The sequence below is a fragment of the Aeromonas sp. 600724 genome (assembly GCF_049175135.1).
In the GTDB taxonomy this organism is placed as follows: Bacteria; Pseudomonadota; Gammaproteobacteria; order Enterobacterales; family Aeromonadaceae; genus Aeromonas; species Aeromonas veronii_A.
Genome location: NZ_JAAKUM010000012.1, coordinates 56,400 through 114,070 on the forward strand (window position 1 = coordinate 56,400; position 57,671 = coordinate 114,070).

The 57,671-nt window shown below is 59.7% G+C and carries 45 protein-coding genes (2 of these 45 cut by a window edge); 16 read left to right on the forward strand and 29 right to left on the reverse strand.

Annotated elements, in window-relative coordinates; genetic code table 11:
- Positions 1-230 carry the final stretch of a 2-amino-4-hydroxy-6-hydroxymethyldihydropteridine diphosphokinase gene (folK, locus tag G5168_RS12525; protein WP_107684303.1) on the forward strand. 280 nt of this gene lie to the left of the window's left edge, so only the last 230 of its 510 coding nucleotides appear in the window; its start codon lies off the left edge, out of view; the stop codon is at positions 228-230.
- 126 nt (positions 231-356) lie between these two features.
- Positions 357-845, forward strand: coding sequence for a YbaK/EbsC family protein (locus G5168_RS12530; RefSeq protein WP_005336108.1), 489 nt, complete (start codon positions 357-359; stop codon positions 843-845).
- Here G5168_RS12530 and mdtD read toward each other — a convergent pair.
- Together mdtD and G5168_RS12540 are read right to left on the reverse strand one after the other, a co-directional pair.
- Positions 817-2,220, reverse strand: a complete 1,404-nt coding sequence (gene mdtD, locus G5168_RS12535) for a multidrug transporter subunit MdtD (RefSeq protein ID WP_421252294.1) — start codon at positions 2,218-2,220, stop codon at positions 817-819. The genes G5168_RS12530 and mdtD overlap by 29 nt on opposite strands.
- Positions 2,221-2,231: 11 nt before the next feature.
- Positions 2,232-2,840, reverse strand: coding sequence for a TetR/AcrR family transcriptional regulator (locus G5168_RS12540; protein WP_005336110.1), 609 nt, complete (start codon positions 2,838-2,840; stop codon positions 2,232-2,234).
- 90 nt (positions 2,841-2,930) lie between these two features.
- Here G5168_RS12540 and G5168_RS12545 point away from each other — a divergent pair, with 90 nt between their 5' ends.
- Positions 2,931-4,031: an efflux RND transporter periplasmic adaptor subunit gene (locus G5168_RS12545; protein ID WP_421249809.1), complete on the forward strand. Its 1,101-nt coding sequence runs from the start codon at positions 2,931-2,933 to the stop codon at positions 4,029-4,031.
- The gene (locus G5168_RS12550) at positions 4,028-7,135 is read left to right on the forward strand and encodes an efflux RND transporter permease subunit (protein WP_421252295.1); all 3,108 of its coding nucleotides are present in this window, start codon (positions 4,028-4,030) and stop codon (positions 7,133-7,135) included. Before G5168_RS12545 ends, G5168_RS12550 begins: the two co-directional genes overlap by 4 nt.
- On the opposite strand, the gene G5168_RS12555 is transcribed toward G5168_RS12550, so the two are convergent.
- The 3 genes from G5168_RS12555 to G5168_RS12565 form a co-directional block, all read right to left on the reverse strand.
- On the reverse strand, positions 7,120-8,247 hold the full coding sequence (locus G5168_RS12555; protein ID WP_421206692.1) for a CobW family GTP-binding protein: 1,128 nt from the start codon (positions 8,245-8,247) through the stop codon (positions 7,120-7,122). The two genes, G5168_RS12550 and G5168_RS12555, sit on opposite strands and share 16 nt — an antisense overlap.
- 9 nt (positions 8,248-8,256) lie before the next feature.
- On the reverse strand, positions 8,257-9,651 hold the full coding sequence (locus G5168_RS12560) for a D-arabinono-1,4-lactone oxidase (protein ID WP_421252296.1): 1,395 nt from the start codon (positions 9,649-9,651) through the stop codon (positions 8,257-8,259).
- Between the two features lie 162 nt (positions 9,652-9,813).
- Positions 9,814-11,400 carry an EAL domain-containing protein gene (locus tag G5168_RS12565; RefSeq protein ID WP_005355079.1) on the reverse strand — a complete coding sequence of 529 codons (1,587 nt, stop codon included), beginning with the start codon at positions 11,398-11,400 and terminating at the stop codon, positions 9,814-9,816.
- Between the two features lie 577 nt (positions 11,401-11,977).
- Here G5168_RS12565 and G5168_RS12570 point away from each other — a divergent pair.
- Positions 11,978-14,395, forward strand: coding sequence for a GH92 family glycosyl hydrolase (locus G5168_RS12570; RefSeq protein WP_216954456.1), 2,418 nt, complete (start codon positions 11,978-11,980; stop codon positions 14,393-14,395).
- 107 nt (positions 14,396-14,502) lie between these two features.
- Here G5168_RS12570 and acnB read toward each other — a convergent pair whose 3' ends face one another.
- Positions 14,503-17,100 carry a bifunctional aconitate hydratase 2/2-methylisocitrate dehydratase gene (gene acnB, locus G5168_RS12575; protein ID WP_005355080.1) on the reverse strand — a complete coding sequence of 866 codons (2,598 nt, stop codon included), beginning with the start codon at positions 17,098-17,100 and terminating at the stop codon, positions 14,503-14,505.
- Positions 17,101-17,329: 229 nt separating this feature from the next.
- Positions 17,330-19,585, reverse strand: a complete 2,256-nt coding sequence (locus G5168_RS12580; protein WP_227342969.1) for a patatin-like phospholipase family protein — start codon at positions 19,583-19,585, stop codon at positions 17,330-17,332.
- A 234-nt stretch (positions 19,586-19,819) separates the two neighbouring features.
- Between G5168_RS12580 and G5168_RS12585 the strand changes: the two genes are divergently transcribed.
- Positions 19,820-21,730 (forward strand): methyl-accepting chemotaxis protein, encoded by a 1,911-nt coding sequence (locus tag G5168_RS12585; RefSeq protein WP_227341831.1) that lies wholly within the window; start codon positions 19,820-19,822, stop codon positions 21,728-21,730.
- Between the two features lie 143 nt (positions 21,731-21,873).
- The gene (locus tag G5168_RS12590; RefSeq protein ID WP_216952195.1) at positions 21,874-22,056 is read left to right on the forward strand and encodes a hypothetical protein; all 183 of its coding nucleotides are present in this window, start codon (positions 21,874-21,876) and stop codon (positions 22,054-22,056) included.
- 69 nt (positions 22,057-22,125) lie between these two features.
- Here the strand turns inward: G5168_RS12590 and lpdA are convergent, their stop codons facing one another.
- From lpdA to ampD, 5 genes are all read right to left on the reverse strand, one after another.
- Positions 22,126-23,553 (reverse strand): dihydrolipoyl dehydrogenase, encoded by a 1,428-nt coding sequence (lpdA, locus tag G5168_RS12595; RefSeq protein WP_005341659.1) that lies wholly within the window; start codon positions 23,551-23,553, stop codon positions 22,126-22,128.
- Between the two features lie 148 nt (positions 23,554-23,701).
- Positions 23,702-25,591, reverse strand: coding sequence for a pyruvate dehydrogenase complex dihydrolipoyllysine-residue acetyltransferase (gene aceF, locus G5168_RS12600; protein ID WP_216952196.1), 1,890 nt, complete (start codon positions 25,589-25,591; stop codon positions 23,702-23,704).
- A 119-nt stretch (positions 25,592-25,710) separates the two neighbouring features.
- Positions 25,711-28,371: a pyruvate dehydrogenase (acetyl-transferring), homodimeric type gene (gene aceE / locus G5168_RS12605; protein WP_227341830.1), complete on the reverse strand. Its 2,661-nt coding sequence runs from the start codon at positions 28,369-28,371 to the stop codon at positions 25,711-25,713.
- Positions 28,372-28,450: 79 nt separating this feature from the next.
- Positions 28,451-29,215: a pyruvate dehydrogenase complex transcriptional repressor PdhR gene (gene pdhR / locus G5168_RS12610; protein ID WP_005336127.1), complete on the reverse strand. Its 765-nt coding sequence runs from the start codon at positions 29,213-29,215 to the stop codon at positions 28,451-28,453.
- A gap of 278 nt (positions 29,216-29,493) precedes the next feature.
- Complete coding sequence (gene ampD / locus G5168_RS12615) at positions 29,494-30,069, reverse strand: 1,6-anhydro-N-acetylmuramyl-L-alanine amidase AmpD (RefSeq protein ID WP_421231503.1); 576 nt, start codon at positions 30,067-30,069, stop codon at positions 29,494-29,496.
- A gap of 130 nt (positions 30,070-30,199) precedes the next feature.
- Between ampD and G5168_RS12620 the strand changes: the two genes are divergently transcribed.
- The 9 genes from G5168_RS12620 (at position 30,200) to yacG (ending at position 37,904) form a co-directional block, all read left to right on the forward strand.
- Positions 30,200-30,670: a retropepsin-like aspartic protease family protein gene (locus G5168_RS12620; RefSeq protein ID WP_005336129.1), complete on the forward strand. Its 471-nt coding sequence runs from the start codon at positions 30,200-30,202 to the stop codon at positions 30,668-30,670.
- 3 nt (positions 30,671-30,673) lie between these two features.
- Positions 30,674-31,549 carry a carboxylating nicotinate-nucleotide diphosphorylase gene (nadC, locus tag G5168_RS12625; protein WP_421252297.1) on the forward strand — a complete coding sequence of 292 codons (876 nt, stop codon included), beginning with the start codon at positions 30,674-30,676 and terminating at the stop codon, positions 31,547-31,549.
- Between the two features lie 314 nt (positions 31,550-31,863).
- The gene (locus G5168_RS12630; RefSeq protein WP_421252298.1) at positions 31,864-32,301 is read left to right on the forward strand and encodes a pilin; all 438 of its coding nucleotides are present in this window, start codon (positions 31,864-31,866) and stop codon (positions 32,299-32,301) included.
- Positions 32,301-34,007, forward strand: a complete 1,707-nt coding sequence (tapB, locus tag G5168_RS12635; RefSeq protein ID WP_416034850.1) for a PilB family type IVa pilus assembly ATPase TapB — start codon at positions 32,301-32,303, stop codon at positions 34,005-34,007. Before G5168_RS12630 ends, tapB begins: the two co-directional genes overlap by 1 nt.
- A gap of 129 nt (positions 34,008-34,136) precedes the next feature.
- Complete coding sequence (locus tag G5168_RS12640) at positions 34,137-35,378, forward strand: type II secretion system F family protein (protein WP_227341827.1); 1,242 nt, start codon at positions 34,137-34,139, stop codon at positions 35,376-35,378.
- Positions 35,379-35,438: 60 nt separating this feature from the next.
- Positions 35,439-36,311 carry a prepilin peptidase gene (locus G5168_RS12645; RefSeq protein ID WP_421252299.1) on the forward strand — a complete coding sequence of 291 codons (873 nt, stop codon included), beginning with the start codon at positions 35,439-35,441 and terminating at the stop codon, positions 36,309-36,311.
- A 14-nt stretch (positions 36,312-36,325) separates the two neighbouring features.
- The gene (coaE, locus tag G5168_RS12650; protein ID WP_227341825.1) at positions 36,326-36,940 is read left to right on the forward strand and encodes a dephospho-CoA kinase; all 615 of its coding nucleotides are present in this window, start codon (positions 36,326-36,328) and stop codon (positions 36,938-36,940) included.
- Positions 36,941-36,977: 37 nt separating this feature from the next.
- Positions 36,978-37,700, forward strand: a complete 723-nt coding sequence (gene zapD / locus G5168_RS12655; protein WP_227341824.1) for a cell division protein ZapD — start codon at positions 36,978-36,980, stop codon at positions 37,698-37,700.
- Positions 37,701-37,709: 9 nt separating this feature from the next.
- The gene (gene yacG, locus G5168_RS12660) at positions 37,710-37,904 is read left to right on the forward strand and encodes a DNA gyrase inhibitor YacG (RefSeq protein ID WP_216952204.1); all 195 of its coding nucleotides are present in this window, start codon (positions 37,710-37,712) and stop codon (positions 37,902-37,904) included.
- 75 nt (positions 37,905-37,979) lie between these two features.
- Here yacG and mutT read toward each other — a convergent pair whose 3' ends face one another.
- The 17 genes from mutT to rsmH all read right to left on the reverse strand — a co-directional run.
- The gene (gene mutT / locus G5168_RS12665) at positions 37,980-38,384 is read right to left on the reverse strand and encodes an 8-oxo-dGTP diphosphatase MutT (protein WP_227341823.1); all 405 of its coding nucleotides are present in this window, start codon (positions 38,382-38,384) and stop codon (positions 37,980-37,982) included.
- Between the two features lie 74 nt (positions 38,385-38,458).
- The gene (gene secA, locus G5168_RS12670; RefSeq protein WP_204482309.1) at positions 38,459-41,179 is read right to left on the reverse strand and encodes a preprotein translocase subunit SecA; all 2,721 of its coding nucleotides are present in this window, start codon (positions 41,177-41,179) and stop codon (positions 38,459-38,461) included.
- Between the two features lie 59 nt (positions 41,180-41,238).
- Positions 41,239-42,144, reverse strand: a complete 906-nt coding sequence (locus G5168_RS12675; protein ID WP_005355107.1) for a M23 family metallopeptidase — start codon at positions 42,142-42,144, stop codon at positions 41,239-41,241.
- Between the two features lie 140 nt (positions 42,145-42,284).
- On the reverse strand, positions 42,285-43,208 hold the full coding sequence (gene lpxC, locus G5168_RS12680) for a UDP-3-O-acyl-N-acetylglucosamine deacetylase (RefSeq protein ID WP_005336146.1): 924 nt from the start codon (positions 43,206-43,208) through the stop codon (positions 42,285-42,287).
- 99 nt (positions 43,209-43,307) lie between these two features.
- Positions 43,308-44,459, reverse strand: coding sequence for a cell division protein FtsZ (gene ftsZ / locus G5168_RS12685; RefSeq protein WP_005336147.1), 1,152 nt, complete (start codon positions 44,457-44,459; stop codon positions 43,308-43,310).
- Between the two features lie 39 nt (positions 44,460-44,498).
- Positions 44,499-45,758, reverse strand: a complete 1,260-nt coding sequence (gene ftsA, locus G5168_RS12690) for a cell division protein FtsA (RefSeq protein WP_005336148.1) — start codon at positions 45,756-45,758, stop codon at positions 44,499-44,501.
- Positions 45,739-46,491, reverse strand: coding sequence for a cell division protein FtsQ/DivIB (locus tag G5168_RS12695; RefSeq protein ID WP_421172507.1), 753 nt, complete (start codon positions 46,489-46,491; stop codon positions 45,739-45,741). The genes ftsA and G5168_RS12695 overlap by 20 nt, the downstream gene beginning before the upstream one ends.
- Before the next feature lie 97 nt (positions 46,492-46,588).
- Entirely contained in the window at positions 46,589-48,043 is a 1,455-nt protein-coding gene (murC, locus tag G5168_RS12700; RefSeq protein WP_005336150.1) for a UDP-N-acetylmuramate--L-alanine ligase, read from the reverse strand.
- Between the two features lie 111 nt (positions 48,044-48,154).
- Positions 48,155-49,237, reverse strand: coding sequence for an undecaprenyldiphospho-muramoylpentapeptide beta-N-acetylglucosaminyltransferase (murG, locus tag G5168_RS12705; protein WP_421172508.1), 1,083 nt, complete (start codon positions 49,235-49,237; stop codon positions 48,155-48,157).
- The gene (gene ftsW / locus G5168_RS12710) at positions 49,237-50,418 is read right to left on the reverse strand and encodes a cell division protein FtsW (RefSeq protein ID WP_421172509.1); all 1,182 of its coding nucleotides are present in this window, start codon (positions 50,416-50,418) and stop codon (positions 49,237-49,239) included. The genes murG and ftsW overlap by 1 nt, the downstream gene beginning before the upstream one ends.
- Positions 50,415-51,698 (reverse strand): UDP-N-acetylmuramoyl-L-alanine--D-glutamate ligase, encoded by a 1,284-nt coding sequence (gene murD, locus G5168_RS12715; protein ID WP_421172510.1) that lies wholly within the window; start codon positions 51,696-51,698, stop codon positions 50,415-50,417. The genes ftsW and murD overlap by 4 nt, the downstream gene beginning before the upstream one ends.
- Positions 51,699-51,702: 4 nt before the next feature.
- Complete coding sequence (gene mraY / locus G5168_RS12720) at positions 51,703-52,785, reverse strand: phospho-N-acetylmuramoyl-pentapeptide-transferase (RefSeq protein ID WP_005341701.1); 1,083 nt, start codon at positions 52,783-52,785, stop codon at positions 51,703-51,705.
- Positions 52,779-54,134 carry a UDP-N-acetylmuramoyl-tripeptide--D-alanyl-D-alanine ligase gene (locus G5168_RS12725; RefSeq protein WP_421252300.1) on the reverse strand — a complete coding sequence of 452 codons (1,356 nt, stop codon included), beginning with the start codon at positions 54,132-54,134 and terminating at the stop codon, positions 52,779-52,781. Before G5168_RS12725 ends, mraY begins: the two co-directional genes overlap by 7 nt.
- A complete protein-coding gene (gene murE / locus G5168_RS12730; protein WP_421231507.1) occupies positions 54,131-55,663 on the reverse strand; it encodes a UDP-N-acetylmuramoyl-L-alanyl-D-glutamate--2,6-diaminopimelate ligase in 1,533 nt (510 codons plus the stop codon). Before murE ends, G5168_RS12725 begins: the two co-directional genes overlap by 4 nt.
- On the reverse strand, positions 55,596-57,350 hold the full coding sequence (locus G5168_RS12735; protein WP_216952212.1) for a penicillin-binding transpeptidase domain-containing protein: 1,755 nt from the start codon (positions 57,348-57,350) through the stop codon (positions 55,596-55,598). Before G5168_RS12735 ends, murE begins: the two co-directional genes overlap by 68 nt.
- On the reverse strand, positions 57,347-57,661 hold the full coding sequence (gene ftsL, locus G5168_RS12740) for a cell division protein FtsL (protein WP_216952213.1): 315 nt from the start codon (positions 57,659-57,661) through the stop codon (positions 57,347-57,349). The genes G5168_RS12735 and ftsL overlap by 4 nt, the downstream gene beginning before the upstream one ends.
- A gap of 3 nt (positions 57,662-57,664) precedes the next feature.
- Positions 57,665-57,671 carry the end of a 16S rRNA (cytosine(1402)-N(4))-methyltransferase RsmH gene (gene rsmH / locus G5168_RS12745; RefSeq protein WP_421252301.1) on the reverse strand. 932 nt of this gene lie beyond the right edge of the window, so only the last 7 of its 939 coding nucleotides appear in the window; the start codon falls outside the window, past its right edge; it ends in the stop codon at positions 57,665-57,667.

The window sequence follows — 57,671 nt, forward strand, 5'->3', positions numbered from 1 at the left end:
ACCTGCTGCTCTATGGCGATCTGGTCTGCGACACCCCGCTGGTGCTGCCGCGCGGTGAAGTGCTCACCAACGCCTTCGTGCTCTGGCCGCTGGCCGAGCTGGCCCCCAAACTGCGCCACCCCGTCGATGGCCGCACCATGGGCGAGCTGTGGCAAGCCTATGACAAGGCCTCCCAGCAGCTGTGCCCTATTCCCTTTCACTGGGAAGCGTGCGAATTGCAGCATCACTGATCCGCAAGGGCGCCTCACGGCGCCCTTGTTGTTTTCACGGACAGGGTTGCTTATCACGGATAAGAAAGTGTCATTGGGCCTGACCCTGCGAGGCTGGCAGGATAGCGCCCACTACAGGAGAACCCCATGCCACTCGATACCATTCACCATTTCAACTGCCAGTTGCTGGCTGAACTGCCCCACCAGCGCTATGAGCATGAACCCATTCTCGACTACGCCACCGATGAAAAGGTCAAGGCCCGCCTCGGCTGGCAGGCGGAGTTCAGCAAGACCCTGTTTCTCAAGTTCAAGGATGGCCGCTTCGCCCTGCTGCTGACCCACAGGGACGGACGGCTCGACAACAAGGCAGTCAAGGCCGCACTCGGTGCCAAGCCCTCCATCTGCACCGCCGAAGAGATGCAGGCGGAGATTGGCTGCCTGCCGGGGGCGGTCTGCCCCTTCCTGCCCCGCGCCGATATTCCGCTACTGGTGGATCCGCAACTGCTCAACCACACCGCCTTCACCTGGACTCCGGGCCACCCGGAGCAGACCTTTCTGCTGGCGACCGAGCATCTGGCCGAAGTGTTGGCGCAGCTCCCCTGCGAGGTCAGCTATCTGCCCGCGCCGACGGCGTAGCCCCATCGCGCGCCAGCTGGGCGAAGATCAGCGCCGCCAGCATGGAGAGCAGCCCGACACAGAGGTAGGTAAGATGGAACCCGGCCAGCCACTGGCCGTTGGCCGCTGAGGTACCCGCCGAGAAGAGCCCGAGCAGGCTGGCGGCAATCGCCACCCCCAAACTCATGGAGAGCTGCATCACCACCGAGAGCAGACCGTTGCCACTGCTGGCAAGGGTCGGGCTGAGATCTTGCAGCGTGAGAGTGTTCATGGCGGAGAACTGCAGCGAGTTGATGGCACCGAAGATCGCCAGCCAGCCCAGCAGGACCCCGTAGGGGAGCTGGTTGTCGATAAAGTAGAAGCTGGCGATCATCGCCCCCAGCAACAGGGTGTTGCCGATCAAAATGCGGCGATAGCCCACCTTCGGAATCAGCTTGTTAACCAGCGTCTTGGTCAGCATGGCGCCAATCACGGTGGGGATCATGGTCATCCCCGCCTTGCTCGGGGAGAAGCCGAGCCCCAGCTGCAGAAACAGCGGGGTGAGGAAGGGCATGGCGCCGCTGCCGAGGCGGGCAAACAGGTTGCCCCAGATGCCGATGGCAAAGGTGGTGGTCTTGAACAGGTTCAGGCTAAAGAGCGGCTGCGGTGCATTGGCGGCATAAAGCCAGTAGCTCGCCATCGCCGCCAAGCCGAAGATCAGTGCAAACAGCGCCCAACCGGTGGAGATGCTGTGCTCCCCCAACCCCTGCAAGCCGACCGACACCAGCACCATGCCGACGCTGAACAGCACAAAGCCCTGCCAGTCGAACCGGGCGGTCTGCTGCCGCAGCTCCGGCATAAAGTGCCAGCTGGCGATAAAGCCAAGCAGCCCCACCGGCAGATTGATGAGAAATACCCAGTGCCAGCTCGCCACTTCCACCAGCCAGCCACCGAGTGCCGGCCCAATCAGCGGGCCGAGCAGCCCCGGGATGGTGACAAACGACATCACCCGCAGCAGCTCGTGCTTGTCATAGACCCGCAGCACCGCCAACCGTCCCACCGGCATCAGCAGCGCACCGCCAATCCCCTGAAGCACCCGGGCGGCCACCAGCATGGAGAGCGAATTGGAGGCGGCGCAGGCGAGCGAGCCGAGGGTAAAGAGCGAGATGGCGGTCAGATAGATGCGGCGGGTGCCGAATCTGTCTGCCAGCCAGCCGGAGGCCGGGATCAGCAACGCCACCGTCAACATGTAGGCAATGATCACCGACTGCATCTGGAGCGGGCTCTCTCCCAAGGTCTCGGCCATGCTGGGCAGGGCGGTGTTGAGAATGGTGCCATCCAGCGCCTGCATAAAGAAACCGACCGCCGCCAGCAGGGGCAGCCACTTGCGCTGGGCATCTGTCACTGTGTGGCTCATTGCCACCTCCATTATTTTTGCGGGGGAGCGGCGGCGGTCAGGAAGAGATCGACACAACTCAGGGTCCAGGCATCCTGCTCGGCAGCACTCTGGGTCAATGGCAGACCCAGCTCACGGAGCATCCGCTCCTTGCCCTGCCACATCAGCAACAGCTGCAAGGCGGCCTGTTCGCTGTCTTGATGGCACAGCAGGCCTTGCTGCTTCTGCTGCTCCAGCCAGTTGGACAGCATCTTGGTCACATAGAGCGGGCCCGCCTCGAAAAAAAGGGTGGCCAGCTGGGCATCGTTGCAGCTGATGCAGGTGCGAAAGATATTGATGGCATCATCGCTCAGGATCAACTTGCGAAAGCTGCGACCAAAGGCAATCAGACTCTCCCGCACATTGTTGCCACGCAGCAACACCTCCGGCATCAGCTCGCTGCTGACGCACTTGCTACCCACCGCTTCGGCAAACAGCGACTCCTTGTTGGCAAAATGGCTGTAGACCGTCTGCTTGGAGACGCCCGCTTCACTGGCCACCATGTCCATGCTGACCAGATGCAGACCGTGCTGACAGAAGAGCCGCCCGGCAGCATCGAGGATCGCAGCCCGCTTCTGCTGACTACGGGGTGAAATGTTCATTTTTCCTCCACAATCAAACTGGACAGTCTAGTTCTGAAAAACTAGACTCACCGGTGTGATTTGATGTTATGTCAACCAGAGGATGATGTCATGACACTTTGCTTAATCCTGCTGGCGCTGTTACTGAGTGGCTGCAGCCCGGTCACAGAGTCAGAAGAAACACCCGCCCTGACCCGGGTGATCGCCCAGCCGCTGCAAGCCAGCGATCACTACCCGGTGCTGCACCGTTTCAATGGCCGGGTGATCGCCCCCGAGCACAGCCAGATAGGCTTCGAGCTGGCAGGGCGGATCGCTACCCTGCACAAGGGACGCGGAGAGCCGGTCGCGGCCGGCGAACTGCTCGCCACACTGGACACCCGGCTGCTGGCAGTGGAAGCCAAAGAGCTGGCCGCCCGGGCCGCCCAGAACGAGGCCGAGCTGACCCTTGCCCGGCAGACGCTCGATCGACTCACCGCCCTGCGCCAGCAGCAGTTCAGCTCCCGTCAGGCGCTGGATGAACAGCAAGGCAAAGTCCGCATGCTGGAGGCAAGCGCCAACCAGCTGGCCGCCGCCCTCGAAGCCAACCGGGTCAAACAGGAGAAATCACAGCTGCGCGCCCCCTTCAACGGGATTGTGGTCAGCCGCGAGCAGGCATTGGGGGCCGTGGTAGCCGCAGGCCAGCCTCTCTTCTCCCTGACCCGCAGCGGCCAGTGGGAGGCCGATATCGGCGTGCCGGTGAAACAGGCCGAGTCCCTGATCGTCGGCCAACACTACCCCCTGCAAAGCGGGGAGCAATCACTGGAGGGGCGCCTGCTTAATCTGGGGGTACAAGTGGACGGGCAGACCCACACCCGCACCGCCCGCTTCCAGCTGATCCGGGGCGGCGAACAACTGGCAGAGGGGCAACTGATCACCCTGCTGCATCAGACCCGCGAGCCCACCCGCGCTTACGAAGTGCCGCTCACCGCACTGACCCAGGGATTGCGCGGCAGCTGGACCCTCTACCTGCTCAACGACGAAACGCCACCCCGAGTGGTCAGTCGGGACGTCACCCTGCTGCAGCAAGATGGCGAGCGGGCCTGGATCAGTGGTGCCCTGAACGGACAAGAACAGCTGGTGACCGATGGCCTGCATAAACTGGTGCCGGGCCAGCAGGTCACCCTGACAACCAGCGTGGATCATCAGGCGGCGCATCCGGAGCCACAGTCATGATCCGCCCGTTTATCGAGAATGGCCGACTGCTGCTGTTGACGGTCGCACTGCTGCTGACGGCCGCCTTTGCGGCATTGCAGACCCTGCCCAGAACCGAAGATCCCCAGCTCACCAGCCGTTTTGCCAGCGTGGTTACCCACTTCCCCGGGGCCAGCGCCGAACGGGTGGAAGCGCTGGTGAGCGAGCCCATCGAGAACCGGCTGCGGGCCCAGAGCGAGATCAAGCTGATCGAGTCGAGCTCTCGCCCCGGTCTCTCCATCATCAATCTGGAGCTCAAGGATGAGGTCAGCGATGTCGAGCCTGTCTGGTCCAGAGTCCGTGACCGGCTGGCAGATCTTGCCGCCGGACTGCCAGCCGGCGCCAGTGCCCCCAAGCTGGATGACGAGAAAGGCTACCCCTTCACCCGGCTGGTCAATGTGGTCTGGCGCGGGCCGGGCCAGCCGCAGCTGGATCGCCTCGCCCGCTACAGCGCCGAGCTGGAACGCCGGGCTCGCCAGCTGCCGGGTACCGAATACGTCGAGCGGGTCGGGGCACCGCAGGAGGAGATCGAGGTACGGTTCGATCCCCTCGCCCTCAGTGCCAGCGGCATGAGTGGCGAACAGCTTGCCCAGGCGCTGAGTGGTGCCGATGCCAAAGTGGCCGCCGGGGAGCTGCAGGGCAGCCACAATCGCTTTCAGGTGGAGATCCGCGGCGCCCTCGATACCCTGGAGCGGATCCGCCAGATCCCGCTGCGTACCGGCGAGCAGGGCCAGACCCTGCGCCTTGGCGATCTGGCCGAGGTACGGCGTACCCTGCACCAGCCGGAAAGCCAACTGGCCTTTGCCAATGGTGAGCGGGCGGTGGTGGTCGGCCTGCGCATGGCACAGGATCACCGCATCGACCTCTGGTCGGCACGGGTCGACTCCATGCTGACCCAGCTGCAACAGGACTTGCCGGATAATATCGGCCTCGTCACCAGCTTCGATCAGCAGCGTTATACCGATCAGCGGCTCGACACCCTGCTCATCAACATTGTGCAGGGCTTCCTCATCATAGTGGCCGTGCTGCTGGTGACCTTGGGAATCAAGGCCGCCATTATCGTGGCCCTGTCGCTGCCGCTTACCGTGGCGTTCTCATTCGCCTGCATGAACCTGATCAATCTGCCCATTCACCAGATGTCGGTCACCGGTATGGTGGTGGCACTCGGGATCATGGTGGACAACGCCATCGTCATGGCGGATCGGGTGCAGTATCAGCGCCGCCACGGCATGGCCATGAGTGCCGCCGCACTGGAAGCCATCGGCCACCTCTGGCTGCCACTGCTGGGCTCAACCCTCACCACCATGCTCGCCTTTATGCCGATCATTCTGATGCCGGGCCCGGCGGGCGAGTTTGTCGGCGGCATCGCCTGGGCGGTGATCTGTTCGCTGCTGGGATCCTACCTCATCGCCCACACCCTGGTGGCTGGCCTTGCAGCCCGCTGGATTGGCAGTGACCAGGGGGGACGCTGGTATCAGGATGGCTTGCACCTGCCCCGGGTGAGCGCCCGTTTCCAGCAGAGCATCGCCATGGTGCTGGCTCAACCCTGGCGTACCCTGCTGCTGGTCAGTTTGCTGCCCCTGCTCGGTTTCTGGGTGGCGGGCCGCCTCACCGAACAGTTCTTTCCCCCTGCCGACCGGGACATGATCCACATCGAGGCCAGCCTATCCCCACAGGCGAGCCTGGCGCGCACCCGCGAGCTGGCACTGGGGATCTCCGTCGAGCTGGCCAGCCTCCCCGAGCTGGTTCGTCAGGACTGGGTGGTGGGCGACAACGCCCCCAGCTTCTACTACAACCTGGTGCCCAGAAAACAGGGGCGGGCCGATTACGCCCAGGGGATGATCACCCTGCAGGATGCCGATGCTGCCGAGCGGCTCATTCCACAACTGCAGCAGCGGCTCGATGCAAAATTTCCCGAAGCGCAGATCCTGGTGCGCAAGCTGGAACAGGGGCCGCCTTTCAATGCCCCGGTCGAACTGCGGCTGTTTGGCCCCGACCTCGAACAGCTGCACCGTCTGGGAGAGGAGCTGCGCAGTCTGCTCGCCAATACCCCGGCCGTGGTGCAGACCCGCGCCACCTTGCAGGCAGGGGCCCCCAAACTCTGGTTGCAGGTCGATGAGGAGGCCGCCCGACTGGCAGGCATGAGCCTGACCGATGTTGCCTCCCGGCTGGCGGGCGCACTGGATGGCAGGTTGGGCGGCACTGTGCTGGAAGGCACCGAGTCAATCCCGGTTCGGGTGCGACTGGCCGAGCCCTTGCGTCAGGATCCGGATGCGCTGCTCAATGTGCCGCTATCGCTCACCGGCACCGGCCAGCAAGGGGCTGCCAATCTCACCTTGCGGGCACTGGCCACTCCCGAGCTGCTGCCAAGCTGGGGGGAGATCAGCCGTCGGGATGGGGAGCGGGTCAATGTGCTGGAGGCCTATCTGGCGGTCGGCGTACTGCCGCAAACCGTGTTGGAGCAGGTCAAAGAGAGGCTGGCCGCCAAGGCGCTGGCGTTGCCGCCGGGCTATCGACTGGAGTTTGGCGGGGAAGCCGCCAAGCGGGATGAATCGGTGGGTAATCTGATGGCCCATGTCAGCCTGGTCGCCGTGCTGCTGGTGGCCGTGCTGGTGCTCAGCTTCAACTCGTTCCGGCTGGCAGGCATCGTCACCTTGGTGGCGATCCAGTCGGCGGGGCTCGGGCTGCTGTGGGTCTGGCTGCTAGGGTACCCCTTCGGGTTTACGGTGATCATCGCCCTGCTGGGGCTGATGGGGCTGGCCATCAACGCCGCCATCGTCATTCTGGCTGAGCTGAAGGCAGACCCGCTGGCACAGCAGGGCAATTTGCCGCAGATCCGCGATTTGGTGGCCGGTTGCAGCCGCCACATCGTCTCGACCACCATCACCACGGTGGGCGGCTTCATCCCGCTATTGCTGGGGGGCGGCGGCTTCTGGCCCCCCTTTGCCATCGCCATCGCCGGTGGCACAGCACTGGCGACCCTGCTCTCGTTCTACTTTGTGCCGGTGGCCTTTGTGTTGTTCAACCGCCGCCGTCCTGACCCGGTGCAGGAGAGCGGCAACGCGCAAGATCAGTTGTCGGGCTGACCCAGCATGGCTTTGAGCCGCTCTTCCAGAGTGGGCTCGGGGGCCTTGAGGGTCGCCATAAAGAGCTGCTCGATACCGGCCTTGTCCTGACTTTTCACGATAAACACCAGTCGGGACTGGGCCTTGCCCTCCGGCCAGTCGCCCAGCGCCTGCAGCGGATAGAGCTGGCCGTGGACGCCGTGGATCACCACCGGCTGGCTCTCCCCCTCCAGCTGCAAGATCCCCTTGAGGCGCAGCAGGGCATCGCCGTATTGGGCCTGCACCGCATCGATGGCAGCCAGCAGGCGGGAGGGCTTGAGCGGCTCACCGATACGCAAAGAGAAACTCTCGATGTTGCCGTGCTCGAAGTGGGTGGGCGTAGCTGTGCCCACCTTGGCGGCGAACGGTTGCATCTTCGGCTGCATGGGGGACGCCAGCCCCTGCTTGGGAGATTCGGTGCGCAGCCAAGCCAGCAGCTGGCGCACATCGCGCCCGGCCGCTTCGTTGTAGGCGCCGAGCTTCTCCAGCACTGCTGGCGACAGTTCGCCATTGGTCACCTGCTGGATGGGGGCCGCCGGATTGAGGGCCGCCAGCTGGGCTTCGACCCGTGCCAGCTGCTCGTCATCCACCAGATCGCCTTTGCTCACCACCAGCAGATCCGCCAGCGCCACCTGTTTCACCGCCTCATACTGGGCCGCCAACTGCTGCTCGATATTACCGGCATCCACCACGGTGACAGTGCCATCGAAGCGGTAGCGCTGGGCGATAAAGCCCTCTTCGCGCAGGGTAAAGAGCACGGGGGCCGGATCTGCCAGACCGGTGGTCTCGATAATCAGCCGCTTGAACGGTTTGATCTTGCGCTGGATGGCCTTCATAAACAGCCCCTGCAACGCCTCCACCAACGAGCCCTGCACCGAGCAGCAGATGCAGCCGGAGTCGAGCAGCATCACCTGCTCATCCACCTGTTGCACCAGATGGTGATCCAGCCCCACCGAGCCGAACTCGTTGATCAGCACGGCGCACTCACCGAGCTCCGGCTGCTTGACCCAGTGGTTGAGCAAGGTGGTCTTGCCGCTGCCGAGAAAGCCGGTCAGCAGGGTCACTGGGATACGGGTATCTTGCATATCGGTCATGTCAGATCCTTACCGGTTGGCAAACAGGTCGCTGAGCCAGCGGTTTTCAAAGCGGCCGTGGGGGTCGAGCTCGGCTTTCAACGCCACGAAATCGTTCCAGCGTGGCAACAGGGCCGGGAAGTCGTAGAGGTCCATCGCCAGATGCTTGCCGAAGTGGGGAATGCCGCCAAGCGGCGCCAGCAGTTGTTGCAGCTCGCGCATCTGCTCCATGGAGCCGTTGACGAAGGTGCCATCCGCCGCCAGATAGACCAGAAACCCGATCCAGCAGACCGACTGGCCATAAGCGGCGCTGAGCCAGGCCTCAGAGGGGCCGGTGCAACGCAGGATAAAGGGGTAGTGCAACACGCCCGGGTTGGCCTGCTGCCACGCTTGCAGGGTCTCCAGTGCCTCGTTCATGCGATTAAGCGGCACCGCCACCTCGCAGTTGATCTGGGGGGCCGGGATCCCCTTGCAGAGAATTTGGTAGACATTGCCCACCAGATCGGAGGCATCCTTGAAGCGGCGCACCGTCTCGAAGTGCTCGCCAGCCAGTGCCTCATCCTTGGTGTCTTTCGCCATCTTCTGCAAAGTGGCATCAATGGTGGCATTCATGCGGGCGTCGATATCGCCATCCAGCAGCAGCGGCTCGCTGCCACCGGCACGATAGCGGGCCACCTCCTCATCAGAGGCAGGGTCCACCAGCCAGATGTGGCTCTCACCAGTCCAGGCAAACCACCAGCTCTTCACGAAGCCGTGCTCGCGGTTGAGCCGCTCGTTGTGTTCCAGCAGGAAGGGATAGTCGGTGGTGAACTTGGTGCAGCGCATGATGCGATTGGGCACAGTACGCAGGGTGACGTCGAGCAGGATGCCGAGCATCCCCATCCCCATCACGAAGGCACCGAAACGCGGATCGGTGCGATCCACCCGGATGATGTCGCCACTGGCCAGCATCACCGTCATCGCCTCCACCGCATCGCAGAGGGCTGACTGGTGCAGCCCCTGGCCGTGGGTGCCGGTGCTGAGGGCGCCGCCCAGGGTCTGGATGCCGATAACGCCCGGGGATGCGGGCAGCATCCGCTCCATGGCGATCAGCTCGGCATAAACGGTATCGAGTGGCGTCCCCGCCTGATAGGTCACGGTATCGGCAGTTTTCGCCAGCTGGCCGCGCAGGTGGTGCAAGTCCACCAGCAGCGCCTGACTGCCTTCGGCATAGACGCTGTGGATGGGTTCGAAAGAGAGGCCGGAGCCGATAAGGCGCAGCTTGCGCTCGGGGTGTTCCCGCAGCAGCATTTGCAACTCGTCGCGGCTTTTCGGGCGCCACACCTGATCCAGCGCCCCGAGGGGATTGGTTCTCGACCAGTTGAACAGCACCTCCCGATTACCGATCGCCTTGATGCTGTGAAATGCCTGGAACTGAACCGTCATAACGCGCCTCATCTTTTACTGACGTCAAAATGAGCGCCGATTCTACCGAAAAGCGAGCCACAAGGCATGAAAAACAAGCCCCTGCACTCGAGGGGGGATAGGGAGAGAGCACTTCCCTACCCTGCCAGACAGGAGCGTGTCCGCCCGTCTGTCACCGATAGATCAGGTGGCGTTCGGGATGCCTCGTACCCCATCTGGCTGGCGGGTCTGCGCCTCTTCCGGCAGCAGCTCCTCACAGAACTGGCGCAGCGGCATGGGGCGGGCAAACAGGTACCCCTGCAGATAGTCGACCCCTTTGGCCCTGAGGTAGTCAGCCTGACGCTCGCTCTCCACCCCTTCCGCCACCAGCGCCAGACCGAGCCGGGTCGCCAGATCGATCACGTTGTCCACGATATGTTCCGAGAGCGACTCGGTACCGATGCGGGCGATAAAGGATTTGTCGATCTTGAGGTAATCCACATGAAACTGCTGCAGGTAAGCCAGGCTGGAGTGGCCGGTACCAAAGTCGTCGATGGCGAGTTTTACCCCCATCTCGTCCAGCTGGCGGAACAGGGAGAGGGTCTGGGGATCTGACATCAGCAGCTCCCGCTCGGTCAACTCCAACACCAGTACCACCTTGCCGGGGAGGAAGTGACCGAGGAAGGCGCGGCACTCGGCCAGCAGGGCAAAATCGTGGCAATGAGCCGCGCTGATGTTGAAGCTGATATGAAACCCATCGGGCAACTGCTCCTGAGAGCGGTTCAACCGTGTCGCGACCTGCTTCATGATATGGGTGGTCATGGGGACGATCAGTCCCGACTCCTCCGCTTGCGGGATAAAGAGATCGGGCCGGATCACCCCTTCATTGACATGCTCCCAGCGCATCAGCACCTCGGCGCCCATCATCTTGCCGTCGTGGCTGGCAATCAGCGGCTGCAGGTAGGGAACAAACTCCCTGGCCCGCAGGGCTCGTCGCAACTCATCTGTTGGCGAGCCGGGCCGCCCCAGCACCCACCACACCAGCCAGGCCAGCAAAAGCGAGGAAACCGCCAGCCACGACAGCGCCACATGCCGCGCGGCCCACAGCGACTTCCAGTAGACCGGCATGGCATAACCGGCATGGATGGTGAAAGGATAATGGGATGAGGTGAGGGCCTGGCTGATCCCGCGATGGAGGGTGGGCGCCTCGCTCAGATAACGGCCAGACTCATTGAGCCAGGCCGACCCCACCTGCAGATAGAGCGCACTGGATTTTCCGCTCATGGAGAGCATGAAGCTGAGCTGGGTGCTGTCGATGGCGCTCAAGGCGGCATCCTTGCCCTGCTCGGTGCGCACCACCAGCAGCGGGTGATTTTGCCGCACCCGGTTGCCACTCATCAGCAGCAGCTTGCGGCCGGTGTAGATGGAGCCGTCATCGGCATCATTGGCCTCACCAAACAGCGAGGTGCAATTGATGATGCCGTTTCGCACCAGATTGACCGAACGCAGGAAGGGCTCGATGGCGACCTTCTTGCGCAGCACCAGCAGATTGTCGCGACAGGGGGCATTCACCAGAGGCAGCACAGAGCGGTTGGCCTGCTCCGCATGATCCAGCATCGACTCCATCAGGGTTCTGGCCTTGTGGGCCGAGGCGCTGGATTCCGCTTTCAGCTCCTGCACATAATTGCTGTGGATGAGCCAAGCTCCCACCAGCAGCGGCAGGGTAAAGACCAGCAAGGCACCGCCGAAGCGTAACCCGGTTCGGGAGAGATCGATCCTGAACAGAAACATAAAGAACCACGCCGCAATTCGTCGGGCCAGCCCGCACAAGCCAAAGAAAAAAGAAGTTAACTCACACCGATAGCAAAGCACTATTTTCGCGACCGGTCATAACCAGACAACATAACGTAAAGCGTGTATAAAACGAACTATAAGGTTTACTCAGGAATGAACGCTGCAGCAAAAGGCCCCGAACGGTTCAAACTCATCTGACGCATCTTCTGCTCTTGCAATCCATTTCCCAACCGTCCCGCAGCAAAGGTTAACTACTTGCCGGAAAGGTTCACTCTGCCAGTTGGAAATAACCTAGAAAAACCTTCCTGAATAGCATTGGTGATCTAATTCACACTACTGAATAACCATCATAATAATCCAGTAAATGCAACATAATTAATCTACTCGTTCAATCAACACACTCTTAATATCAACTCACCAAAACAAAGAACATCAAATGATGATATTTGCCAACCATTAAACTCACCTGTAGATATTGGAATCCTATCCATAACCACATCAACCGTTGCCAAATATTGGCGAAGAAAGATATTGCACAATCATAAATGATATAACCTTACCAAGGAGTCAGGTCATGAAAAGTAAACTAACGCCACTGGTCATAGCTCTCACCATAGCACTATCTGGCTGTGATAGTGATTCGACCACCATTTCTGACAACGTTCGTCCGACACCTGATAAATCGCTCATCCGGTATATAAACCCATTGATCGGCACCGGTGCAGATGGCCATACCTTTCCAGGAGCCGTCTACCCGGGTGGGCTGGTGCAGCTCTCCCCTGATACAGAGATGGAGGGGTGGGGCTCTGCGGCAGGTTATTTTGACCATGGCAAGCGATCAGATATTCCAGTTTATGGCTTCTCTCACACCCATTTGTCAGGCACTGGCATTACTGATCTTGGTGATATTCTAGTTTTGCCGTTTACCGATAAAAACGACACTACTTACAACACATTTGACAAATCCAATGAACAAGCAGAGGCGGGCTACTACTCCGTCATTCTTAACAATGGAAAAATCAAGGCAGAGTTAACAACGTCAGCCCGGGTTGGATATCACAAATATACCTTCACCAAAGGCAGCACCCCTGCAATTAAAATCGACCTTGATCATACCCTGAATAAGAGCTGGGGTAATCGTACCACTATTGGTGATATCGAGTTTGTCGATGAATACACCATTCGCGGCAAGCGCAGTTCGGATGGCTGGGCCAATAACCAGCACATCTATTTCTACGCAAAATTCAGCCAGCCAGTGGTCAAAGCCAGCATCGTTGTCGATGGCGTAACAACCGAAACGACCTTGACACAGGATGCATTCAGGGGAACTAAAACCATCGCATATCTGACTTTCAGCCCCAGTGAACAACCACTCGAGCTGAAGGTCGGGATCTCCCCCACCGGGGTTGAAGGGGCACAGAAAAATCTGGAAACCGAGGTGCCGGGTTGGGGTTTCGAGGAGCAGGTAGCCAGCAACCAGCAGGCTTGGCATGGCGAGCTGGAAAAAGTGAAAGTGAGGGGGGGCACTCAGACTCAAAAAGAGATCTTCTACACCGCCATGTATCACTCTCAAATTGCACCGATGATCTTCCAGGATGTGGATGGCAAGTACCGCGCCATGCGCACTCAGGAGATCAAGGATGCCGGGGCCATCCCCAACTACTCCGTCTACTCCATGTGGGACACCTTCCGGGCCCAGCATCCGCTGCAGACCATCATCAATCCCCGCAAAGCAGAGGAGTATGTCAACGACCTGATCCGCAAGTACAAAGATGGCGGCATTCTGCCCAAGTGGGAGCTGCACGGTCACTACACAGGCACCATGATAGGCTTTCCTGCTATCTCCATCATCGCGGATGCCATGGCCAAGGGCCTGAATGTGGATCCCCAGGAGGCGTTGGAGGCTGCCGAATTTACCGCTCGCTATCACAAAAAGGAGGAGTTCCCCGACTGGACCGAAGACCAAAACATCGGCGCAGCCAGCATTGCCCAGCTCGAGGTTTATGAGCAGAACGGCTATGTACACTGGGGATATTGGAACTCCGCCTCCTACACTCTGGAGTTTGCCTATGGTGACTGGGCTCTCTCGGAAATCGCTCGTATGGCGGGCAACAACAAGGTTCAGCAGGAGTTTCTCAAACGCTCGGACAACTACCTGTACCACTGGGATGCCAAGACTGGTTTCTTCCGCCCCAAAAACCACCCTGACAGCTGGAACCCGCACCGCCCGGCAAGTCAATTCAATCAGCCAGTCGATGAAAAATCACCTGACTGCAAGCTGGAAATGGTCAACAAGCCGGATGGTACCAGCGTAGAGATGCGCGTCTGTCCGCTATTGCCGTTTGATCCCTACTATGTGGACGAGTTCGCCTACACCGAGGGCAACAGCTGGCAATGGAAATTCCAGCCACTGCATGCCTTCCAGTGGCTCAAACAGGAAGTGGGTGGAGAAAAGGGTCTGCGCGAGGATCTCGATGAACTATTCAATGCCCGCTCATCAAACACCGGGGAGGTCTTGCCTGATCTGACTGGCTATATCGGCCAGTACATGCATGGCAATGAACCATCCCACCATATCCCCTACCTCTACAACATGACCGATGAACCGTGGAAAACTCAGGAGTATCTCGATCGGATCATGAACGAGTTCTATACCACCAAGCCAACGGGCCTGATCGGCAACGAAGACGTGGGGCAGATGTCAGCCTGGTACATCATGTCGGCCATGGGGTTCTATCAGGTGACCCCTGCCTCCCTGCACTACAGCATCGGCCGCCCACTGTTCGATGAGGTGACGATCGCGGTGAAGGACGGGACCTTCAGGATCACCGCCGACAACAACAGCCCTCACAACAAGTACGTGAAGTCTGTCACCATCAACGACAAGCCGCTATCGGGGGATCTGACCTTCGAGCACAGCGAGATCAGGGCCGGAGGGGAACTTCACTTCGTTATGACTGGTGACAAGAGAGAGGCGATGACCCGACTCTAACCGTCCGTATGAATGCAAGATCCCCATAAATGAAAAATGCCGCGTAGCTACGCGGCATTTTTATTGGCCTACACAGAGCCCCTGAAAGGGCTCTCTCTGCCATTCACTCAGACAGCTTGTTGCAGGATCACCGCATCGGCCTTCTTGGTGTAGGAGGCGATCTCGTTGAAGTTGAGGTAGCGGTAAGTATCTGCCGCAGTGGCATCGAGCGCCTTGGCGTACTGCAGGTACTCCGCCACGGTCGGGATCTTGCCGAGGATGGCGGCAACGGCGGCCAGCTCTGCTGAGGCCAGATAGACGTTGGCACCTTTACCCAGACGGTTCGGGAAGTTACGGGTGGAGGTAGAAACCACGGAGGCCCCTTCCGCTACCCGCGCCTGGTTGCCCATGCAGAGGGAGCAGCCCGGGATCTCGATGCGGGCACCGACGCGACCAAAGATGCCGTAGTAGCCCTCTTCGGTCAGCTGATCCTTGTCCATCTTGGTGGGCGGTGCGATCCACATACGGGTCGGCAGCTCGCCCTGATACTTCTCGAGCAGTTTGCCGGCGGCACGGAAGTGACCGATGTTGGTCATACAGGAACCGATGAACACCTCGTCGATCTTGTCGCCAGCCACGTCGCTCAGCAGACGGGCATCGTCCGGATCGTTCGGCGCACACAGGATCGGCTCCTTGATGGTGGCCAGATCGATCTCGATGATTTCGGCGTACTCGGCATCCTTGTCCGCTTCCATCAGGGTCGGGTTGGCCAGCCACTCTTCCATCCCCTTGATGCGACGGGTGATGGTGCGCACGTCACCGTAGCCTTCGGAGAGCATCCATTTCAGCATCACGATGTTGGACTTCAGATACTCGATAATCGGCTCTTTATCCAGCTTGATGGTGCAACCGGCAGCGGAGCGCTCGGCGCTGGCGTCCGCCAGTTCGAATGCCTGTTCCACTTTCAGGGTCGGCAGACCTTCGATCTCGAGGATGCGACCGGAGAAGATGTTCTTCTTGCCCGCTTTCTCGACGGTCAGCAGCCCTTTCTGGATGGCGGCGTAGGGGATGGCATGGACCAGATCACGCAGGGTGATGCCCGGCTGCAGCTCGCCCTTGAAGCGCACCAGCACGGATTCCGGCATGTCCAGCGGCATCACGCCGGTAGCGGCGGCGAAAGCCACCAGACCGGAGCCCGCCGGGAAGGAGATGCCGATGGGGAAACGGGTGTGGGAGTCACCACCGGTACCCACGGTATCCGGCAGCAGCATGCGGTTCAGCCAGGAGTGGATGACGCCGTCACCCGGACGCAAGCTCACACCGCCGCGGTTCATGATGAAGTCCGGGAGGGTGTGGTGGGTCTGTACGTCGATGGGCTTGGGATAGGCCGCTGTGTGGCAGAAGGACTGCATGGTCAGATCGGCGGAGAAGCCGAGGCAGGCCAGATCTTTGAGCTCGTCGCGGGTCATCGGGCCCGTGGTGTCCTGGGAGCCGACCGTAGTCATCTTGGGCTCGCAGTAAGTGCCCGGGCGAATGCCCTTCACGCCGCACGCCTTGCCCACCATCTTCTGGGCCAGGGTGAAGCCTTTACCGGTATCGGCCACCGGCTGCGGGCGACGGAATACGGTAGAGAACGGCAGCCCCAGCGCTTCGCGGGCCTTGTCGGTCAGGCCGCGGCCGATGATCAGCGGGATACGGCCACCGGCGCGCACTTCGTCGATCAGCACGTCGGTTTTCAGTTCAAACTGCGCCAGCACCTGTTCGGTGCCGTGTTTGCAGATCTTGCCGGCATAGGGGTAGATGTCGATCACATCGCCCATTTCCAGCTTGGAGACGTCCACTTCGATAGGGAGTGCGCCGGCATCTTCCATGGTGTTGAAGAAGATCGGGGCAATCTTGCCACCCAGACAGACACCGCCAGCGCGCTTGTTCGGCACGAACGGAATGTCGTCACCCATAAACCAGAGCACCGAGTTGGTGGCGGATTTACGGGAAGAACCGGTACCGACCACGTCACCCACATAGGCCAGCGGGAAACCTTTCTCTTTCAGGGCATCGATGGTCTTGATGGGGCCGACGGCGCCATCCTTGTCCGGGGTAATGCCGGGACGGGCGTTTTTCAGCATCGCCAGCGCGTGCAACGGAATGTCCGGGCGGGACCAGGCGTCCGGTGCCGGAGAGAGGTCGTCGGTGTTGGTTTCGCCAGTCACCTTGAACACGGTGACGGTGATCTTCTCGGCCAGCTCCGGGCGGGAGAGGAACCATTCGGCATCAGCCCAGGACTGCATCACCTGTTTGGCGTGGACATTGCCCGCCTTGGCCTTCTCTTCCACGTCGTGGAAGGAGTCAAACATCAGCAGGGTGTGGGAGAGCCCCTTGGCGGCAAGCGGCGCCAGGGTGGCGTGATCCAGCAGGTCGATCAGCGGTTGAATGTTGTAACCACCCTGCATGGTGCCCAGCAGTTCAACGGCTTCGGCGGCAGTCAGGATGGGAGAGTGGGCTTCGCCCTTGGCGACGGCGGTGAGGAAACCGGCTTTGACATAGGCCGCTTCATCAACACCGGGGGGAATACGGGAGGACAACAGCTCTTTCAGAAAGTCTTCTTCGCCAGCGGGCGGGTTCTTGAGCAGCTCAACCAGGGCGGCGACCTGCTCTGCATCCAGAGGTTTGGCAACCACGCCCTCGGCGGCACGTTCTGCGACGTGTTTACGATATGTTTCAAGCACGACTAATTCCTCTTTGGTCTTTTTTTGGGGTTCGCCCAGGCTCGCGGCGATCGTCCTTGCGGGACACCCCGTAGGGTGCTCCCCACTATATAAGTTTTAACGACTAATTAAAATCCAAACCCTGTTTGCTTATTCACCACAAAATCGTAACCAATTAAACAGACTGGTGTTTTTTGAAAATTAATTGAACACCCTCAACCAGAGTTAACAAATTGGCATCATTTCGGCATTATTCGAACGTACTGCCCAATTGCAGATAGAAGACGTCATTGCCCCCCTCCGCCATGCCGTAGCCGAGGAACACAGGGCCGAGGAAGCTCTCCACCCCGACATAAACCGACCCGGCGGTAAACGAGCTCTCCAGACTGATATCCTCCCCCTTGTTCCAGACCCCGCCCTGCTCCAGAGATCCGCCCAGATAGAGCGGCATCTTGAGGGCACCGAAGTCATTGTCTGCCACCCGATAGATGTAACGCAGGCCACCAAACAGGCTGTAGCGACCGCTCAGCTGGTAGCGCTGGAAACCTGAGAGGCGGAACAGCCCGCCCAGATCCTGAATATGCAGTGGCACCACCTCTTCACTGCCCGAGCCACCCCCTTCGAGGATCAGGTTGAGGCTGTGCCTGTCCCATGACCAGGGCTTGATCATGGAGAGTTGATAATTCCAGCCTTCACTGCGGCCATCTGCCGACTCGAGTCCATCCACACTGACGTGGGAGTGGCCCAGTTTCATATCCCACTTCACCCCCTGATAGGGGAAATAGCGGCTATCCAGATTGTCGTGTTCAAAGCGGACATAGGGGCCCCACGCCGTGGCATCCCCTTGCAGCTCTTTGAAGTTTTTGATCTCGATACTGCCCGTCTGCCCTTCCAGCCCCATAGACAGGCGGCTCCAGGGCTGACGATTCCAGCCGACCGCCAGATCGGCGCTGAAGAAGGAGTACTCGGTATCGAGATAGGTAAATATCGGTTCGTCCGGATCCGGATTAAAGAGGCTTCTCTGGGTCTGGTCATAGGCCAGGCTCGCCTCGCCATAGAAGGTCTGGGAGGGCTCCAGCGGTGTATAGAAGTCGGTCTTGATATGTTTGGCCGTGCCCAGTGATGCCTCGGTCAACCACTCGGCCCCCCACTCGTTGACGTTGGTGAGGGTGTAGGACATGCCGACGTTGTAGTTGGAGGTATTCTCGAAGTCATCGGTGAAACCGAACTGGAAGTTGAGGTAACCAGGCCCCCAGTTCTTCTCGCTGGCATCCACTACCAGCACGTTCTCCCCATCGCGCTCCTCCACTTCATAGGTGATGCGGTCAAACGACTCCAGCGCATAGAGGCGGCGAATGCCAGCCTCCAGACTCTCGTTGGTCTGGATCTTGTCCGGCCGAACCTTCAGCATGGCGTGCACCGTCTCGTCGGAGAGGCGCGACTTGTTGATGATCTCCACCTTGTCGATGAAGTAGGCGGGTTGACCACTTCGCTCGGCACGGCGGCTCAGCTTCTGGTTGCGATAGGCGTTGTACTGCGCCTTGGTGAGCGACAGCTTATCGAGTTGCAGCGACGCCTTGTACGCCGCCGCCTCACCCATTTTGATCCCCTCCGGCATGCGGGCAAAGTCGGCGATCCCCATATCGCCAAACTCGGGAGCGATCAGTATGTCTTTCGGCCCCATCAGCGCCTTCTGCTTGTCGGTACCCACCTGGGTCATGTAGGTGGTGAGCTGGTCGATCATCGCCAACCCTGACTTGAGTGATTCACGGGTACGCAGCTTGGCACCGATATCCACCGCGATCACCACGTCGGCCCCCATTGCCTTGGCGACATCCACCGGCATGTTGTTGACGCTACCGCCGTCCGCCAGGATGTGCCCCTCCCACTCCACCGGCTTGAGGGCACCGGGAATGGACATGGAGGCCTGCATTGCCTTGGCCAGGCTGCCGTGATCCAGCACAAAGGGGGTGACCGTCTCCATGTCGGTCGCCATGGCGCGGTAGGGAATGGGGAGATCGTCGAAGCTCTCCTGTACCGGCAGGTTGGAGGTGGCCCCCCGCAGCAGGCTGGCCATGGATTGGCCCTGGAAAAAACCGTCCGGCAGCTGGGTGGTGTCGCCATTCACCCCGATATCGGTGCGCAGCTGATACTGCTCGTTCTGCTGCTTTTTACGCAACGACAGCTCGTCGCGGCCCACCTTGTCCTGATAGCCCTTGTTCCAGTCGATGGCCAGGGTAGTGCGCTCCACCTCCTCGGCACTGAGCCCCATGGCGTACATCCCCGCCACATAAGAGCCCATGCTGGTGCCGACTATGATGTCGACCGGAATCCGTTTCTGCTCCAGCACCTTGAGGATGCCGATATGGGCCGATCCCTTGGCACCGCCGCCGCTGAGCACCACCGCAATTTTCGGGCGCTCCCCCTGTGCCGCCACAGCCAGCAGCGGGCAGGCCGCCAGCATCACCAAAAGCAGACGGGTCCATCCCGCACCTAAGCTGCGCATCATATTTTCCATATTATTCAGAGGGTCAGTCACCAAGGATGGCCTCTACTATAAGGGGCCCGGCAGTTAGCGCAACCGTCAATCCGCCTCCCGCCTGTGCTGCATGGCGAAGGGGCGAGTCGCCGCCCCTGTGAGCGCAAACGTAATCCGCAAATAAAGGGCTGCAAGCCTCATGGGTAGCGCCGCGCTGCCGCTAATATGAGCGTCGTCAATCTCAACCTTTTGAGCACCTTTATGCTGGCAACCCTCACTCTTAAACAGAAAATACTGGCCACGGTCACCCTGGCCGTGGTCGTCTCCTGCCTGCTGGTAGGCTACTTCAGTCAACGCTCGGCCCAGCAACTGATCGAAAACCGGATGTTCGAGCAGGAGCTCCCCAACCTGACCCAGCGGATCAGCAAGGAGATTGAACAGGATCTCCACGGCATCGCCCAGGCCGCCCGCCAACTGGCCACCGACCGCTTCATTCTCGACTGGGTGGATCGGGGCATGCCCAAAGAGCAGGAGCCGATCCTCATCAACCAGCTCAAGGATGTGGCCAACCAGTATGGTCTGGTGACCGCCTCCTTCGCCGATCGCCAGACCGCAGCCTACTACAACCAGGATGGCTTTCTGCGCAACCTGACCCCAGCGCAGGACGCCTGGTTCTATGACTACACCAAGAGCCAGAAGGAGATGACCCTCAGCATCTTCCGCGAGAGCAACGGCGAGGTGAAGCTGTTCGTCAACTTCCAGCAGCTCAACGGGCGCGGGCTGGCCGGCTTTGCCAAATCCCTCGATACCATGGTGACCATGGTTTCCAACTTCCGGCTGGAAGAGAGCGGCATCGTCTTTATGGTCGATGGCAGCGGCAAGGTGAAGCTGCACCCCGAGGCCAACCGTATCGAGCGTGATACCCTTAGCAACATTGCCAGCGGTGATACAGGCAGCCTGCTGGCCAAACGCCCCTTTGCCGTCATCAACGCCGAGGTAAATGGCGAGCCCATGGTACTGGCCAGCAGCTATATCCCGCTGCTCGACTGGTATCTGGTGGCCCAGGTGCCAGAAGCCGAGATCTATGCCGAACTGGATCAGACCCGCAACGAGATCCTGATGATTTCGCTGGTGATTGCGCTGGCCATGGGGCTGATGGGGATGCTGTTGGCAGGCTCGGTCAGCCGCCCGCTCAACGAGCTGGCCCGCCTGTTCAAGGAGCTGGGCAGCGGCGATGGGGATCTTACCCAGCGCCTCAAGGTGGAAGGACGTGACGAGCTGAGTCAGGTCGCCACCGGCTTCAACAACTTCGTCGCCAAGATCCACGGCTCCATCGAGCAGGTAGCGGAGAACTCCCGCCAGCTCGCGGCCACCGCCAACGAGGTGGCCAACAAGGCGCAGCTGACCCAGCACAACTGTACTGCCCAGCGTGACCGCACCGTGCAGGTGGCCACCGCTATCCACGAAATGGGGGCCACGGTGAGCGAGATCGCCGGTAACGCTTCGCTGGCAGCCGAAGTAGCCAGACAGGCCAACGATCAGGCCGATGCGGGTGCGGTAGTGGTGGCGCAGGCGCGCCACGGCATCGTCGACCTCTCCGGCGAGATTGAGCAGGTGGCAGGGGTTATCGAGTCGCTGGCGAGCCAGACCGACTCCATCGGCAGTATCCTCGAAACCATCCGCAGCATCTCGGAGCAGACCAACCTGCTGGCATTGAACGCCGCCATCGAGGCCGCTCGCGCCGGTGAACAGGGTCGCGGTTTCGCCGTGGTAGCAGATGAAGTGCGTAACCTCGCCAACCGCTCCGCCGCCTCGACCGCCGAGATCCAGGGGATGATCAACCGCTTGCAGGAGCAGAGTGCCCGCGCGGTCAGCGCCATGGCGCAGGGGCGCAACCAGAGTCTGGAGGTAGTGAGCCAGGCCGATGAGGCCAACGCAGCCCTCGGACAGATCACCGCGCACATCACCCAGATCAACGACATGAATATCCAGGTCGCCACCGCCACCGAGGAGCAGTCCAGCGTGGTCGGCGAGATCAACCGCAACGTGGAAGATATCAACCAGCTCACCATGGAGACCGCCGATATCGCCCACCAGCTGACCGAATCGAGCCGCAGCCTGCAGCAGCTCTCCGGTCAGCTGGACAAGCTGGTTGGCAACTTCCGGCTGTAGTCTGCATCCCACTTATGAAGACTCACCAGAGGGCGCTGCGGCACCCTCTGTCATAGCCACGGCAAACGGTGACGCACGGCCATTCAACCGCCGTTATGCGGCTCTCGAAATGCCTCATAATCAGGGAAATATGAGGAGGAGTTATGGGCAAACTGATAGTGATGGTGTTGCTGGGAGGAGTGCTCAGCGCCTGCAGCAACGGGCCGGTGCGGGTACACGGCGCCGACGTGAGCGTAGACGATACCCGGATCCGGGTCAGTGACGGCAGTGGTGGCGGTTATGGCACCTTCTGCCCGCCCGGTCAGGCCAAGAAGGGGCGCTGCTAACCTCTTAGCCAAACCCCGAAAACAAAAAGCCGCTCAAATGAGCGGCTTTTTCATGAAGATGGCAGAAGATTACTTTTTCTTCTTGGCCTTGGCGTTCGGCAGGTCGGTGATGGAGCCTTCGAACACTTCGGCAGCCAGACCCACGGACTCGTGCAGAGTCGGGTGAGCGTGGATGGTCAGCGCGATATCTTCGGCGTCAGCCCCCATCTCGATGGCCAGACCGATTTCACCCAGCAGTTCACCACCGTTGGTACCCACGATGGCACCACCGATGACGCGGCCGCTCTCCTTGTCGAAGATCAGCTTGGTCATACCGTCGGAGCAGTCGGACGCAATGGCGCGACCGGAAGCAGCCCACGGGAAGGTGGCGACTTCGAAGTTCAGGCCCTGTTGCTTGGCTTCCTTCTCGGTCAGACCAACCCATGCCATCTCTGGCTCGGTGTAGGCGATGGACGGGATCACTTTCGGGTCGAAGTAGTGCTTCTTGCCGGCGATAACTTCAGCGGCAACGTGACCTTCGTGCACACCTTTGTGTGCCAGCATCGGCTGGCCCACGATGTCACCGATGGCGTGGATGTGCGCCACGTTGGTACGCAGCTGCTTGTCCACCTCGATGAAACCGCGTTCGGTCACGGCAACGCCAGCTTTCTCGGCATCCAGCATCTTGCCGTTCGGCACACGGCCTACGGCAACCAGCACGTTGTCGTAACGAACCGGCTCGGCCGGGGCGTGTTTGCCTTCATAGGAGACGTACAGGCCGTCTTCGCGCGCTTCAACTGCGGTGACCTTGGTCTCCAGCATGATGTTGAATTTCTTGGCCACACGCTTGGTATAGATCTTGACGATGTCTTTGTCGGCAGCCGGAACCAGCTGGTCGGCAAATTCCACCACGTCGATCTCGGAACCCAGAGAGGAGTAAACGGTACCCATCTCCAGACCGATGATGCCGCCACCGATAACCAGCAGTTTGCCAGGAACGGTTTTCAGCTCCAGCGCATCGGTAGAGTCCCATACGCGCGGGTCATCGTGGGGAATGAACGGCAGCTTCACCGGACGGGAACCGGCCGCGATGATGGCGTTGTCGAAGGTCACGGTGGTTTTGCCGTCTTCCCCGGTCACTTCGAGCGTGTTCGGGCCGGTAAATTTACCCAAGCCGTTAACAACCTGAACTTTACGCATCTTGGCCATGCCAGCCAGACCGCCGGTCAGCTGGTTGATAACCTTCTCTTTCCACAGACGGATCTTGTCGATGTCGGTCTGCGGGGCACCGAAGACAATGCCGTGCTCGGCCAGCGCCTTGGCTTCTTCAATCACTTTGGCAACGTGCAGCAGCGCCTTGGAGGGGATGCAGCCCACGTTCAGGCAGACGCCACCCAGGGTGGAGTAACGCTCGACGATAATAGTATCCAGACCCAGATCGGCTGCACGGAAAGCAGCGGAATAACCGGCAGGGCCAGCACCCAGTACTACGACCTGGGTTTTGATTTCTTTACTCATCATGACCTCTTTGTCGTTCTTATATCCCCGGACAGCGCAGTCTTATACCGAAACGGGTGGCTGCAGCCGTGAAAAAAACGGGGCAAGTTTACGATCATGTTAATGAAATGAGAAGTAAAAAGGGCAGGCTCTGGGCCCGCCCTCTCACTTACAGGACCAGTCGACGAATGTCGGACAGCACGCCGTTCATGGTGGTGATGAAGCGAGCCCCATCGGCACCATCGATCACGCGGTGGTCGTAGCTCAGAGCCAGCGGCAGCATCAGGCGCGGCGCGAACTCTTTGCCGTTCCACTTCGGCTTCATCTCGGACTTGGAAACACCGAGGATGGCCACTTCCGGCGCGTTGACGATCGGGGTAAAGCTGGTACCGCCGATGCCACCCAGGCTGGAGATGGTGAAGCAACCGCCCTGCATGTCGGCAGCGGTCAGCTTGCCGGCACGGGCCTTCTTGGAGATCTCGGCCAGATCGCGAGACAGCTCCATGATGCCCTTCTTGTTAACATCGCGCACCACGGGCACAACCAGACCGTTGGGGGTATCTACCGCCACACCGATGTGGATGTACTTCTTCATGATCAGCTTGCTGCCATCTTCGGACAGGGAGCTGCAGAAGCGCGGGTGGGCTTCCAGCGCCTTGGCGGCGGCTTTCAGGATGAACACCAGCGGGGTGATCTTCACGTCTGCCTTCTGCTTCTCGAGCATCGCATTCTGCTCTTTGCGGAACGCTTCCAGCTCGGTGGTATCGGCTTCGTCGAACTGGGTGACATGAGGGATCATGACCCAGTTGCGGTGCAGGTTCGGACCGGAGATCTTCTGGATGCGGGTCAGCTCGACCTCTTCCACATCACCGAACTTGCTGAAGTCTACTTTCGGCCACGGCAGTACGCCCAGACCGTTGCCACCGGCTACGCCGGCAGAGGCAGGAGCGGACTCGGCACGCTTGATGGCATCCTTCACGTAGGCTTGCACGTCTTCTTTGACGATGCGGCCCTTGCGACCGGAGGCTTTCACCTTGGCCAGGTTGACGCCGAACTCGCGCGCCAGACGGCGTACCGCCGGAGAGGCGTGTACATAAGCGTCGTTGGCAACGAAATCGGTCGCAGCGGCAGCAGCCTGAGCAACCGGAGCCGAAGCAGCAGTAACAGGGGCAGCGGCGACCGGAGCGGCAGCTTGAGCAACCGGCGCGGCAGCAGGAGCTGCGCCAGCCACTTCGAATACCATGATCAGGGAACCGGTGGAGACCTTGTCACCCGCCTTCACCTTGATCTCTTTGACCACACCGGCGAACGGCGCAGGCACTTCCATGGAGGCCTTGTCACCTTCCACGGCGATCAGGGACTGGTCAGCTTCAACCTTGTCACCCACGGCAACCATGATCTCGGTGACTTCCACTTCGTCGCCACCGATATCCGGTACGTTGACCTCTTTGGCAGCGGCGGCAACCGGGGCAGCAGCCACGGGCGCGGCAGCTTGAGCCGGAGCAGCAACGGCAGCAGGCGCAGCGCCAGCCACTTCAAATACCATCACCAGAGAACCGGTAGAGACCTTGGCACCAGCGGCAACCTTGATCTCGACCACGCGACCGGCAAACGGCGCTGGCACTTCCATGGAGGCCTTGTCACCTTCCACGGCAATGATGGACTGGTCGGCTTCAACCATGTCGCCCACGGCAACCATGATTTCAGTCACGTCCACTTCGTCGTCACCGATGTCCGGTACGTGCACATCTTTGCGCACGGCAGCGGCAGGTGCGGCGGCCGGAGCAGCGGCAGCCGGTGCAGCCACTTCAGCAGGGGCGGCAGCGCCTTCGGCTTCGAAGATCATGATCTGGGAACCGGTGGCAACCTTGTCGCCTACCTTGATCAGGATCTCTTTAACGATACCGGCAGACGGGGCCGGTACTTCCATGGAGGCCTTGTCGCCTTCTACCGCGATGATGGACTGGTCCAGCTCGACCTTGTCACCCACGGCCACCATAATCTCGGTGACTTCAACTTCATCGGCGCCGATATCCGGCACCATAATCTGTTTGGACATTGTGCTTTATCCTCTTGCGTCGATCCGCGTGACTGGCTGATGCCGCCACGCACATCTCGCGTTAACCGTTTTAAATCCTGGCAGGGTCACGCCGCATGACGGCGCGACCCTTGATCCACTTACGCGTACAGCGGGTTGACCTTGTCGGCATCGATGCCGTACTTGGCGATGGCGTCGGCCACAACCTGCTTGTCTACCTCGCCGCGCTTGGCCAGTTCGGTCAGAGCAGCAACCACCACGTAGAACTCGTTCACTTCGAAGTGACGACGCAGGTTGGCACGGCTGTCGGAACGGCCGTAGCCGTCGGTACCCAGCACGCGGTAGTTCTCGGTCGGAACGAAGGCGCGAACCTGATCGGCGAAGGACTTCATGTAGTCGGTCGCAGCGATGGTGGCTTCGGAACCCAGTACCTGAGCGATGTAGGGAACACGCGCTTCAGAGGTCGGGTGCAGCATGTTCCAGCGATCCGCGTCCTGACCGTCACGGGCCAGCTCGTTGAAGGAGGTGACGCTGAACACATCGGAACCGATGCCGTACTCGCTGGCCAGGATCTGGGCAGCCTTGCGCACGTGCCCCAGGATGGAACCACAACCCAGCAGCTGAACTTTCGCCTTGGCACCGGCGACGGATTCCAGCTTGTAGATACCCTTGCGGATGCCTTCCTCGGCGCCTTCCGGCATGGCCGGCATGGCGTAGTTCTCGTTCAGGGTGGTGATGTAGTAGAACACGTTCTCCGGGTTCTCACCGTACATGCGGCGCAGGCCGTCCTGTACGATCACCGCCACTTCATAGGCATAGGACGGGTCGTAAGAGATGCAGTTCGGAATGGTGTTCGCCAGGATGTGGCTGTGACCATCTTCGTGCTGCAGACCTTCGCCGTTCAGGGTAGTACGACCGGAGGTTGCACCCAGCAGGAAGCCACGGGCTTGCTGGTCACCGGCTGCCCACGCCATGTCGCCGATCCGCTGGAAGCCGAACATGGAGTAGTAGATGTAGAACGGGATCATCGGGCAATCGTTGGTGCTGTAAGAGGTCGCAGCAGCCAGCCAGGAGGACATGGCGCCCAGCTCGTTGATACCGTCTTGCAGAACCTGACCCTGCTTGTCTTCCTTGTAGTAGGAGACGATGTCGCGGTCTTGCGGGGTGTACTGCTGACCGTGCGGGCTGTAGATACCGATCTGGCGGAACAGACCTTCCATACCGAAGGTACGGGCTTCGTCAGCGAGGATCGGAACGATGCGCTTGCCGATGGACTTGTCTTTCAGCATCACGTTCAGGGAACGCACGAACGCCATGGTGGTGGAGATTTCGCGCGCTTGCTCGCCCAACAGCGGGCCGAAGGCATCCAGCGCCGGGATTTCCAGCTTGGTGGTGCTTTCGCGCAGACGGGTCGGCAGATAGCCTTTCAGGGCTGCACGACGAGCATGCAGGTACTTGTGCTCTTCACTGCCCTCTTCGATCTTCAGGTACGGCAGATCGGCCAGCTGCTCGTCGGCCACCGGCAGGTTGAAGCGGTCACGCAGGTGACGCACGGAGTCCAGCTCCATCTTCTTGACCTGGTGAGCGATGTTCTTGCCTTCGGCCGCTTCACCCATACCGTAACCCTTGATGGTCTTGGCCAGAATAACGGTCGGCTTGCCCTTGGTCTGGGTCGCCTTGTTGAATGCAGCGAACAGTTTGCGAGGATCGTGACCACCGCGGTTCAGAGCGAAGATCTCCTCGTCGGTCATGTCTTTGACCAGCGCGGCAGTTTCCGGATAACGGTTGAAGAAGTGCTCGCGGATGTAGCCACCGTCGCGGGACTTCATGGTCTGGTAGTCACCGTCCACGGTCTCGTTCATCAGCTGGATCAGCTTGCCGGAAGTGTCTTTCTTCAGCAGCTCATCCCACTTGCGACCCCAGATCACCTTGGTGACATCCCAACCGGCGCCAGCGAACAGGCCTTCCAGCTCGTTGATGACCTTGCCGTTACCGACAACCGGACCATCCAGACGCTGCAGGTTGCAGTTGACCACGAACACCAGGTTGTCGAGCTTTTCACGCACGGCAACAGTCAGGGCACCCTTGGCTTCCGGCTCGTCCATCTCGCCGTCACCCAGGAAGGCGTAAACGGTCTGCTCGGAGCAATCCTTGATACCACGGTCGGTCAGGTACTTCAGGAAGCGAGCCTGATAGATGGCGGCGATGGGGCCCAGACCCATGGAGACGGTCGGGAACTGCCAGAAGTCCGGCATCAGTTTCGGGTGCGGATAGGAAGGGATACCCTTGCCGTCCACTTCCTGACGGAAGTTGTCCAGCTGCTCTTCGGTCAGACGACCTTCAGCAAAGGCGCGAGCATAGATGCCCGGAGAGATGTGACCCTGGAAGTAAACCAGATCACCACCATCCTTCTCGTTGCGAGCACGGAAGAAGTGGTTGAAACAGACATCATAGATGGTCGCAGAAGAAGCGAAGGAAGACATGTGACCACCCAGGTCCAGGTCTTTCTTGGACGCGCGCAGCACGATCATCATGGCGTTCCAGCGGATGATGGCGCGAATGCGGCGTTCCATCTCCAGGTCACCCGGGTAGTCCGGCTCGTCGCTGGACGGGATGGTGTTGATGTAATCGCGATTTGCCTTGGCAGCCACGTCCACACCGCTTACGCGGGCTTTCTCGGCCAACTGTTCAAGGATGAACTGAGCGCGTTGCGGACCCTCTTCACGCAGCAGGGATTCCAGAGAGGCAAGCCACTCCAGCGTTTCTATCGGGTCCACATCGTTCTTCAGGATATCAGACATGGCTGGTTCCTATGTTGTTGTGATTGCACGGCATTGCACGGCGAAGGGCGCAAGCATTCGACAATAAAGCCTTGTGGGATTAGTTTTCCTGCTGACGGATCCGACGCATGGATCGCTGGATCCGGCTGTCTTCCCTCTGCATATCCAACAAGGTGTCCTCGATAAAGGCCAGATGCTCATGACAAGCTGTTCTGGCCCGCTCCGGAGCCCCCGAAAGAATAGCCTCGATCAGATTCGCGCGATGGCGACGTATCTTGGCTACCACTCCCGGGCGGCGATTCAAAATCTCGTTATTCTGCAGAATGTTCTGTTCGAGCATCGGGCTCATGGCCCGCAGCAGGTGCAGCAGCACCACGTTGTGGGACGCCTCGGCCACCGCCAGATAGAACTGGGTCACGGCTGCCGATTCGGCCACCAGCGAGCCCAGCTGGCCCGCCTCTTCGATAGTGGTTTGCACCTGACGAATACGCTCGAAATCAGACCCGGTTCCCCGCAAGGCCGCGTAGTAGGCACAGATGCCTTCCAGCGCGTGGCGAAACTCCAGCAGGTCATACTGGGCTTCCGGGTGGGTACTGAGCAGTTCGAACAGAGGATCGGCGATCCCCTTGCTCAGGGCATTCTGCACATAAGTGCCGCCGCCCTGACGGCGATAAAGCAATCCGCGCGCTTCCAGTCGCTGGATGGCTTCGCGCAGGGAGGGGCGCGATACCTGAAACTGGATGGCGAGTTCCCGCTCGGGAGGCAATTTCTGTCCCGGCTGCAGGCTGCCTTCCAGAATCATCTGTTCCAGCTCGGCGACAATGGAGTCGGCCAACTTGGGTTGCGTAATCTTGCGATAGGGCATGAGGCTACTTTGTTAAATTGGTATTACCAATTTCATGGATGGGGCGAAAATTAGCAGAGGCCTTTTGAAAAGTCCACTCAAAAGATGATCTGAGTCAAGAATCAGCCCTGCCACTTAAGAGGTAAAACAGGGGAAACATGATTTAGCTCATAGAAAATGGTCTGACCAATATTCTTGACTTCGCTCACAAATAACATTTGCGCAACCAGAGACAAAAATGGCCTGCCAGATAGGCAAGCCATTGATTTTAAAATCCAAACTAAATTTGAATATTTACTTTAGCTGTTTAGTAGTTGCCGGTAGTAATCCCACTGGAAACTGGCTCCGGGATCCGTCTTGCGCCCTGGCGCGATGTCGCAATGGCCGACAATTTTTTCGTGGGTGATGGCCGGATAGCGCTCCGAGATGGCTCGGGTGAGCCCCACGAGCGCCCGGTATTGAGCCTCGGTATAGGGGGTCTCGTCGGTCCCTTCCAGCTCGATGCCGATGGAGAAGTCATTGCATGCCTCCCTCCCCTGCCAGCTCGATACTCCCGCATGCCAGGCGCGCGCGCCAAACGGCACATACTGCACCAGCTCGCCATCACGGCGGATCAGGCAGTGGGCCGAGACTCGCAGCTGATGGATACCGGCAAAATAGGGGTGAGCCTCAGGGTCGAGTCGCCCCATAAAGAGATCGTCGATAAAGGGGCCACCAAACTCCCCCGGCGGCAGGCTGATGCCATGCACCACCAGCAGGGAGATATCATCTGGCGCTGCCCGTTCGTTGTAATGGGGAGAAGGCACCCGGCGCGCCTGCTGGCACCAGCCTGCGGCATCGATAGAGAAACAAGGTTGCGAAGCGAGTTGAGTCATCGGCTACTCGAGTTGGCTGATAAATGGCGAGAAAACGAAGATACCTGATAGGCAACCCGGCACCAACTCACTGAATCAATGGGAAGTGGTATGTTAGGCTGAGTCATCTTCCGCTCGATATGGATGGAGTATGCAGCACACGGCTCGCTGGATGTGGTTACTGGCCTGGCTCTCTTTGATGGGCCTGCTGACCCTCTATTTTCACTCCCGCAACCAACCAAGTGTCACTGCCAGCGGCGAGCTGTTGCTGCGGGCCGACCAGAGCGGCCACTATCGTCTGGAGGGTGCCATCAACGGCCAGCCGGTGCAACTGCTGCTCGATACCGGCGCAACCCGCATCACCATTCCGCAGCAGGTTGCCGAGCGGCTCGGCCTGACCGCTTATGGCAGCAGCCAGGTCAATACTGCCGCGGGACAGATCCGGGTCGGCAACGGCACCATCGAAACACTGGCGATGGGGCCATTGACCTTGTACGATCTGGCCATCTTTATCAATCCGGCGGCAGACGGTGACGAAGTGCTGGTTGGCATGAACGCCCTCGGTCGGCTGGAGCTGGTTCAAAAGGAGCGGCAACTGCTGCTCAGACCCTTGCAGGAATAAGGCATGTTTCAACAGGATGTCAGCCGCGCCGTGCGCGCCGCACTACTCGAAGATCTGGGCGATGCCCTCACCACGCTGGACCAACCTGACGCCAGCGCCGATATCACCGCCCAGCTGATCCCGGCGGATCGGATGGCCAGCGCCCGGGTCATCACCCGTGAGGCCGGTGTGTTCTGCGGCCAGCCCTGGGTGGATGAAGTCTTCCTGCAACTGAAGGCCCAGCTCGGTGGGGAAGTGAAGGTGGAGTGGCTGGTGCAGGATGGCGAAGTGCTCTCCCCCAATCAGGAGCTGTTCCGCCTCCATGGCCCTGCCCGCCTGCTGCTGACCGGCGAACGCAATGCGCTGAACTTTGTCCAGACCCTCTCCGGCGTCGCCACCCTCACCGCCCGCTATGTGGCAGAGCTGGAGGGCACTGACTGCCGCCTGCTCGACACCCGCAAAACCATCCCCGGGCTGCGCACCGCCCAGAAGTACGCAGTCACCTGCGGTGGTGGCAAGAATCACCGCATCGGTCTCTACGACGCCTACCTCATCAAAGAGAACCATATCCTCGCCTGTGGCGGCATTGCCGAAGCGATCAATGAGGCTCGTCATCTCAATCCGGGCAAACCGGTGGAGGTGGAAGTGGAATCACTGGCAGAACTGAAGCAGGCGCTGGCGGCAAAGGCCGATATCGTGATGCTCGACAACTTCGACGTGACCATGATGCGAGAAGCGGTCGCCATCAATCAGGGCCGCGCCAAGCTGGAGGTCTCCGGCAATGTGACCCTCGACACTCTGGCCGAGTTTGCCGCCACCGGCGTCGATTTTATCTCGGTCGGGGCACTGACCAAGCATGTGCGGGCACTCGATCTCTCCATGCGCTTTATCCAACAGTGAGACGCCCCCCACAGGCTTGAGCAAACACTCGATATAACCGGACAAACAACTTGCAAAAGGCGCCAGAGGCGCCTTTTCTTTATGCAGGATCCCTCGGCAAAGGAGTGTACAGACGGACCCTAATTCGGCCATAGAAAGAGTCATAGGAGGCCACTTCTTTTATGACACGCATCAAGTTTTTGCTAAATGAAAGAAGTGTGATTAACAAAATGGACAATCTCTGTTGCCACCCCTGACAGCTCGGATAAGATACTGACGTGCAGATGATTTTCCACCGGCACTTCCCAGGAACCAAGGATAAAAGGATATTTTCCATGAACAGCAAAATGAAGAAACAATCAGGCTTTACCCTTATTGAATTGATGATCGTGGTCGCGATCGTTGCCATTCTGGCCGCCGTCGCGCTGCCGGCGTATCAGAACTACACCAAAAAAGCCAAAATGACTGAGGTTGCTGCCGCAACCGGCGCATTTAAAACACAAGTGGAGCTATGTGCACAGACAAAAGGAACATGTACGTTAGCAGATATCACTGCTGCATCTGGTGGGGTTAGTACTCAAGGCAACATAACCACTACTGTTGCCGTGAATGCAAACGTGTTTACAATTACTTCTGCACCGAAAGATGGTACGGTTTTATCACCTCTTGCCACAAGCGATACTGTTGTATTAACCAGTACAGTAACAACAACACCACCTGTTACTTGGACTATGACTTGTCCTAACTCTGGTGACTACTGCCCTGTCAAATAATGACCTCTAGCCCTAATAGCGGCCTGGCGTTAAGCCTGGCCGCCTCTTCACTGATCAGTGAAGAGGATTCCCAGCGCTATCTGAGCCAGGCCAAGGCCCAGCGCAAACCCTTTGTGACCTTTCTGATAGAAAACGACATCCTCGACAGCAAGGCGCTCGCCGATTTTTGCGAGCTGGAGTATGGGGTACCTCTGCTGGATCTTGCCGCCTTCGATTTGGCCGAGATCCCGCAGAAGTACCTCAATCAGAAGCTGATTGAGAAGCACCACGTCCTGCCCATCTATACCCAGGGCCACACCCTCTATATCGCCATGTCGGATCCGACCAATGTCTCGGCCCTTGAGGACTTCGGCTTCAGCTTCGGGCTCCATACCGAGGCGCTGCTGGTGGAGGAGAACAAGCTCACCGCCGCCATCGGCAAGCTGCTGGAGAGCGAAAACGACGCCCTCGGCATGGAGGATATCGACGAGGCCGAGATCTCCGACCTCGAGGTAAGCGACGAGAACAGCCGGCTGGACGAGAGCGTCAATACCGCCGATGACGACGCCCCCATCGTCAAGTACATCAACAAGATCCTGATGGATGCCATCAAGCGCGGTGCCTCCGACCTGCACTTCGAGCCCTATGAGTTCAAATATCGGGTGCGCTTTCGCATCGACGGGATTCTGCACGAAATCGCAACCCCGCCGGTCAATCTGGCCAACCGCTTCTCTGCCCGCCTCAAGGTGATGGCGCGGCTCGATATCGCCGAGCGGCGGCTGCCGCAGGATGGCCGCATCAAATTGAAGCTATCGCGCAACAAGTCTATGGATATGCGGGTCAACACCCTGCCCACCATGTGGGGGGAGAAGATCGTTATCCGTCTGCTCGACTCCTCGGCGGCCCGCCTCAATATCGAGCAGCTTGGCTTTGACGACCGCCAGAAGGCACAGTACCTGCGAGCCCTCTCGAAACCGCAGGGGATGATACTGGTCACCGGCCCCACCGGCTCGGGCAAGACGGTCTCGCTCTATACCGGCCTCAATATTCTCAACACCACCGAGGTAAACATCTCCACCGCCGAAGATCCGGTGGAGATCAATCTGCCGGGCGTCAACCAGGTACAGGTCAACCCCAAGGCGGGGCTCACCTTTGCCAGCGCTCTGCGCTCCTTCTTGCGGCAAGATCCGGATGTGGTGATGGTGGGGGAGATACGGGATCTCGAAACCGCCGAGATCGCCATCAAGGCGGCACAAACCGGCCACCTGGTGCTCTCAACCCTGCATACCAACTCGGCTGCCGAAACCCTGACCCGGATGATGAATATGGGGGTGCCCGCCTTCAATATTGCCTCTTCGGTCACCCTGATCATGGCCCAGCGGCTGGCCCGCAAGCTTTGCGACCACTGCAAGGCGCCGGAGGTAGTGCCGGAAGCCGAGCTGCTGGAACTGGGTTTTACCCCACAGCAGCTGGCAGCCGGCTTGCGACTGTTCAAACCGGTTGGTTGCAAGGAGTGTTCCGGTGGCTACAAGGGGCGAGTCGGCATCTACGAAATCATGCTAATGTCGGAAAATATCGCAAAATTGATCATGCAGGGGGCCAACTCCCTGCAAATTGCGGCGATTGCCCAGAAAGAGGGCATGCGCACCCTGCGCACCTCGGGACTGGAGAAGGCACGGCTCGGTGTCACCAGCCTGGCCGAGGTCAACCGGGTCACCACCAATTAAACCTCGCCAAGATGCGAGCAAGATGATCTACCAGCAAGCGACCAGATGGTGCCAAGCCGTTTGAGGATATTTATCAGGTCAGATGGTTCAGGGGCTCCCTGACCATCCGCCCAATTGCAGGATGCAAAGATGGCAACCCTAACGAAAAAGAACAACACCCCGAAAAAAGTCTTCGCCTTCCGCTGGCACGGGGTCAATCGCAAGGGGCAGAAGGTCTCCGGCGAGCTGCAGGCTGACAGCATCAATACCGTCAAGGCGGAGCTGCGCAAGCAGGGGGTAAACGTCACCAAGGTGGCCAAAAAATCCCAGGGGCTCTTCTCCAAGGGCGGCGCCAAGATCAAGCCGATGGATATCGCGATTATCTCCCGCCAGATCACCACCATGCTCTCCGCTGGCGTACCGCTGGTGCAAAGCCTGCAGATCATCGCCCGCAGCCACGAGAAAGCCGCCATGCGCGAGCTGATGGGTGAGATCGCCTCCGATGTTGAGACCGGAACCCCCATGTCGGAGGCGTTGCGCCGCCATCCCCGCCATTTTGACGATCTCTACTGCGATCTGGTTGAGGCGGGGGAGCAATCCGGTGCGCTGGAGACCATCTACGACCGTATCGCCACCTATCGGGAAAAGTCGGAAGCGCTCAAGTCGAAGATCAAGAAGGCCATGTTCTATCCCACCATGGTTATTCTGGTGGCCATAGTGGTGACTTCCATCCTGCTGCTGTTCGTCATCCCCCAGTTCGAGGATATCTTCAAGAGCTTTGGCGCCGAGCTGCCGGTGTTCACCCAGTTTGTCATCGGCATCTCACGCTTTATGCAGAACTGGTGGTATGTCTTCTTCGGCGGAGCTGCGCTCGCCATTTTCCTCTATGTACGCGCCTGGCGCGCCTCCCAGAAGGTAAGGGACAATACCGACAAGTTTGTGCTCACCATCCCGGTGGTCGGTATGATCCTGCACAAGGCGGCCATGGCCCGCTTTGCCCGCACACTCTCAACCACTTTCTCGGCCGGTATCCCGCTGGTGGATGCACTCATCTCGGCGGCCGGAGCCTCCGGCAACTATGTCTATCGCACCGCCGTTATGGCCATTCGCAACGAGGTGGTGGCCGGTATGCAGATCAACGTGGCAATGCGCACCGTCGATCTCTTCCCAGACATGGTGATCCAGATGGTGATGATCGGCGAGGAGTCCGGCGCTATCGATGATATGCTCTCCAAGGTTGCCACCATCTTCGAGCAAGAGGTGGACGACCTGGTCGATGGCCTTACCAGCCTGCTGGAACCCCTCATCATGGTGGTGCTCGGGGTGCTGGTCGGCGGCATGGTTATCGCCATGTACCTGCCCATTTTCAAACTTGGCGACGTGGTGGGTTGATTCATCAGGGCATGGAGCCAAAGCCATGCCCTTCACTCATTCAATAACTGACGGTTGGTTATGACACTTCTTCTCGAGCTGGCTCACGGCTTGCCATGGATCTTTTTTTCGCTGGTTTTTATCTTTTCCCTGATGATCGGCAGTTTCCTCAACGTAGTGATCCACCGCCTGCCCATCATGCTGGAGCGAGAGTGGCAGGCCGAGTATCGCAGCTACTTCTCCCCCGACGAAGAGGCCATCGCACCAGAGCGCTACAACCTGATGGTACCGCGCTCCGCATGTCCTCACTGTGGTCACCCCATTACCGCCATCGAGAACATTCCGCTGATGAGCTGGCTCTGGCTCAAGGGGCGTTGCCGCGACTGTCAGGCGCCCATCTCGGCCCGCTATCCGCTGGTAGAGCTGATAACAGCCCTGCTCTCGGTGGCCGTTGCCATGGTCATAACGCCGGGCTGGGGCACACTGGGCGCCCTGCTGCTGACTTGGGTATTGGTGGCCCTCACCTTTATCGATCTCGACAAGATGTTGCTGCCAGATCAGCTCACCCTGCCCCTGCTGTGGGGCGGTCTGCTGTTCAATCTGGCAGGTGGCTTCGTACCGCTGGCGGATGCCGTGATTGGCGCCATGGTCGGCTATCTGGTGCTCTGGAGCCTCTACTGGGCCTTCAAGCTGCTCACCGGCAAGGAGGGGATGGGCTATGGCGACTTCAAGCTGCTGGCGGCGCTGGGTGCCTGGCTCGGCTGGCAGGCGCTGCCGATCATATTGCTGCTCTCATCCCTGGTCGGCGCCGTGATCGGCATCAGCCTGATCGCCTTGCACAAACACCATCAGGGCAAGCCCATCCCCTTCGGCCCCTACCTCGCCATCGCGGGCTGGATTGCCCTGCTGTGGGGCGATACCATCACCAACTGGTATCTCTCTACCCTGCTTTGAGCAAGAGGCCCCCCATGTATGTAGTTGCTATTACCGGTGGTATCGGCAGTGGCAAGACCACCATCGCCAATCAGTTTGCCGAACTGGGTATCGAGGTGGTGGATGCCGATGTGATCGCCCGCGAGGTCGTAGAGCCGGGCACCCCGGCCCTTGCCACCATCGCCGACCATTTTGGCCCGGATGTGATTGAGCCGAGCGGTCAACTCGACCGTCGCACCCTGCGCGAGCGGGTCTTCAGCGACCCGCAGGCCAAGGAGTGGCTCAATGCACTGCTCCATCCGCTGATTCGCAGTGAAATGCTGCGCCAGTGTGCCGCAGCCAGTTCTCCTTACTGCCTGCTGGTGGTGCCGCTGCTGGTGGAGAACAAACTCACCGGCCTCGCCGACCGGGTGCTGGTGATCGATGTGGACGAAGCGACCCAGATTGAGCGCACCTGCCGTCGTGATGGCGTCAGCACCGAGCAGGCCAGAGCCATCATCGCAGCACAGGCCAGCCGGAAAGAACGGCTAGCTGCGGCGGATGATGTCATCGAGAACGCCAATGGCAGCGAAATGGCGATAAAAACGCGGATTTTGGCACTGCACGAGACATATCTGGCATTTGCCTCTCAACAACCCCGTCAACAGTGAGTACACTAGGCCGGTTTATGGCTGGCCAGGATTAGGCATGATTTACGATTTTCCCCTCAATGAAAAAAGCCGGACCTACCTGCGTCTGGAGTCCCTGTTTTCCCAAATTCGCGACAATCTGGAGAGCGAGCAATCCTGGGCCCATATCGCCTTCTTCAAAGGGCTGTTCGATCTGCAGGAGCTGCTGGAGCGTGGTGACTTGCGCGCTGACCTTATCAAGGATCTGGAGCGTCTCGGCCAACGTCTGAGCCACTGGGCCAGCCTGCCCGACGTCGATCTGGAGCAGATCAAACAGATGCAGCAAGAGAGCAGCCAGCTCTCCCGCAACCTGCTCAACTCGCCACGCCCGGGAGCCCGCCTGAAAGAGGATCGTCTGCTCGGTTCCATTCGCCAGCGCTTCTCCATCCCGGGTGGTCTGTGTGCCTTCGACGTGCCCCAGCTGCACCACTGGCTCGGAACCCCGGCCATCACCCGTCACCAGCAGATGCAGGGCTGGCTTAGCGACATCACCCTGCTGATGAACGCCATCACCCTGTTGCTGCGTCTGTGGCGTGAATCGGGCAGCTTCAGCGAGCAGGTTGCCAGCAACGGTTTCTTCCAGGACACCGCCGAGAGCGCCGAGCTGATCCGCATCAAGCTGCCGGGCAATCTGTTCTGCTACCCAACCCTGAGCGGCCACAAGAACCGCTTCGCCCTGCGCTTTCTGCCCACCGCAGAACAGCCGATTGGCGACGTGCCATTCCAGCTCGCCTGCTGCTAAGGAGGGCTTATGGTCACCAAGGTAAAGTGTCCGACCTGTCAGAGCGAAGTGGAGTGGGGCTCGCAGAGTCCGTTCCGACCTTTCTGCAGCAAACGCTGCCAGTTGATCGATCTCGGCGAGTGGGCTGATGAAGAGAAACGGATACCCGGGGAGATCAACCCGGATCTGCTGCCAGAGCAGGAAGAGGGCGATCAGTGGCTATAAGCCCCTGGTCACTCTCCGCTATAAAATAAAAAAGGGCCGATGGGCCCTTTTTTGATGCTTGTTTTTGCAACCGGTTCAAACCAGCAGGCCTTGAAGCCGCGCGACAATCGGACCGTTGGCATCGGGAAAGTGGTAGTTGTGCAGCTCGGCCACCGGCACCCACAGACACTCCTGCCCCTCCTTGCCGAACGGCTCGCCGCTGAAACGGGTCACCTTCCAGATATCCAGCAACACCTGCTTCTCGGGGTAGTCGTGCTGCAGTTCCATAAAGGGGGCACAATCCAATACCCGGATGCCGATCTCTTCCCACAGCTCCCGATCCAGCGCAGTCAGCAGATCCTCACCGGACTCCACCTTGCCACCGGGAAACTCCCAGCGATCCCCCTGATGGCGATCGGAGGAGCGTCTGGCGATGAAGATATCGCCCCGTTCATTCTCGATGACACCAACCGCCACCCAGATCCGTTTTTTCTGTTCCATCAATTACCTCTGTTCGCTTGTTGCCACCAATAACAAGGCGGGCTCTTGGCCCGCCTGTTATGGCATAGCGTCGATCAGGTCAACTGACCGTGGCAATGCTTGTATTTCTTGCCTGAACCGCACGGGCAGGGATCGTTGCGACCAACCTTCTGCTCATCGCGCACGAAGGTGGTGTGGCCCTCTTCACCTGCGGCCTGTTCATCGGCCAGCTGGCTCTCAGCCGCGGCATGGGTGTAGGTACGGGGAGCGGCTTCCGCCTGCTGGCGCTGCTGCTCTTCCATCGCTTCCACATCGCGCTCCTGCACCTGAACACGGCTCAGGATGCTGACCACGTCGCGCTTGAGGGTTTCCAACATCTGGGTGAACAGATCGAAGGATTCGCGCTTGTACTCCTGCTTGGGGTTCTTCTGGGCGTAGCCGCGCAGATGGATGCCCTGACGCAGGTGATCCATGGCCGCCAGATGCTCTTTCCACAGACCATCCAGAGTTTGCAGCATCACTGCCTTCTCGAAGTTGCGTAGCACCTCTTTGCCAACCAGCTCCTCCTTGTGGGCATAGAGCTTGGTGGCTTCGTCCAGAATGCGCTCGCGCAGCTTCTCTTCATACAGCTTGTCATCTTCCGCCAGCCACTGCTGCAGCGGCAGATCCAGCGCGAAGTCTGCCTTCAGGCGCGCTTCCAGACCCGGCACATCCCACATCTCTTCCAGAGACTGGGGCGGGATGTACTCGTCAATCACGCTGCCGTAGACATCATCACGGATAACGTGGATGGTCTCGGAGATATCGTTGGTATCCAGCAGCTCGTTACGCTGCTCGTAAACCACCTTGCGCTGGTCGTTGGCCACATCGTCAAACTCCAGCAAGCTCTTGCGGATGTCGAAGTTGCGACCTTCCACCTTGCGCTGGGCATTTTCGATCGCCTTGGTGACCCAGGGGTGTTCGATGGCTTCGCCCTCTTCCATGCCCAGCTTCTTCATCATGCCGGTCACGCGATCGGAGGCGAAGATCCGCATCAGGGTATCTTCCATGGAGAGGTAGAAACGGGAGGAGCCCGGGTCACCCTGACGACCGGAACGGCCGCGCAGCTGGTTGTCGATACGACGGGATTCGTGACGCTCGGTGCCGATAATGTGCAGACCACCGGCGGCCAGCACCGCATCGTGACGCACCTGCCAGGCGGCTTTCAGCTCGGCAATCTGCTCGCTGGTCGGGTTCTCCAGCTTGGCGATCTCCGCCTGCCAGTTGCCCCCGAGCACTATGTCGGTACCACGACCCGCCATGTTGGTGGCGATGGTGACCGCACCAGTCTGACCGGCCTGGGCGACGATCTCCGCTTCCATGGCGTGGAACTTGGCGTTCAGCACCTTGTGCGGGATCTTCTCCTTGGTCAGGATGCCGGAGAGCAGCTCGGAGTTCTCGATAGAGACGGTACCAACCAGTACAGGCTGGCCCTTGGCCACGCACTGACGGATATCTTCGATGATGGCGGCATACTTCTCATTGGCGGTCAGGTAGACCAGATCGCCCATGTCTTTGCGCACCATCGGCTTGTTGGTCGGGATAACCACGGTATCCAGGCCATAAATCTGCTGGAATTCAAAGGCTTCTGTATCTGCAGTACCTGTCATCCCCGCCAGCTTGTTGTAGAGACGGAAGTAGTTCTGGAAGGTGATGGATGCCAGCGTCTGGTTCTCGTTCTGGATCTTCACACCTTCCTTCGCTTCAACGGCCTGATGCAGACCATCGGACCAGCGACGACCCGGCATGGTACGGCCGGTGTGCTCGTCAACGATGACGATTTCGTCTTTCTGGACGATGTAGTCCACGTTGCGTTCGAACAAGGTGTGAGCACGCAGACCTGCATTGACGTGGTGCAGCAGGCTGATGTTGGAGGCGGAGAACAGGGAGTCGTTCTCGTCCAGCAGCCCCTCTTTCTTGAGCAGCTCTTCCACGAAGATCTGACCGTTTTCGGTCAGCAGGGCCTGACGGTTCTTCTCGTCCACCGTGTAGTGACCGTCGCCGGTGTACTCTTCGGTGTCTTCCTTGTCCTGCTTGACCAGCAGCGGGATCAGTTTGTTGACGCGAATATAGAGCTCTGAGCTGTCTTCAGCCGGGCCGGAGATGATGAGCGGAGTCCGGGCTTCATCGATAAGCACCGAGTCCACCTCATCCACCAGCGCGTAGTTGAGCGGGCGCTGTACGCGCTGCTCAGGCGAGAACGCCATGTTGTCGCGCAGGTAGTCGAAACCGAATTCGTTGTTGGTACCGTAGGTGATGTCGGCGGCGTAGGCGTCACGCTTCTGGGACGCATCCATGCCAGGCACGTTGCAATCGACGGTCATGCCGAGGAAGGCAAACAGCGGGCGGTTCGCCTCCGCATCACGCTTGGCCAGATAGTCGTTCACCGTCACCACGTGGACGCCGCGGCCACTCAGGGCGTTCAGGTAAGCTGGCAGAGTCGCAGTAAGAGTCTTACCTTCACCGGTTTTCATTTCCGCGATGCGGTTGGAGTTCAGCACCATGCCGCCGATCAGCTGCACGTCGAAGTGGCGCATGCCAAACACCCGCTTGGAGGCTTCACGCACGGTCGCGAACGCTTCCGGCAGCAACTGCTCCAGGGTCTCACCCTGCTCGATACGCTGACGATACTCAGCCGTTTTGGCCTGCAACTCGGCATCGGACAGAGCCTCGAACTGCGGCTCCATGGCATTGATCTGTTTTACAATTTTGCGCAAAGCCTTGAGCGTTCTGTCGTTCCGGCTGCCGATAATCTTGGTAAGCAGTGTGCTAATCATGGGTACCAACTATTTCTGGTTATAAAAGCGTTCCGTCACTGGAACCTGAAGAAAAAAACCTAACCCCGTCTGGCACTGAGAAAGCGTGCGGGGTTGACCTGACGACCATCTTTCAACACTTCGTAATGCAAATGAACCCCGGTCGCGCGACCGGTGCGTCCCATCAAGGCAATCTTCTGACCCTGATCAACCAGGGTGCCCACCTCGACCAACAACTTGGAGTTGTGGGCATAGCGGGTGACCAGGCCATTGCCGTGATTAATCTCCACCATATTGCCAAATTCCGGATGACGGCCCGCCCAGCTGACAATGCCGGGCCCAGTGGCCAGAATCGGGGTTCCGGGTTTGCCACGGAAATCGACCCCTTTGTGCATCTTGGCACGCCCGTTGAACGGATCGACCCGTCCACCAAACCCGGACGAGACCCAAACTCGCTCCTGTTTGACTGGCGTGCCGGAAATAAAACCGGCATCGGTGATATGGTGATTCATGATGAAAGATTCAAGTACCGACAGCTGCTCTTCGCGGCTGCTGAGCTGCTGGCTGAGGTGTTTCATCGAGGCCTGCAGCTCGTTGAGGCTCACTTCCAACTCTTCATCATAAGAAGGGCCGCCCATGGGGGGCAGCTCTTTGAAATTGAACTCGTCGGGATCGAGATCGGCCTGCTCGGTCAATCGTTCACCGAGGGCATTGAGACGGCCAAGCTGACCCTGCATGGTGCCCACCTGAGCAGCCAGCATCGCCAACTGTTCACGGGCTTCGTCACCACTCTGGTCAACGGACTGTTGCTCGGCAACGGCAAGCGCCACTTCCAGCGCCTCCATTTTCTGGTGCCAGCTCTGCCAGAGCCAACCACCACCAAGGGCCAACAGGGAGAAGAGAATACCGCCGACCCAGGCCAGACGTTGTTTGGGCAGGTGCAACTTGCGTCGCTGCTTGCCGTGGAGGATCAGGGTAATGCTCATAGAAATCAGTCTGCTCGGTCAGGTGCGGCCAGGAGCCTGCACGGGAAATAAAACCGGGAGATAATCGGTATTAAAGGATGGAGTAAACAAATGACGGAACGTCGGTGCGGAGAGAGGACCGACGTTCCGTTGCACAGCTATCAGGCCAGAACCAGACCGTTATCGTAGTAAGCGATAGGCGCTTTGTCGCCCTCACCCTCGAAGGTCACCAGTTCCCAAGCCTCCTGCTCGGCCAGCAAGGCACGCAGCAGCTTGTTGTTCAGGGCATGTCCGGTCTTGTAGGCACGGAACTCACCGATGATGCTGCGGTTACACATGTAGAGGTCACCGATCGCGTCCAGCATCTTGTGCTTGACGAACTCGTCCTCATAACGCAAACCGTCTTCGTTCAGCACCCGATAGTCGTCCAGTACCACGGCGTTTTCCAGGCTTCCGCCCAGCGCCAGGTTCTGGGAACGCAGGTACTCGATATCACGCATGAACCCGAAGGTACGGGCACGGCTGATCTCTTTCACGAAGGAGGCACCGGAGAAATCCAGTACGCAACGCTGATTGCGACCTTCAAAGACCGGATGCTGGAAATCGATCTCGAGATCCATCTTGAAGCCGTTGCGATAGGGGTGGAATTCCGCCCACTTGTCGCCGTCTTCAACCCGGATGCTCTTCTTGATCCGCACAAACTGCTTGGCAGCATTCTGCTCACGGATCCCGACTTCCTGCAGCAGGTAGATAAAGGGATGCGCACTGCCGTCCATCACCGGGATCTCGGGCGCGTCAACCTCGACATAGAGGTTGTCGATCCCCATCCCGGCCAGCGCGGCGGAGAGGTGCTCAATGGTAGAGACACGGACACCGGCTTCGTTGACCAGAGCGGTACAGAGCACGGTATCGCGCACCTGATCGGCATTGGCTGGCAGCTCCACCACAGGATTCAGGTCGGTACGCAAGTAAACGATTCCTGTGTTCACAGGCGCCGGACGGAACGTCATGGTGACTTTCCGGCCCGAATGCAGGCCGACACCAGTCGCCTGTACACTCGTTTTCAAGGTTCTTTGTCTAATCATGGGTGTACCCTAAACAGCTTAAAATCCGGACCAGATGGTCGTTGGCAGGCCATCTTAGCACATTCCTTGAACAACAAACAAACAAGAGCCATAAGAGGCTTAGTCTGCCTGCTTGCGCAGGAACGCCGGAATATCCAGGTAATCCGGTTCACGACGGGCTTGCGGTTCGGCGTTGACCACCTTGGCCGGGGCTTCGTCCATCACGCGGCCTTGCATCATGTCGCTAACCAGCGGCTGACGCACCGGACGCTCTTGCACCTGGCTGCTCTTAACCAGAGTGATGTCCGGCTTGCGCTCGGCACCGATACCGGTAGCAACCACGGTCACACGCAGCTCGTCGTGCATTTCCGGATCGATTACGGTACCCACAACTACAGTGGCGTTCTCGGAAGCGAAGGCCTTGACCGCGTTACCCACGGTTTCGAACTCTTCGATGGTCATGTCCATACCGGCGGTGATGTTGACCAGGATGCCACGGGCACCGGCCAGATCCACGTCTTCCAGCAGCGGGCTGGAGATGGCTTTCTCGGCCGCTTCTTCGGCACGGTCATCACCGGAGGCGGAACCGGTACCCATCATGGCGGTACCCATTTCGCGCATTACGGTACGCACGTCCGCGAAGTCGACGTTGATCAAGCCCGGACGGGTGATCAGCTCGGCAATGCCCTGTACCGCACCAAGCAGTACATCGTTGGCAGCCTTGAAGGCGTCCAGCAGGGAGATACCGCGACCCAGCACCTTCAGCAACTTGTCGTTGGGGATGGTGATCAGGGAGTCAACATTTTTGGAGAGCTCTTCGATACCGTGCGCAGCGAAGCCCATCCGCTTCTTCCCTTCAAAGGAGAACGGCTTGGTCACCACAGCAACGGTCAGGATGCCCATCTCGCGGGCCACTTCGGCCACGATCGGCGCAGCACCGGTACCGGTACCACCACCCATACCGGCGGCGATGAACACCATGTCGGAACCGGTCAGCAGCTCACGCAGTGCTTCGCGATCTTCCATGGCCGCATCACGACCCACTTCCGGATTGGCTCCGGCACCCAGACCCTTGGTGATGCCACCGCCGATCTGCAGGGTAGTGTTGGCGCTGGAGTTACGCAGTGCCTGGGCATCGGTGTTGACGGTAATAAACTCAACACCCTCAATATTTTGACGAACCATGTGCTCGACAGCGTTACCGCCGCCGCCACCTACACCGATCACTTTAATGACGGCTTCGTCAGTGTGGCTATCCATAAATTCAAACATGTTGTCTCTCCGCTTTATTTGCCTGACTCAGCAAAATTCTTAGAACTCGCCACGCAGCCAGTTGCTAACCCGTTTGACCAGGCCACCGACGCTTGCCTTGGCGGCATATTCTTTGTTGCTACCTGTGGCTTGATGGGTGCGGCCGTACTGCAGCAACCCGACCGCAGTCGAGTACACCGGTGCCTGCACGTAATCACTCAAACCACGTATGTTCATGGGCTCTCCCACCCGGACCTGGCTCTGGAAGATCTGCTCTGCACACTCCACAATGCCTTCAATCTGGGCAGCGCCGCCGGTCAAGACCACACCGGCTGCCAGCTGATGCTTGACCCCCTGCGCTTTCAACTCGCTTTGTACCCGCACCAGCTCATCATTCACCATGGAGAGCAACTCGGTGTAACGGGGCTCAATCACTTCAGCCAGTGTCTGCCGTTGCAGGCTGCGCGCCGGGCGACCGCCGACACTGGGTACTTCAATATTGTCTTCCTTGCTGACCAGACGACCGAGGGCGCAACCGTAGCGCACCTTGATCGCTTCCGCGTCGAGCGGCGGCGTGCCGAAGGCATAGGCGATGTCGCTGGTCACAGTGCTGCCAGCGTACGGGATCACCTTGGTGTGGCGCAGGGCACCGCCGGTAAACAGCGACATGTCCATGGTGCCGCCACCGATGTCCACCACGCAGACACCCAGCTCTTTCTCGTCTTCGGTCAACACGGCATAGCTGGAGGCCAGCGCGGAGAAGATCAGTTGATCCACGCGCAAACCGACCTTCTCCACACACTTCTCAATGTTGCGAGCCATGTCGTTGTGGCAGGTGATCAGGTGAACCTTGGCCGCCATCCGCACACCGGAGAGGCCGACCGGATTCTTGATCCCTTCCTGATAATCGATCGCAAACTCCTGAGGCAGGACATGCAGCACGCGCAGCTCGTCGGAGAGGCGAACTGACTTGGCGGTGTGGATCACGTTGTCCACATCCTCCTGCGTCACCTCTTCATCAGAGATGGGCACCATACCGGTCTCGTTGCGGCAGTCGATATGCTTGCCGGACAACCCCAGATAGACCGAGCTGATCTGGCAATCTGCCATCATCTCGGCCTCTTCCACCGCGCGGCGCAGTGACTTGACCACGGAGTCGAGGTCATTGACCCCGCCCTTCTCCATTCCGCGAGAAGCGTGACTGCCCATACCGATGACGTTCAGTTCACCGTCCGGCAATACTTCCCCGACCAGAACCGCCACCTTGGTTGTGCCGATATCCAGTCCGACAATCAAATTCCTATCTGCGGTGTTGGTCATGCACTTTCTCTTCGCTCTTCTTCCAGCCAACTGCCATTCCGGTGTCGTATCGAAGATCCACGTAGGCGACTTGCGCACGGGGTTCGATAACCGGGAAGGCATCGATAAACCGCTGCAACCGGAGCGCAATGTCATTGCGTCCCAGGAACAGCTTGATATTGCCATCCAGGGTCAGTTCCCAGGCATGGCGGGGGGTCAGATTCACCCCCAGCAACTTGTATCCCTTGGCAGCCAGTTGCGACTCGTACTGCCGACTCTCTTTCAACACCCGGGCGGCCTGATCATCCGGCCCCGACAACTGCATCAGCGGCGTCTTGACCCGATCCGGGGCGCTGAACACCTTGCCCTTGGTGTTGACGAAGCGGTTGCCGTTCCAGCGCGCCGCTACGTCCTGTTCCGTCAGGTAGACCTTGATCTTGTTCGGCCACTTCTTGCGTACCGATACCGAGGCCACCCATGGCAAGGCATTGAGCCTTGCCTGCAATTCATTGACGTCCAATTCGAAGAAGTTGCGCAGCTCGGCGCCATCCAGCACGGCCATCCGCAGCTCTTCAGTTTGCAAATACTGGTGTTGCCCCTGCAGCAACAGCTCGCTCATGGGCAACCGGTTGGCATCTGTCAGCCAACCTTTAACATCCAGCGCCGTCCGGTAGCAGCCCCATATCACCAGCAGGAAAAACGCTACCCCTGCGATGAAGCCACCCTTGGTGCGCCCCTGTGCCCTTGCCTCCACCCGATCGATCCCCGTGTAACGCGCTAAACCGGCCTTTGACAGACCGGTTCGCCATTATATAGGCCCCGGCTTGGCGGTCAAAATACTCATTGGGCCCTCAGGCGCCAGATTTCATGCTATCTATGCTCAATTTCATCTCTCCGAGACGACGGGCCAGTGCCCCGACGTTCCCGGCGCCTTGAGTCAGCACCAAATCCCCCTCGCCGATCAGGTCGGCCAGCACGGCTGGCACGTCATCCGGTGTAGCGACGAAGATGGGTTCCAGGTTGCCACGCGAGCGAATGGAGCGGCACAGTGCCCGTCCATCAGCGCCCGGGATCGGCTCCTCACCGGCAGCATAAACCTCCAGCATCACCAGCACGTCAACCTTGGAGAGCACATCGGCGAAGTCCTCGTAGAGGTCGCGGGTGCGGGTATAACGGTGGGGCTGGAACACCATCACCAGACGCTTCTCGGGCCAACCGGCACGGGCGGCATTGATGGTGACCTTCACTTCGCTCGGGTGGTGTCCGTAATCGTCCACCAGCATCGCCTTGCCGCGACCGGTTTCAAACTCGCCATACTGCTGGAAGCGACGACCGACCCCTTCAAATTTGGCCAGTGCAGAGATGATGGCCTCGTCGCTAACACCGTCCTCTGTCGCGACAGCTATCGCCGCTGCAGCGTTCAATGCGTTGTGAATACCCGGCAAATTGAGGGTCACCTGCAGCTCGCCCGCCTCTTTGCGGCGAACACGGAAGCAGCTGTGGTTGGTGGTCTGGACAAAATCCAGCACCTGCACATCGGCATCGTCGGAGAGGCCATAGGTCAGGGTCGGACGGGCAATCTCGGGCAACATGCCACGGATCACCGGATCATCGATGCAGACCACCGCCAGTCCGTAGAAGGGCAGATTGTGCAGAAACTCGATGAAGGTGGCCTTCAGCTTGGAGAAGTCACCGCCGTAGGTGTCCATGTGATCCGCTTCGATGTTGGTCACGATAGAGACCATCGGCTGCAGATGCAGGAAAGAGGCGTCGCTCTCGTCCGCCTCGGCAATCAGGTAGCGGCTGCTGCCCAGGCGGGCATTGGTGCCAGCACTGTTGAGCAGGCCACCGATGACGAAGGTCGGGTCGCGGTCGGCTTCGGCATAGATACTCGCCACCAGACTGGTGGTGGTGGTCTTGCCGTGGGTACCGGCGATGGCGATACCGTGGCGGAAACGCATCAGCTCGGCCAGCATCTCGGCGCGACGAACCACCGGAATACGTAGCTCGCGGGCGGCCAGCAGCTCCGGGTTGTCCTGCTTGATGGCGGTAGAGACCACCACCACGCTGGCACCCTCAACGTGTTCGGCACTGTGACCGACGAAGATGTGAGCGCCCAGTCCGGCCAACCGTTCAGTCACAGCATTGCGAGCCAGATCCGAACCCGTTACCTGATACCCTTCGTTGGCAAGCACTTCGGCGATCCCGCCCATACCGGCACCACCGATGCCGATAAAGTGGATGCGACGCACGCGGCGCATTTCGGGGATCACAGTACGCAGTTTTGCCAGTTCAACCTTGGTCATAATCGTCTCTTTAGTCTGCCGCAGGCCATGTACCGTCAAAGCTCGGCTGCACAGCGGCATCAATACATACAGGTACAAGGTTGCACGGTGTCACCACTGCAACCTTGCTCATTAATCTTTACCACGCTGCCCGGTTGCGAGCTGTTTGCACTCATCTGCAACCCGCTCGGCCGCATCGGTGATAGCGACGCGGCGAGCCGCTTTCGCCATGTTAAACAGGGTCTCCCGGCGACCAGCCAACCAGGTCAGGCGCGCCGCCAGCGATGCGGTATTCAGCTCGGACTGGGGCAGAAACTCGGCTGCACCGCCGTCGACCAGGGTCAAGGCGTTACGGGTCTGGTGATCATCCACCGCATGGGGCAATGGCACGAAAATGGCGGCCACACCGGCGGCAGCCACTTCGGAAACGGTCAGGGCACCGGCACGGCAGACCACCAGGTCGGCCCAGGCGTAGGCGCTGGCCATATCCTTGATAAATTCACTCACCTCGGCATTGATGCCGTGCTGGGCATAGGCAGCAGACACCGTCTCGGCATTGCCCTTGCCACACTGGTGACGCACCTCGATAGGCACACCAGCCGCCGCCACCGCAGCGGGTACCTGCTGGTTGAGCACCCGGGCACCCAGGCTGCCACCGACGATCAGCAGATGCAGCGGCTCGGCTTCGCTGCGAAGCTGCGGATCCGGCAGGGCGACCACTTCGGGACGCACCGGATTGCCTACCACGGCGGTACGGCGGCTCGGCGCGAAGGCGCCCGGAAATGCCATCAACACCCGCCTGGCGATACGGGCCAGCAGCTTGTTGGTCATGCCGGCAGCGGCATTCTGCTCATGGAGCAGCAGCGGGATGCCGGAGAACCAGGCAGCCACGCCACCCGGGCCGGAAGCAAAACCGCCCATGCCGAGCACCACATCAGGACGAACGGTCTTGAGTACCTGACGCGCCTGCAGGATCGATTTGACGATGCGATAGGGCGCCACCAGCAGTCGCTTGATGCCGTTGCCACGCACCCCCTGAATATCGATGAAGGAGATGGGATAACCGTGGGCTGGCACCAGTTCCGCCTCCATCCGGTCGGCAGTGCCGAGCCAGTGGACAGTCCAGCCCTGGGCCTTCAGGCGATCGGCCACGGCCAGACCGGGAAAGACATGCCCCCCGGTACCACCTGCCATCACCAACAGAGTCTTGCTCACTAAACCTCCCGCACGCGCGCCTGGGCAGTCGCCTGACGCAACTCAAAATCGATTCGAATCAACATGCTCACCGCCACTGTCATGATGATGAGACTCGAGCCACCGTAACTGACCAGCGGCAGGGTCAACCCCTTGGTCGGCATCATGCCGCTGGCTGCGCCAACGTTGACGAAAGTCTGGAAACTGAACCAGATGCCGATACCGATAGCCAGATAGCCATCATAGAGGCGGTCGGCTTGCAGGGCGCGATGCCCCAGCTTCAACGCCTTGATCGCCAACGCAAAGATGAGACACAGGGCGCCCAGTACCCCGACGTAACCCAGCTCTTCGCCGAGGATCGCAAACACGAAGTCGGTATGCGCTTCCGGCAGGTACTCCATCTTCTGGATGGAGTTGCCGAGCCCTTCGCCAAACCAGCTGCCACGGCCAAACGCCATCAGCGACTGGGTCAACTGGTAGCCACTGCCAAACGGATCGGCCCAGGGATCCATAAAAGAGGTCACCCGACGCATCCGGTATGGCTCGACGATGATCAGCATGATCACCCCACCAAGACCGCCACCGATAAGGATCATGAACTGCCACAGTTTGGCGCCAGCCAGAAACAGCATGCCGAACGAGGTGACGAACATCACCACGGTCGACCCCAGATCCGGTTGCAGCAGCAACAGGATCGCCAACACCCCGAATACTGCCAAGGGCTTCAGGAAGCCAAGCCAGGCTTCACGCACCTCGTTCTGACGCCGCACCAGATAACCGGCTAGATAGACGAATAGGGCCAGCTTGCCAAACTCGGCCGGCTGCAGGTTGAAGGGGCCCAGTGGCAGCCAGCGCACCGCACCGTTGACATTGCGCCCGACCACCAGCACCAGTACCAGCAGCAGAATGGCCAGCAACAGCATGGGTCCGTTGTACTCCTGCCAGCGCGCCATCGGCACCTGCAACACAAACCAGGAGATACCGAGCGCCATCACCAGAAACATGGCGTGACGCTTCACAAACATGAAGGGATCATCCCCCAGGGAGATCCCCTCCGGGATCGAGGCTGATGCCACGATCACCACCCCGACCGCCATCAGGGAGAGCGCCAGCAACACCAACTGCCGGTCATAGAGGCCGGCAGGGCGCGCCGGCAATAGCCAGCGCTGGAACAGACCTGCGGCTGCGCGAAGGACATTCATAGCGCCATCACCATCTCGGTAAAGCGATCGCCACGCACCTCGAACGACTTGAACTGATCGAGGCTGGCACAGGCTGGCGCCAGCAGCACCCAGTCACCGGGCTTGGCATCGGCAGCCGCCTTGGCAACCGCAGTGGCCAGGTCGGCCACCCGTTCGGTCTGCTCGCCCAGCGCCAGCAGCACCTCGGCATCCTGACCGAAGCAGTACATGTGATCGATCTGGTTGCCCAGCAGCGCCTGGATCGGGCCAAAATCCTGCCCCTTGCCCTGACCACCGGCCAGCAGCAACAGGCGCCCCTTGACCGACTCGCGCACACCGGCAACGGCAGCTAGCGTAGCTCCCACGTTGGTGGCTTTGGAGTCGTTGATCCAGCGCACCCCGTTCACTTCGCGCACGAAACGGGCACGGTGGGGCAAGCCTTCAAAGCGGCGCAGCACGGTGAGCTGGGCAGCGCGGGGAATGCCGACCGCATCGCACAGCGCCATGGCGGCCAGCGCGTTGGCCTGATTGTGGGCACCGACGATCTTCATCTCGTCCACCGCCAGCAGCGGCTCGCCGTGCAGGGTCAACCAGTAGCGGCCATCCAGCAGGCAGCGGCCATAGCCATTGCAGTCAAGACCGAAGCTCTGCCACACCTGACCCACATCGGGCAAAGTCTGGGGATCGTCGCGATTGACCAGAATGTGTTTGGAGTGCTGATGGATCTCCATCTTGGCGGCGCGGTAGTCGGCCATACCCTGATAGCGATCCATGTGATCTTCAGAGAGGTTCAGCACCACAGAGGCAGCAGCACGCAAACTGTGAGTGGTCTCCAGCTGGAAGCTGGAGAGCTCCAGTACGCAGAGATCCATCGGCTGCTTGAGCAGCTCCAGCGCAGGCGTACCGATATTGCCGCCCACGCCCACCTTGAGCCCGGCTTCGGCAATCATCTCACCCACCAGGGTCGTGACAGTGCTCTTGCCATTGGAACCTGTGATGGCGATGACCGGTGTCTCGGTCTCGCGAACGAACAACTCGATATCGCCGACGATCTGCACACCACATTCGGCAGCCGCTTTCAATTCAGGGGTAGCCAGGGCAATGCCCGGGCTCGCGACGATCATATGCGCCTGTTTGAGTCGCTCACCATCCAGCCCGTAAATGAGTTCCACCTCGGCAGGTAGTTGATCCTTGCCGGGCGGGTTGGCGCGAGTGTCCATCACCAGTGGGGTGACACCACGGCCGAGGAAGTAGTCGACGCAGGAGAGTCCGGTTTTGCCGAGTCCGATAACGATGACCATGGCCTTACCTCACCTTCAGGGTGGCAAGACCCAGCAGCACCAGCACGAGGGTGATGATCCAGAAACGCACGATAACGCGCGGCTCCGGCCAGCCCTTCTTCTCGTAGTGGTGATGGATCGGCGCCATGCGGAAGATCCGCACGCCGCGCAGCTTGTAAGACCCCACCTGCAGGATCACCGAGACAGTCTCCATCACGAAGACACCGCCCATGATCACCAGCAGGAACTCCTGGCGTACCAGCACGGCGATGGTGCCGAGCGCGCCGCCCAATGCCAGGGAACCGACGTCCCCCATGAAGACCTGTGCCGGATAGGTGTTGAACCAGAGAAAGCCCAGACCTGCCCCGACGATGGCAGTACAGACGATCACTAGCTCGGAGGTATAGGGAACATAGGGAATATGCAGGTAACTGGCGAAGTTGACGTTGCCGGTTGCCCAGGCGATAAACGCAAAGCCGCCCGCCACCATCACGGTCGGCATGATGGCCAAGCCATCCAGACCATCGGTCAGGTTGACCGCGTTGGAGGTACCAACAATGACGAAATAGGTGAGCAGGATAAACATCAGGCCAAGTTGCGGCATCACATCCTTGAGGAAGGGCACCACCAGCTGGGTCTGACCATCATGGGTGGCCGTGGCGTAGAGGAATACAGCCACTCCCAGCGCAACGGCGGATTGCCAGAAGTACTTCCAGCGGGCGATCAGGCCGTCGGTATTCTTGCGCACCACCTTAAGGTAGTCGTCGGCAAAGCCGATGGCGCCATAGGCACCCAGCACAAACAGCACCAGCCAGACATAGGGGTTGTCGAGGCGGCACCAGAGCAGCACAGACGTGAAAATCGCAGCAATGATCATCAGACCACCCATGGTCGGAGTGCCCCGCTTGCTGAGGTGGGACTCGGGACCATCGTTGCGGATCACCTGACCGAACTTCAGGATCTGCAGGCGACGAATGAGGCGCGGCCCCATCCAGAGCGCAACTCCCAGACCGGTAATGATCGACAGGATGGCGCGAAACGTCAGGTAGGAGAAGACGTTGAAGAAGGTGAAGTGCGGGGTGAGCAGTTCGGCCAGCCAGACTAGCATGTGGCTGACTCCTGATGGCCTTTGACCATCTCGACGATATCTTCCATGCGGGAGCCACGGGCACCCTTGACCAGAATCGAAATTTCCTGATGTGTATTTATCATTTGCGCAAGCACTTCAAACAACGACGCCTTGTTATCGAAATGTCGGCCAGCCGCGGCATCTGCGGTATAGCGACTATGTTCCCCTACTGTCAGCACGGCATCCAGACCGCACTCGCGGGCATGACGGCCAACCCGGGCATGTTGCTCGGCAGACTCCTCACCCAGTTCCCGCATGTCGCCAAACACCAGCACCTTAAAGCCGCTCATGGCGGTCAAGGCATCGATGCCCGCCAGCACGGACTCCACGCTGGCGTTGTAGGTATCATCCACCAGGGTCAGACCGCCCCAGTGCTGAACACAGAAGCGTCCCTTGACCGGAGCCATCTGCTCCAGACCGGCTTTGACCGAGGCCAGAGAAGCACCGAGTGCCAGGGTACCGGCAGCAGCAGCCAGCGCATTGGCCACGTTGTGGCGACCCGGGATCGCCAGAGTCAGGCTCAGCTCACCCTGCGGGGTCACCATCACGAACTCGGCGCAGCCTTGTTCGTTGAGCACAAGGTTGCGCGCGTGGAACGGCTGGCTCTGATCGTCGATGGAGAAGGCGCACTGAATGCCGCGTTCCCGCCACTTCGGCCAGAATTCGTTGTCGGCGTTGACGATGGCCGCGCCGCCCTCGCTCAGCCCCTCAAAAATTTCGCTCTTGGCGTGGAACACACCTTCCAGCGAGCCGAAGCCCTCCAGATGGGCCGCCGCCACGTTGTTGATGATGGCGGCATCGGGTTTGGCCAGCGAGGTAGTCCAGGCGATCTCGCCCGGATGGTTGGCACCCAGCTCCATCACTGCAAACCGGTGTTGCGGCTCGAGGCGCAGCAGGGTGAGCGGCACGCCCACCTCGTTGTTGAAGTTGCCAGCGGTGGCCAGCACTTCCCCTTCGTTGCGCAGGATGGCGGTTGCCATCTCCTTCACCGTGGTCTTGCCGCAGCTGCCGGTAATGGCCAGCACTTTCGGGTTGATGCGCTCGCGTACCAGCTTGCCGAGTCGGCCCAGTCCTTTCAGACTGTCGGTCACCACCAGCTGGGGGATGGCCAGCGGCAGCTCACGCTCGACCAGCAGGGCAGAGGCCCCTGCCTGAACGGCCTGCTCGCAAAAATCGTGGGCATCGAAGCGCTCGCCGCGCAGGGCAACGAACAGGGCACCCGCGCCCAGAGTACGGGTGTCGGTACTGACGACGCTGATCTCGCCATCGTTACCAATCAGACGGGCATCGAGTACCTGAGCCAGCTCGGCAAGCCTGAGGGTCATCATTTGAATGACTCCAATAATGTGTGCAAGGCGGCCGCAACGGTTTCCCGGTCGCTGTAGTGCCGCTTGTCGGTTCCAATGATCTGATAATCCTCGTGACCCTTACCGGCCACCAGGATGATGTCCTGTTTGCTCGCCTGACCGATGGCCAGCGCAATCGCCTTGACCCGGTCGTGCTCCACCTGCACCGCAGCAGGATCGCGAAGACCCGCCACCATGTCGGCCATGATCCGGGCCGGCTCCTCGGTACGGGGATTGTCGTCGGTCAGGATCACGCGATCCGCATACTGCTCGGCCATGGCGGCCATCATGGGGCGCTTGCCGCGATCGCGGTCGCCACCACAACCAACCAGACACCAGAGCTGCCCTGTGCAGTGCACCCGCAGGGCCTGCAATGCCTTCTCCAGAGCGTCCGGGGTGTGGGCGTAATCGACCACCGCCAGCGGCGTATCACCACCGCCAAAGCACTCCATGCGACCGGTTACCGGCTGCAATTTCGGGGCCGTTGCCAGCAGCTCGTGGAAGTCGTAACCGAGCACCAGCATCACGCCCATCGCGGCCAGCACATTGCTGACGTTGAAGCGCCCGAGCAAGGGGGCGGATAATACACCATTCCCCCAGCTGGAGTTAATCTGCGCGCGAAAACCTTGCTGGTGAAAATCGAGCTGCTGCGCCGTTAATTGACGGCCAGAATGGTGTTCAATCGGGCCATTAACGCTAAACGCCACCGCTGCCGGGTATTTTCCGAGCCACTTGGCACCCAACTCGTCATCGCGGTTGATCACCGCATTCGACTCATCGACCAGCTGCAGCAACTGCTCTTTGGCCGCACCATAGGCTTCCATGGTGCCGTGATAATCGAGGTGATCCCGGCTCAGGTTGGTGAAAACGGCAGCGGCAAAAGGCAGTGCGGCAACACGATGCTGCACCAGACCATGGCTGGAGACCTCCATCGCCACCAGATCCGCCTCCTGCGCTTGCAGCGCAGCCAGATTGGCTTGCACCTGCACGGCGCTGCCGGTGGTATTTTCCGCTTCGATCAAATTGCCAAACAGGCCGTTGCCGATGGTCCCCATCACACCCGCCTTGCCACCCAGCAGGGTGCGCCAGTTGGCGACCAGCAGTGCCGTAGTGCTCTTGCCGTTGGTGCCGGTGACCCCGACCAGATCCAATTTTTGGGCTGGCTGATCGTAGAAATAGCCCGCAAGAGCAGAGAGGTGAGCGGGCAGATCCCGCATCCCGATACAGGGAACCGGAGTCGATGGTGGGATAAATTCACCATCCTCCTCAAACACAACAGCGGTCGCTCCCTGAGCCACCGCCTGCTCGATAAACCGTCTGCCATCCACCTGATGACCGCAAATGGCCACGAAGAGCGTGCCGGGCCTGACCCGCCGACTATCCAGCTGGATATCGGTCAGAGTGAGCGCCGGCGCCTGAATACCGAAGGGGCGCAGTAATGCATCAAGTGCGCGGGACAAGAGGAGCCTCCGTACGGGCAAGTTTGGCGGGCACCGCTGTGGGCACCGCATCAGGACGAATATTGAAGAGTTGCAGTACCCCGCCCATGGCCTCTGCAAACGGCGGGGTCGCCACGGCACCGCCATAGTAGGCACTACCTTTTGGCTCGTTAATCACCACCACCATGACGAAACGGGGATTACTGGCAGGGGCAAAACCGGCAAACCAGGCCATGTAATCCTTGCCGTAGCCTCCGGCAACTGCGACCTTGGCGGTACCACTCTTGCCACCGACCCGATAACCCGGAATCTTGGCCTTGGGAATAGCGTTGTCGACTACGTACTCCAGCGCCTGCAGCATGGCGGAGGCGTTGTTGTGATCGATCACCTGCTCACCCTTGGGCGGCGTGGTCACCTTGACGATGGAGATGGGCACTCGCTTGCCCTTGTTGGCCAGGGTGGCGTAGGCGGAAGCCAGTTGCAGCGGGGTAACCCGCAGACCATAACCAAACGAAAGGGTCGCCCGCTCGATATCGGACCAGCGCCGACGCTGAGGCAACATACCACCGCTCTCGCCCATCAGTCCGCTGCCGGTATCCATACCGAAACCGAACATACTGAGGGTGTTGATCATCTCTTGGGCCGGCATCCGCAGGGCAATGCGCGACATGCCGATGTTGGAGGAGTAGCGCAGGATATCGTAAAGGTTGGTCGCCTTGTGAATACTGACGTCCTTGATCTGCTTGGCACCGATAAAGAGCGGACCACCGGGAATGAAATCCTTCCAGCTGGTGACACCCGCCTGCAAGGCACTTAGCAAAATCAGCGGCTTGACTGTGGAGCCCGGCTCGTAGGTATCGGTCACCACCCGGTTGCGTACCCGGAAACTCTGATACTGGCCGCGGTTGTTCGGGTTATAGGAGGGGGTATTGACCATGGCGAGCACTTCGCCGGTCTTGATATCCAGCATCACCATGGAGCCGGACGTTGCCTTGTTCTCGTCGGTTGCTCGCTTGAGCGCCCGATAGGCCAGAGCCTGTACCCGCTGATCGATGCTGAGCTGCAGATCGTTGGCGTTCTTGCCCTCTTTGACGATACCAAGACGCTCGATGACCCTGCCCTGCCGGTCCTTGCGCACCCGCATCTCGCCCGGTGTCGCCGTCAGCCACTCGTTGTAGCTGCGCTCGATCCCCTCGATCCCGTTGCCATCGATGTTGGTTACCCCCACCAGGTGGGCACTGATTTCGCCAGTCGGATAGAAGCGGCGCGACTCGGGACGCAGATAGACACCACCCAGCTTGAGCCCCTTGATGTATTCAGAGACAGCGGGCGTTACCTGACGCTGCAGATAGACGAAGCGCTTGCTGGGGTTGGCGATACGTTGCTTGAGAGTATTGATATCGATTTTGAGGACTGCTGAGAGCGCCATCCAGGCCCGCTCATTGTGGATAGCGCCGGACTCGTGCACCGTCTTGGGATCGGCCCAGACCGCCTCGACCGGAACGGAAACAGCCAGCTGTTCACCATTGCGATCGGTGATCATGCCGCGCACCGCTTGGGTGGAGGTTGTTCGCAGAGAGCGCATGTCCCCCTCCTGACGCAGACGATCCGGATTGATCACCTGGATCCAGGCCAGACGGAGGATCAGCCCGACAAAGGCGATGCCGATGAATACGACCAGCGTGCGGAAGCGCCACGGATAGATAGATGGCGCTTTAACGTTCGCTTTAGCGGTTTTGGCTGTAGCCTTCCGTTTCATGGCAGAGTAATTACCTTCTCGGTGGTCACCAGAGGGCGACCCATTTGCAACTTGTCCATGGCCAGCGTGGCGACCCGGGAGTGTTCCGCCAGAGTGCCCTGCTCCAGCAAGAGGTGGCGCCATTCGATATTGAGGCGATCCTCTTCCGCCATCAGGTCATTCTGTTTGGCGGTGAGGCCACGGGTCATGTTGGTCACCAGGATCACGGCAAACGCGGTCACCAGTACGGCAACCGACAGAAAAATCTGCAGCTTGTGCCGCCAGAGATCGGCAACGATCTCCTTGGCTAGGTGGACACGTACTTCGCTCATCGCTTACTCC

Bases quoted from the DNA above. Each gene is read 5' to 3' on its own strand.
- G5168_RS12530 (WP_005336108.1), top strand. From the start codon at position 357: ATGCCACTCGATACCATTCACCATTTCAACTGCCAGTTGCTGGCTGAA.
- mdtD (WP_421252294.1), bottom strand. From the start codon at position 2,220: ATGAGCCACACAGTGACAGATGCCCAGCGCAAGTGGCTGCCCCTGCTG.
- G5168_RS12540 (WP_005336110.1), bottom strand. From the start codon at position 2,840: ATGAACATTTCACCCCGTAGTCAGCAGAAGCGGGCTGCGATCCTCGAT.
- G5168_RS12545 (WP_421249809.1), top strand. From the start codon at position 2,931: ATGACACTTTGCTTAATCCTGCTGGCGCTGTTACTGAGTGGCTGCAGC.
- G5168_RS12550 (WP_421252295.1), top strand. From the start codon at position 4,028: ATGATCCGCCCGTTTATCGAGAATGGCCGACTGCTGCTGTTGACGGTC.
- G5168_RS12555 (WP_421206692.1), bottom strand. From the start codon at position 8,247: ATGACCGATATGCAAGATACCCGTATCCCAGTGACCCTGCTGACCGGC.
- G5168_RS12560 (WP_421252296.1), bottom strand. From the start codon at position 9,651: ATGACGGTTCAGTTCCAGGCATTTCACAGCATCAAGGCGATCGGTAAT.
- G5168_RS12565 (WP_005355079.1), bottom strand. From the start codon at position 11,400: ATGTTTCTGTTCAGGATCGATCTCTCCCGAACCGGGTTACGCTTCGGC.
- G5168_RS12570 (WP_216954456.1), top strand. From the start codon at position 11,978: ATGAAAAGTAAACTAACGCCACTGGTCATAGCTCTCACCATAGCACTA.
- G5168_RS12580 (WP_227342969.1), bottom strand. From the start codon at position 19,585: ATGCGCAGCTTAGGTGCGGGATGGACCCGTCTGCTTTTGGTGATGCTG.
- G5168_RS12585 (WP_227341831.1), top strand. From the start codon at position 19,820: ATGCTGGCAACCCTCACTCTTAAACAGAAAATACTGGCCACGGTCACC.
- G5168_RS12590 (WP_216952195.1), top strand. From the start codon at position 21,874: ATGGGCAAACTGATAGTGATGGTGTTGCTGGGAGGAGTGCTCAGCGCC.
- lpdA (WP_005341659.1), bottom strand. From the start codon at position 23,553: ATGAGTAAAGAAATCAAAACCCAGGTCGTAGTACTGGGTGCTGGCCCT.
- aceF (WP_216952196.1), bottom strand. From the start codon at position 25,591: ATGTCCAAACAGATTATGGTGCCGGATATCGGCGCCGATGAAGTTGAA.
- aceE (WP_227341830.1), bottom strand. From the start codon at position 28,371: ATGTCTGATATCCTGAAGAACGATGTGGACCCGATAGAAACGCTGGAG.
- pdhR (WP_005336127.1), bottom strand. From the start codon at position 29,215: ATGCCCTATCGCAAGATTACGCAACCCAAGTTGGCCGACTCCATTGTC.
- ampD (WP_421231503.1), bottom strand. From the start codon at position 30,069: ATGACTCAACTCGCTTCGCAACCTTGTTTCTCTATCGATGCCGCAGGC.
- G5168_RS12620 (WP_005336129.1), top strand. From the start codon at position 30,200: ATGCAGCACACGGCTCGCTGGATGTGGTTACTGGCCTGGCTCTCTTTG.
- nadC (WP_421252297.1), top strand. From the start codon at position 30,674: ATGTTTCAACAGGATGTCAGCCGCGCCGTGCGCGCCGCACTACTCGAA.
- G5168_RS12630 (WP_421252298.1), top strand. From the start codon at position 31,864: ATGAACAGCAAAATGAAGAAACAATCAGGCTTTACCCTTATTGAATTG.
- tapB (WP_416034850.1), top strand. From the start codon at position 32,301: ATGACCTCTAGCCCTAATAGCGGCCTGGCGTTAAGCCTGGCCGCCTCT.
- G5168_RS12640 (WP_227341827.1), top strand. From the start codon at position 34,137: ATGGCAACCCTAACGAAAAAGAACAACACCCCGAAAAAAGTCTTCGCC.
- G5168_RS12645 (WP_421252299.1), top strand. From the start codon at position 35,439: ATGACACTTCTTCTCGAGCTGGCTCACGGCTTGCCATGGATCTTTTTT.
- coaE (WP_227341825.1), top strand. From the start codon at position 36,326: ATGTATGTAGTTGCTATTACCGGTGGTATCGGCAGTGGCAAGACCACC.
- zapD (WP_227341824.1), top strand. From the start codon at position 36,978: ATGATTTACGATTTTCCCCTCAATGAAAAAAGCCGGACCTACCTGCGT.
- yacG (WP_216952204.1), top strand. From the start codon at position 37,710: ATGGTCACCAAGGTAAAGTGTCCGACCTGTCAGAGCGAAGTGGAGTGG.
- mutT (WP_227341823.1), bottom strand. From the start codon at position 38,384: ATGGAACAGAAAAAACGGATCTGGGTGGCGGTTGGTGTCATCGAGAAT.
- secA (WP_204482309.1), bottom strand. From the start codon at position 41,179: ATGATTAGCACACTGCTTACCAAGATTATCGGCAGCCGGAACGACAGA.
- G5168_RS12675 (WP_005355107.1), bottom strand. From the start codon at position 42,144: ATGAGCATTACCCTGATCCTCCACGGCAAGCAGCGACGCAAGTTGCAC.
- lpxC (WP_005336146.1), bottom strand. From the start codon at position 43,208: ATGATTAGACAAAGAACCTTGAAAACGAGTGTACAGGCGACTGGTGTC.
- ftsZ (WP_005336147.1), bottom strand. From the start codon at position 44,459: ATGTTTGAATTTATGGATAGCCACACTGACGAAGCCGTCATTAAAGTG.
- ftsA (WP_005336148.1), bottom strand. From the start codon at position 45,758: ATGACCAACACCGCAGATAGGAATTTGATTGTCGGACTGGATATCGGC.
- murC (WP_005336150.1), bottom strand. From the start codon at position 48,043: ATGACCAAGGTTGAACTGGCAAAACTGCGTACTGTGATCCCCGAAATG.
- ftsW (WP_421172509.1), bottom strand. From the start codon at position 50,418: ATGAATGTCCTTCGCGCAGCCGCAGGTCTGTTCCAGCGCTGGCTATTG.
- murD (WP_421172510.1), bottom strand. From the start codon at position 51,698: ATGGTCATCGTTATCGGACTCGGCAAAACCGGACTCTCCTGCGTCGAC.
- mraY (WP_005341701.1), bottom strand. From the start codon at position 52,785: ATGCTAGTCTGGCTGGCCGAACTGCTCACCCCGCACTTCACCTTCTTC.
- G5168_RS12725 (WP_421252300.1), bottom strand. From the start codon at position 54,134: ATGATGACCCTCAGGCTTGCCGAGCTGGCTCAGGTACTCGATGCCCGT.
- murE (WP_421231507.1), bottom strand. From the start codon at position 55,663: ATGCGGTGCCCACAGCGGTGCCCGCCAAACTTGCCCGTACGGAGGCTC.
- G5168_RS12735 (WP_216952212.1), bottom strand. From the start codon at position 57,350: ATGAAACGGAAGGCTACAGCCAAAACCGCTAAAGCGAACGTTAAAGCG.
- ftsL (WP_216952213.1), bottom strand. From the start codon at position 57,661: ATGAGCGAAGTACGTGTCCACCTAGCCAAGGAGATCGTTGCCGATCTC.